This is a genomic window from Streptomyces sp. NPDC002809, from assembly GCF_040295435.1.
In the GTDB taxonomy this organism is placed as follows: Bacteria; Actinomycetota; Actinomycetes; order Streptomycetales; family Streptomycetaceae; genus Streptomyces.
Genome location: NZ_JBEOVJ010000003.1, coordinates 11917 through 69587, shown reverse-complemented (window position 1 = coordinate 69587; position 57671 = coordinate 11917). Strand labels below are relative to the sequence as shown.

Genomic DNA, 57671 nt, shown 5'->3' with positions numbered 1-57671 from the left:
CGATGTCCACCCCGTCGAAGAGGCCTGCCGCCGCACCCTTGCCGCCGCGCGTCCCGTCCACCGGCAGATCGCCCTTGATGTACAGGTCGATGCACGAGGAGACGAAGGCCTTGCGGGAGGCGGCGGTGCGGGCCGCGTCCGAGAAGTGGGTGGACCAGCTCCAGCCGCCGAGCGAGATCATCACCTTGAGGCCGGGGTGCTTGGCCTTGAGCTCGCGCAGCTGGTTGAAGTTGCCCGCGAGGGCCTGGTCGTCGGTGTCGGCGACGCCGTCCACCGAACCGGCTGCTTCCAGCGGGCGGACGTAGTCGGCCCAGGCGTCGGCCTCACCGGGCACGTTGCCGGTGAAGCACTTGCCGTCGGCGCTGACGTTGCCGAACGAGTAGTTGATATGGGTGAGCTTGGCCGCCGTGCCGCTGGTCTCCAGGTCCTTGACCTGGAAGTCGCGTCCGTAGACGCCCCATTGGGTGAAGTAGCCGACGCGCTTGTAGGCGGGCGCCGAGCTGGGGTGGCTGCCCTTTCCGCGGTCCGCGCCGGGCTCCTCGCCGTGGCCCGCGGTGGCGTTGGCGGCGGGGGCGAGGGTGGCGGCCAGCGAGAAGGCGGAGGCGGCAATGGCCAGTCCGGACAGGGTTCTTCGACGCATGAGGCCCGTTCCTGTGCGTGTGCGGAGGCACGTACCGAGAGACAAGTGCTGAGAGACGCGTGACCGTGCCGTGTGGAGAGGAAGGTATTGGTCTGGACCAAATGCGGTCAAGGGGTGGGGGGAACCGGAACGGCGGAGATGCCGTGGCGGTCGGCGGCGGGATATGCGCTCGTCGGCCGCGAATCATCACTTCGAGTGAAACTCTGGCCTGTGCTTGCGGTCTGGAACCGACGGTTGCCACGCTGTTGCAGTCTGTCAACCTCTTGGGGAGTGGCCTGTGACTTTCGGTGAGCAGCCCGCCTATCTGCGCGTTGCGAGCGATCTGAGAGAGAAGATCGCCAATGGTTCGCTGCCGCCGCATACGCGCCTGCCGTCGCAGGCGCGTATCCGCGAGGAGTACGGAGTCTCGGACACCGTCGCGCTGGAGGCGCGCAAGGTGCTGATGGCCGAGGGGCTGGTCGAGGGCCGCTCCGGCTCCGGCACCTATGTGCGTGAGCGCCCGGTGCCACGCCGGATCGCCCGTTCCGGCTTCCGGTCGGAGACCGGGGCCAGTCCGTTCCGGCAGGAGCAGACGGCGGAGGGCGCGCGGGGGACCTGGGAGTCCCGGAGCGAACAGGAGGGGGCGAGCCCGGAGATCGCCGAGCGGCTCGGGATCGAGCCGGGCGACCGCGTGATGCGTACGCGTTACGTGTTCCGGGACGGCGGGGAGCCGATGATGCTCTCCACCTCCTGGGAGACCCTCGCAGTCACGGGGCGCACGCCGGTGATGCTGCCGGAGGAGGGCCCGTTGGGCGGTTGCGGGGTGGTCGAGCGGATGGCCGCGATCGATGTCGTCGTGGACAACGTGGCCGAGCAGGTCGGCGCGCGCCCGGGGCTGGCGGAGGAGCTCCTGGCGCTCGGCGGGGTGCCGGGCCATGTGGTGATGGTGATCGAGCGGACGTACTACGCGTCGGGCCGCCCGGTCGAGACCGCCGACGTCGTGGTGCCGGCCGACCGGTACCGGGTCGCGTACCACCTCCCGGTCCGGTGACCGGGCGGAGCGGTTCCGGGCCGGCGGCCGGGGTCGGGCGGGCCGGTTCCGGTCGGGCGGTGGCCGGCGCAGGGCCAGTCGGCTCCTGTCGGGCGGTGGCCGGGGTCGGACGGGCTGGTTCCTGTCGGCCGGCAGGGGCGGGGCGAGTCGGTTCCTGTCGGGTGACCGATACCCGGACGCGTACGTCCGCGGCCCGTGACGACAAGTTAACGGCCACCCCCGTCCCGTAACAGCCGGGCAATCGCCGACCGTGACGGCTTGTCATGTCCTGCTCCTAACTTCCCGTTCGGACCCGCACACCGGACTGACGAACGGGAAGTCACCGATGACGGACACAGCCGTACCGAAGACGGAGCCCGCCTCCGGGGGAGACCTCGCAGGCGGGCCCGCCGCCCCGCCGCCCGGGCGCAGTTACGCCAGGCTCGCCGCCGACGAGAGCCGCGAGGACTACTCGCTGCGCTATGCGCCGCACTCCTTCCGGCGCTGGTCGCCCGGCACGGTCGCGGGCACCGCGCTCGGCGGGATCGCCTACCTCGCCGACTTCGCGATCGGCGCCTCGATCGTGTTCACCTACGGCTTCACCAGCGGATTCGCCTCGATCCTGGCGGCCGCGACGATCATCTTCCTCACCGGCATCCCCATCGCCCGGGCCTGCGCGAAGTACGGCCTCGACATGGACCTGGTCACCCGGGGCGCCGGCTTCGGATACTTCGGCTCGACGCTGACCTCGCTGATCTACGCGTCGTTCACCTTCATCTTCTTCGCCCTCGAAGGCTCGATCATGGCGCAGGCCATGCACCAGGCGGTCGGGTTGCCGGTCGAGGCGGGCTATCTGGTGACGACCCTGATCGTCATCCCGATCGTCTTCCGCGGGATGGGCGCGCTCGCCAAGGTGCAGGCCTGGACCCAGCCCGTCTGGATCGTCGGCATGGTGCTGCCCTTCGTCGTCCTCGCGTTCGAGGCACCGGACGCCTGGGGCGCGTTCGGCTCCTTCGGCGGTACGGAAGGGGCGGGATCCGGCTTCTCCTGGATCGGCTTCGGGCTCGGCACCGGCGTCGCCCTCTCCCTCATCGCGCAGATCGGCGAGCAGGCCGACTACCTGCGCTTCATGCCGGCGAGGACGGAGACCAACAAGCGGCGCTGGAACCTCGCCGTCCTCGCCGCCGGACCCGGCTGGGTCGTCATCGGCGCGGCCAAGCAACTCGGCGGCGCACTGCTCGCCTTCGTCGCCCTGGAGGCCGTCGGCAAGACGCACGCGCTGGAGCCGATCGCCCCGCAGATCGAGGCGCTGAAGCCCTGGCTCGGCTCGTTCGCGCTGCCCGCCGCCGCGCTCTTCGTGATCGTGTCGCAGATCAAGATCAACGTGACCAACGCGTACAGCGGCTCGCTGTCGTGGTCGAACTTCTTCTCCCGCATCACTCACCGTCACCCCGGCCGGGTCTGGTACATCTTCCTCAATCTCGTCATCGCGCTGACGCTGATGGAGATGAACATGTTCGCGGCCCTCAACAAGCTGCTGGGCTTCTACTCGAACGTGGGCATCGCCTGGATCGCGGCGGTCGCCGCCGACCTCGTCATCAACAAGCGGATCGGACTGAGCCCGCCGTACATCGAGTTCAAACGGGCCTATCTGTACGCGGTGAACCCGGCCGGATTCGGGGCGATGGTGATCGCGTCCACCGTCTCGATCCTCGCCTTCTTCGGTCTGTTCGGCGTGTACGCGGAGGCCTTCTCGACCTTCATCGCGGCCGGCCTCTCGCTGACGCTGTGTCCGCTCATCGCCTGGGCCACGAAGGGGAAGTACTACCTGGCCCGGCCCAATCCCGTGAACGGGCCCGGAGTCGAGGTCGCGGACATCACCGCCACCCACACCTGCGCGGTCTGTGCCACGGCCTACGAACTACCCGACATCGCCGACTGCCCCGTACGGTCCGGGCCGATCTGTTCGCTCTGCTGCTCACTCGACGCCGACTGCGGTGACGTCTGCCGCAAGGACCCCGCCGGCGGCCCGGTCCTCATGCCGATGCCTGTCCTGCGCGAGGGCGCGGGCCGGGGGTAGGCGGCCGGACCGGAATGCCATGAACAGCCCTGGGGGCGCATCCAGTTGGATGCGCCCCCAGGGCGTTGGTCCACTCCTGGCCGGATCGGTATCCCTTTGTGCAATTACGCATGCGTTGAGTAAAGGTCAGGCGTAGGCTCGGGCATATGCGTAATGCGGTTTCCTGGGGATCCTTAGAGACGTGCACGCCGTTCAGGGGAGGGGCGCAATGCTCAGGAGGGATGCGATGAGCGACAGCGGTGCCGTGCTCCCTTGGCTGGTGATACGGCAGGACGACAACGGCAACCGCTACCGCGTGGGCAGGTATGCCACGCAGGACGAGGCACAGCGGACCGCCGACAAGCTCCAGAACAGCGGCCACAAGCAGCTCTACTGGGTGGAGCGCACCGGGCAGGCCGCTCGCCCGTAGGGGCATGCCTGCGGTTGTGCGCCCGTAGTGCGCCGTGCCGGGTCCCCGGTGCGTCGCGCACGCCGGGCGCTACCGCCCGGGGCGGTCATGACGGGGCATTACGCTCCGCATCATGACTGATCGCGTGGTGGTGGCCGGAGCCGTCTACGACCGAGGGCGGCTTCTGGCCGCGCGCCGCAGCGCCCCGCCGGAGCTGGCGGGACGATGGGAATTGCCCGGCGGCAAGGTGGAGCCGGGGGAGAGCGGCGAGCAGGCGCTCGTCCGTGAGCTCCGGGAGGAGCTGGGTATCGAGACGGAGCCGCTGGAGCGCATCCCCGGCGAGTGGCCGCTCAAGCCCGGCTACGTGCTCCATGTGTGGACGGCCCGGCTGGTCTCCGGTGTGCCCGAACCGCTCCAGGACCACGACGAGCTGCGCTGGCTCGGACCGGGTGAGAGCGGCACGGTGGACTGGCTGGAACAGGATCTGCCCGCAGTGGCCGAAGCCGTACGCCGGCAGCCGGGCGGCGCACACCGCTGAGCGGAGCGCCCGGCCCTGGCCTGCGCGCCCCCTCGCTACGCGTACAGCCGTTCGTGTGCGCGCCTCTGCGCCCGTACGCCCCACGTGTCGACACCGGCGGTATTTCGTCCTGAATTACGGGTATGTGGTGTTTAGTCCCCGTAAGCAAGGCATTCCCGTTGCTGGTCTTGGGAAGTGATCGGCGTGATCGATACCGAAGGCGACAGCGCCGAGTGGAGCTTCCCCGCTGTTCCCGGCGCCGTGCGCACGGCACGGCACGCCGTCCACGAGGCGCTGAGCTGCTGGGGGCTCGACACTGCCGTCGGTGATGTGGCGGTTCTGCTGGTCAGCGAGCTGGTGACCAACTCGATGCGGTACACGGCAGGTCCCATCGGGGTACGGCTGGTACGCCCCCATCCCAATGGGGAAAGCCCCTCGGCGCGCCCCGGCCTGCTCGTGGAGGTCTCCGATCCGCTTCCGGATCCGCCCACCGAACGTACGGCTGGACCCGACGACGAAGGCGGCAGGGGGCTGCAGCTCGTGGCCTGTTCGGCCCGTCGTTGGGGGACCCGGCGCGGAAAGAGCGGCAAGACGGTGTGGTTCGAGCTGGCCCTGCCTGGTTAGGAGTGAGGTGGGATGAACAGCGATCACGGAGGACCGGTCAGAATCTGGCCGAAACGGACTGAGACCGTGCTGTGATCGTGAACGCCGTGTCGGTCGGGGCCGTAGTGCTGAATACTGCGGGCAGGACCGGTCCGGTGTGTGAGCTGGAGGGGACGGTCGCGTGAGCGAAATACCTGGGACAGCGGGCGATGTCATGTGGCAGAGCAGTCCGCCTGGCTCGATCTACGACTACATCAGGGTCGCCTCCTTCTCGATCGGCCCCGATGGCCTGATCGAGCAGTGGAGCCGCCGGGCCGCCGGTCTCTTCGGCGTTGCCGCTCACGAGGCCGTGGGCAGGGATCCGGTCGAGGCCTTCATACCCGCCGAACTGCGCAGGGACGGCCGCCGCCGGATCGGCGAGGTGCTCGACGGCAAGGAGTGGACGGGCCTCGTCCCCTTCCGGATGCCGGGCGAGGACGCCGTGCACGGGCTCGCCGAGATCTATGTGATGCCGAGCGAGACGACGTCGGGCGAACGGGCCGCGGTCTGCATCGTCGTGGACGTCCGCGCACTGCGCCTCATCGAGACGGACCTCGCGGCCTCGCAGGCGATTTTCGGTCAATCTCCGTTCGGTTTCGTGCTGTTCGGCACCGATCTCACCGTGGTGCGGGCCAACGAGCGGTTCGCCACCGTCTTCGGCGGCCGGGCGGACGACCACCAGGGCCGCACGGTCGGGGACTACCTCACAGGCCTGGAGGCCGACCGGCTGACGGCCACGCTCGAACACGTCCTGGCAACCGGCGACTCCGTCACCGACCTCCAGCTCGTCGGCACCGCCCCCGGTGACACCGAGCGCCGCCACTGGTCGATGAACCTCTACCGGGTGCACAGCGGCTCGGGCCGCCCCATCGGCATCGCCGGACTTGCCACCGATGTGACCCGGCGCCACATCGCAGCCCGTGAGGCGGCCAGCGCCCGGCGCAACCTCGCCCTGCTCAACGAGGCGAGCGCCCGGATCGGCAACTCCCTCGACCTGGAGACGACCGCCCGCGAACTCCTCGACGTGGCCGTACCCGGATTCTGCGACCTCGCCGCCGTCGACCTCTACCAGGCCCTGCTCACCGGCGAGGAGACGGCGCCGGGCAGCGGGGGGTCCCTGCGCCGGGAAGCCGTCGGCGGCTCCGCCGGACTGCGCCGGGTCGCCTTCGCCAGCGCCGTGTCCGACGCCCTGCCCGACACCGTCCCCGACGGCACCGCGCCCGGCACCGCCGAGTCCCGGTCCGGCACCGGTCCGCCCGCACTCGGCGCCGTGCACCACTACCCCTTCGGCTCGCCCTGCGCCATCGCCCTGCGCACCGGCCATGTGGAGGACGTGCCGGGCGACGACCGCGGCTTCGTCCAGTCCACGCTCGCCGTGCCGATGGTCGCCCATGACACCGTGGTCGGCCTCGTGCAGTTCTCCCGTACGAAGGGCAGCGAACCCTTCGGCGAGCGCGACCGCGCCCTGGCCACCGAACTCGCCGCACGCGCCGCCGTCTGCATCGACAACGCCCGCCTCTACCGCCGCGAGCACGAACGCGCGCTGATCCTCCAGCGCAGCCTCCTGCCCCCGGGCGACCCCGAGGCCGCGGGACTCGACATCGCGTGCCGGTACCTGCCAGGCAACACGGCGACCGAGGTCGGCGGCGACTGGTTCGACGTGATCGAGCTCCCCGGTCACCGCACCGCCCTCGTCGTCGGCGACGTGATGGGCCGCGGGCTGCGCGCCGCCGTGGCCATGGGCGAACTGCGCACCGCCGTAAGAACCCTGGCCCTCCTCGACCTGGAACCCGCAGAGGTGCTCTCCGCGCTCGACGAGGTCGCCCGGGGCCTCGGCACCCCCGGCGGCAGCACCTCGTCCGATGCGGGCGGCGGCGCCCAGTGGCCCTCGCGGGCCGCCCACAAGTCGCGCGAGGCGGACCTCTCCGAGGTCTACCTGGCGACCTGCGTCTACGCCGTCTACGACCCGGTCACCCGGCGCTGCACCTTCGCCAACGCGGGCCACCTGCCCCCCGTCGTCGTCGAGCCGGGCGAAGCGGCGCTGCTCCTCGACGTCCCGCCCGGCATGCCGCTCGGCGTCGGCGGCGAACCCTTCGAGGAGGTCGAGGTGGAACTCAAGGAGGGCGCCCTGCTCGCCCTCTACACCGACGGTCTCGTCGAGTCCCGCGACCACCCGCTGGACGAGGGGCTCGAAGCGCTGCGCGAAGCCCTCGCCGAACCCGCCCGGCCGCTCGAGGACGTCTGCGACCACGTGCTGAGCTCGCTCGACACCCGGCACGGCGAGGACGACATCGCCCTGCTGATGGCCCGCATCCAGGGGCTGCCGGCCGATGCCGTCGGCGACTGGCGGCTGCCCCGCGAGCCGCGCTCGGTCGGCCGCGCCCGAGAGCTGGCCCGTGGCCAGCTGCTCGCCTGGAACCTCGACGACCTGGTGGACACCACCGAACTGCTGGTCAGCGAACTCGTCACCAACGCCCTGCGGTACGGCGAGGGCGAGATCCGGCTCAGACTGCTGCGCGACCGCACCCTCGTGTGCGAGGTGTGGGACGCCGGCCTCGTCCAGCCACGGCGCCGGCGCGCACGCGACACGGACGAGGGCGGCCGCGGACTCCAGCTGGTCGGGCTGCTGAGCGCGGCCTGGGGGTCACGACGGACACCGCGCGGCAAGACCGTCTGGTTCGAACTCCCGCTGCCCGCCGGCGGACCGGCCGTCGAGCGCACGGTGGAGGAACTGCTCAGCATGTTCTGAGGACGGCGCCCGAAGAGGTCAGCCCGTCTTCAGCGCGGCGAGGCGGGCCTCCACCTCGGCGCTGTCGCCCAGCGTGTCCAGCTGCTCGAACTGGGCGTCCAGCGACGACGCGGCGAGCTCCTGCTTGCCCAGTGCCTTCGCCTCCTCGCGCCGGACCTTGTCCTCGAAGCGGCTGATCTCGCTGGTCGGGTCGAGGACGTTGATGTTCTTCACGGAGTCCATCATCCGGTTCTGCGCCTGGGCGGACTTGGCGCGGGCGACCAGCTCGTCACGCTTGGACTTCAGCTCCGTCAGCTTCGTCTTCATCTGGTCCAGGCCGGACTTCAGCTTGTCCACCACCTCTGTCTGCGCGGCGATGGTGGGCTCCGCGGTCTTCGCCTCCTTCTCCGACTGGAGCTGGCGGCCGAGTGCGACCTTGGCCAGGTTGTCGAACTTGTCGGCGTCGGGGCCCGATCCGCCCGCGCGCAGCTCGTCGGCCTTGCGGCTGGCGGCGAGCGCCTTCTCACCCCATTCCTTGGCCGCCGCGACGTCCTCACGGTGGTCCTGCTCCATAAGGCGCAGATTGCCGATGGTGGCGGCCACGGCCTGTTCGGCCTCCGAGATGTTGGACGTGTAGTCGCGGATGAGCTGGTCCAGCATCTTCTGCGGGTCCTCGGCCTGGTCGAGCAGGGCGTTGATGTTGGCCTTCGCCAGCTGGGTGACGCGTCCGAGAACGGTCTGCTTGGTCATGGCACTCTCCTGTGTGTCCGGTCCTGCTGTGCAACGTGACGTGTACGTCTTCGGCTGTGCGCTCGGCCGCGTGTACGGCTGTCGGGCATCGGGCATCGCCCGCGTCCACGGCTGTGGGCCTCGTTCAGAAGCGGCCGCCGCCGCCCCGCCGGCCGCGGGTGCCCCCGCCGCCGAAGCTCCCCGGCCCGCCGCCCCCGCCGAAGCCGCCTCCGAAGCCGCCCCCGCCTCCGAACCCGCCCCCTCGGCCGCCGCCCATGAGTCCGCCGAGGATGATCCCGCCGAGGACCGCGCCGCCCATGCCCCCGCCCGCACCGCCACCCGGGCCGCCCCGTCCCCCGTACGCGCGCACATCCTGCTCCGCGAGGCTCCGCGCCTCCCCGGCCAGCGCGTCCGCCCGCTGTGCCTCGGCCAGCGCCGCCTGCGCATCGTCCGTCCCGGCCAGCTCACGGGCCCGCTCCAGTCGCCGCTGGGCCTCCGCCAGCCGGGTCCGGGCCTGACTGCCGACCGCACCCCTGTTGGTGGAGACGTAGTCGGCGGCGGAGCCGATCGCCGACCGTGCGGTGAGCATCGTCTGGTCGAGCAGGGAGCGGGCCCTGCGGTTGCCCTGCTCCTGCTCGCGCGCACCGGCCAGCGCCTCGTCCAGTGCCGCGTCCGCCTCCTCCACCCGGCGCAGCGCGTCGATGGGGTCGTACGCACCCGCGGCCAGCTCCTCCCGTACATCACCGGCCACGGACCGGGCGCGGGCGATCCGGCCGCGGAGGTCCGCGGTGGACACCCCCTCGGAGGTGCCCTCCAGCAGCCCTCCCGCGTCCGCCAGGTCCGTCTCCGTCTCCGTGAGCGCGGCCGGCAGTCCGGCCGCCGCCTCTTCCAGTTCCCGCGCGCGCCGGTCGACGGCGTCGACGAGCGTGGTCGCCTGGCCGATCGCACCCTCGGTGGCCCGTACGTACACCGCAGCCGCGGAGTGGTCGCCGCCGTCCACCGCCTGCCGGGCCCGGTTGAGCGACGACGTCGCGAAGACGAGCCGGTCCTTGGCCTGCTCGATACCGGCCACGACGGGGGCCGACGCGGACTCCGCGTAACGGTCGCGCAGCGCGGCCAGCGTGGTCTCCGCGGCGGAGACCCGGCCGGCGAGCGAACGGAACGCGCTCTCGGCCGCGGCCAGCGCCTGCGGGGCGTTGCGTTCCAGTTCCCGTAGCCGGTCGAAGTCCTCGGAGACCGCGTCCAGCCGTGCGTTCGCCTCCGCGCAGCGGCTGATGATCTCGTCCAGCATCCGGCGGCGGGTGGCGTCGTCCTCGGGGAAGGCGTCGTCGAGCTGCTGACGCAGCCGGAAGGCCGCCGTCAGCTCGCCCTTGGCGTAGCCGACGGCCTCGGCGAACGGCGCGGCGGCCGCCTCGCCGAACTGGGCGGTGGCGAATCCGAGTTCCTCGTCGCTCGTGCGGACCGCGTCGTCCGTGTCGACGAGCGTCTCCTTGGCCTGTGCGTCGAGTTCGGGGAGGGGGACGGGCGGCTGCTCCGGTTCGCCCTGCCCGGCTCCGGCCGGACCCCAGCCCGTCGCGCCGGGTGTCGTACGGGTGGTGGCGCGGCGCTTGCGCCGGGTGAACGCGTACGCGGCAACCGCTCCGACGCCGCCGACGAGGACGATCGGCAGCACCAGGTCCCCGGCGCTCGTCCCGCCGGAGCTCCCCGCGCCGGGGTCGGCGGCACCCGGGGTGATCGTCGGGGTGGGGACGGGTGAACCGGTCAGGACGGCGGAGTACCCGTCGGCCGCCCCGATCGCGGCACCCGCCCAGTCGTTCTCCTTGAGCGCCGGCTCGATGGCGGTGCTCGCCACGTCCTGGAGCTGCGCGTCGGTGAGGCGGGAGTCCTGGTCGACGGAGTAGGCGTACTGCCGGTCGTGGGTGGCGACAGCCAGCAGCACGTCGTCGAGGCCGAGCCCGTTGCGGTCGGCCGTCTCGTCGGCCCAGTCCTGCGCGGAGCGCCCGGAGAAGTCACGGACGTAGACCACGAAGAGCTGGATGCGGCGTTGGTCGTAGAGCCGGTCGAGCGCGGTGACGACCTGGGCCCTGCGGTCCCCGAGCGCGCCCACCCTGTCGGTGATCTGCCCGTCGCGGGACAGCGTGATGGGCCCGTCGGCGCGCGCGGCCGGCGCGGGGGCGAGGACCAGCCAGCACACCGTCAACAGCAGGGCGAGCAGGGCCCGGCCCGGTATGAGGATCCGGGTTCGGCTCACAGGCGGCATCACGTTTGTGAGGCTATGTCCGCCCCCGGCGGCCCGCGACCCGGCAGACGCTCCGGACGGTCCGCCCGGGAACGGTCCCCGGACCAGGCGCGTCCTGCTGTTCGTACGGGTGGGGCACACCGAGGAACACGGCCCGCTGTTCGTGCAGCCGGAGTACACCGAGTCACCGGGGGCTTCGGCGGACCGAGTCACCGAGTCACCCGGTCATCGGGACGCCGGGACATCGAGACACCGAGACAAGCAGGGGGCGCGCACGTGCGTGGGCGAATGGGGCGGGCGGCTGCCGCGGTACGGAGCGGGGCGGCCCGGTTCCTCGGGACCTGGCCGCGGCGGATCGCGCTGGGGCTGGTCCTGGTGATCGTGGTGCCGGTCCTCACCGCGGGTGTCGCACTGCGGCTCAACTTCACCGGCGATCCCGGGGACGGCACCCTGACCCGTGGCCGCGACGCCGTCTGGCTGGGGCACGCCTGGGTCGACGGACGGAAGAAGGACGCCGACCTCGCCGCGTTCGCCGCCCGGATCAAGGGCACGGGCATCAAGGACCTGTACGTCCATGCCGGGCCGCTGGAGCACGACGGCACCCTCCCCGCCTCCCGCTACCCCCGGGCGCACTGGCTGATCGACGCCGTGCACCGGACCATGCCGGGCATCCGCGTCCAGGCCTGGCTCGGGGACAGGCTGGCGAGCGAGGGGCCCGACGGGCTGCGTCTGGAGCGTGCCGCGTCGCGCGCCGCGGTCGTGGGCTCCGCGCGGCAGATCCTGGACGCCGGGTTCGACGGCGTGCACTTCGACCTGGAACCCCTGCACTCCGGCGACGCGCACTACCTCTCGCTCCTGGACGGTCTGCGGGCGCTCACCCGGGCGCGCGAGGTGCCGCTCTCCGTGGCGGCCCACCAGATCGACCCGCTGCCAGCGGCGCAGACCGTCCTCGGGGCGGTCACCGGCCGGGGCAAGTGGTGGTCGCAGAAGTACTTCGGGCAGGTGGCCCGCAAGGTGGACCAGATCGCCGTCATGTCGTACGACACCTGGATGCCGCTGGAAGGGCTGTACGGCGGATACGTGGCCGAACAGACGTCGCTGGCGCTCGAAGTGACGCCCCGCGACACCGATCTGCTGATGGGACTGCCGTTCTTCCACGAGAACGACCTCGGACACCACGCGTCGGCGGAGACGGTCGCGGCCGCGGTCCGCGGCACCAGACTGGGGCTGGGGCGCACGGACCGCGGCCGGGAACGGTTCGGGGTCGCGCTCTATGTCGACTTCGCCGCCCAGGACGGCGACTGGGCCGCGTACCGGGAGGGCTGGCACCGAACCGGCAGCCGGTGACCGGGCGCGCGCCTCAGATGCTGAACCGCTCCTTGGTGAGCAGCGGCCGCACCCGGGAGCGGAACCCACCGGTCCGGAACGGCTGCTGCAACAGGCCGGGGCGGAGGGCCTGGGCCAGGGCCGCGGCGATCATCCCCTGGTCCAGGGCGAGCAGATAGTCGCTGACCCGTCCGGTGGAGACGTTGACGGAGTCCCGGAACCCGTAACCCTCGTGATAGGCACCGAAGTCGCGGTCGAGCGCCCGCAGATTCGCCACCGCCTCGGCCGGCGCGTACGGCAGTGCGAGGAACGAGGCGTGCGGGGTGACCACACCGTTGGTGAACGCCGACGCGGGCGGCAGCGGAGCGCCGTCCGTCGTGTACGTACGGTCGGTGTTGGAGGCGTAGCCGTCGAGCTGCATGCCGAGCGCGTCGACGCCGTACTCCTGATAGCCGCCCTCGGGGATGTTGGCGGGCGAGAAGCCCCAGTACCCGTACTCCGCCTCCTGCGTACCGTGCTCGATCTGGCTGCGCACATAGCGCTGATGGGTACGGCCCCACGACTGCGGCGACCACTCCGGCTCCGGCACGAACAGCGGAACCATCAGCGCCTCGAACATCGATCCGCCCCAGGTGGGGACGATCTTGCGGCCGCGGTGCGTGTAGTGGCCCTGCCAGACGCGGACGCCGTCCATCGCCACGTAACCGCCCTGCGGCTGCTGCTCCTGCTCGTTGCCCGGGACCATGGTGCGCAGCAGGTGCCAGTAGTGGTCGGCGGGCAGCGAACCGTCCGCGATGCCCAGATAACTCGCCATACGGGGCTCGGTGTTGAGGGCGCCGTAGTGGTGACCGGTGGGCTCCTCGGTGTCCGTCCAGAAGCCGCCGCGCAGCTGGCCGGGGCCGGTGACCGGGTCCGCCGGGTCGTAGGGCGTGTAGTAGTACGACCAGTCCGCGTCCGCCAGGATGCGGGCGATGCGCGGACGCAGCGCGGGAGCCGCGTCCGCGGCGATGCGCAGGCCGGTGATCAGCCACGCGTTGTCGACGGACGACAGGAACGGGCGGACCTGGTCGCCGGTGCCGGGCCACTCGGTCAGCACCGAACCGTCGTGGGCGTCGTACCAGTTGAGCCAGAAGCCGTGGTGGCGCTCCAGCCGCTCGACGGACCGGACGGTGAGATCGAGCCTGCGCCGCATCGTGGCGTCGCTGATCACGCCGAGCCCGGCGGCGGCGACGGTGGACCACAGACCGCAGCCGATATTGGTCGGCGAGGTCTGGCGGGACTGGACGGGGCCGCCCGGCCCGCTCACGTCGATCTTGTCGACGGCGAGGCCGAGACCGGTCGTCATGGCCTCGATCGAGCGGTACGTGTCGCGGAACCAGTGCAGCAGCTGCGGTGAACCGGCGGCGGAGGCGGCGCCTGCGGTGGGGGCGGACACGGCTCCGAGCGACAGGGCGGCGGCCCCGGTCCCGGCGGCGGTGAGAAACGTGCGACGGTCCATGAAGGTCCAGCTCCCGGTGGCAGAAGGGGATGGGGGAGTTCGTGGCGTGCTCGATGCTGCGGAGGCACCTCCGCCGCCGTTTTCGGGTACGGCTGCCGGCACGGCCGGGGCCGTGGGGCCCGGACCGCGCCGGGGCTGCGGTGGTGCGGTGGTGCGGTGAATCAGTGGTGCGGTGAATCCGGTGGTGCGGTACGGGAACCGGCGGATGTCAGGTTCCGCCGGTTCCCGTACGCGCGGGAGCCGTCAGGAGCTCCCGGTCGTGGGGCCGGTGCAGAGGCTGTCGGGCGGCCTCTCAGCCGGCGTCGCGCGGCAGGGTCCGGGTGCGGCCCATCTCGCCCAGCCAGACGGCGGACGGCTTCGGCAGCCGCTCGAACGTCTCCGGGTTCCAGCCGATGAGGCCGAAGGTGGGCTTGTAGGAGCCCCACTCGTAGTTGTCGAGCGCGCTCCAGGCCAGGTAGCCCTGGATGTTGAGGCCGTCCTCGATGGCGGCGGCGACCTCGTTCAGCGCGCCGGTGTAGTAGTCGATCCGGCGGCTGTCCACGTCGGTGGCGATGCCGTTCTCGGTGACGATCAGCGGCACGTCGTGGCCCACGACGTCGGCGGTGTGGCGCAGCGCGTAGCCGACGGCGGAGGGGTAGTACTCCCACTGCGTGAGGGTGCGCTCGACGTCGTCCGAGGTGGGGATCGGGCCGTCGGTGCCGATCTTCGTCCGGGTGTAGGACTGCACACCGATCCAGTCGTCGCCGCGGGCGGCCTCGATGAAGACGTCCTCGCGGGGGTGACGGTAGGCCGCGGTGACCTCCTCGGCGCCGGGGAGGGCCTGGTAGACCTGGTTGGCGATGGTCCAGCCGACCTGGATGTCGGCGTTGATCGCCTTGACCTCCTTGACGGCGGCGTGGTGGGCGGCGATCACGGCCACGGTCGTCTCGTCGTCCGGGGTCGGCAGACCGGCGGGCGGGAAGCCGATGTCGCCGCGCTTGGCCTGACCCGCCATGACGGCGATCATGTTCGGCTCGTTGATGGTGCAGACGTGGCTGACGCCCTCGCCGATGACCGGTGCGCAGGCCGCGACGTAACGGGCGAACAGCTCGGTCGCGCCCTCGGCGGTGAAGCCGCCGCGGGCCTCGAACCACTGGGGGACGGTGAAGTGGTGCAGGGTGACCATGGGGCGCAGGCCGCGCTCGATGGCGCCCTCGACCATCCGGCGGTAGTGGGCGAGCTCGGCCCGGGAGAACTGGCCCTCGGCGGGCTCGATGCGGGCCCACTCGATGGAGAACCGGTAGTCGGTGAAGCCCAGTCCGGCCAGCACGTCCATGTCCTCGTGCCAGCGGTGGTAGCTGTCGCAGGCGTCCAGGCTGGGCTCCTGGATGTGGGTGCCCGCGGTGTGCTCCTTGACCCACCAGTCGCTGTTGGTGTTGTTGCCCTCGATCTGGTGGGCGGCCGTGGAGGCGCCCCACAGGAAGCCTTCGGGGAACGGAACCTGGGTGTGAGTCATCGCAAACTGTCTTTCTGGTGCGTGAAGGGGGGCGGCCGCCGGAAGTGAGGGGTGCGGCCTCGTACGTTTCGGTGGGGCGGCGGGTTACTTCATGCCCGCCGTGGCGATGCCCTGGGTGAAGTGCCGCTGGAGCGCGATGAACACGACCAGGACCGGCAGCACGATCAGGAAGGACCCGGCCATCAGCATGCCGTTGGAGCCGCCCGCCTTGTTCGGGTCGGTGGCGAACGTCGCCAGGGCGACCGGCAGCGTGTACTTGTCCGGGTCGTTGGTCGCGATGAGCGGCCAGACGAAGTTGTTCCAGGACCCCAGGAACGTGAAGATCGACAGCGTCGCCAGGGCGGGCTTCACCAGCGGCATCACGATCCGCCAGAAGATGTACCACTCGCCGGCGCCGTCCATCCGGGCCGCTTCCAGCAGCTCGTCCGGGATCGACTGCATGAACTGGCGCATCAGGAAGACCCCGAAGGCGCCCGCCGCGAACGGCAGCACCAGACCGGCGTACGAGTCGATCAGGCCCATCTTGCTCATCAGCACGAACAGCGGCAGGAGCATCAGGTTGCCGGGCACCATGAGGGCGCCGAGCACCAGACCGAAGATCTTGTTGCGGCCGGCGAACCTCAGCTTGGCCAGGGCGTACCCGAGCATCGAGCAGAACACCAGGTTCGAGACGGTGACCAGCACCGCGACGATCACCGAGTTCATGAAGTACAGCGGCAGGTCCAGCTTGTCGAGCAGGTCCCGGAAGTTGTCCAGGGTCCACTCGGTCGGGATCCAGACCGGCGGGCTCGCGGTCAGCTCGCTCGACGTCTTGAACGCGGAGAGGGCCATCCACAGGAACGGCGCCGACATGATCAGCAGCCCGAGCGAGAGCAGGACGTAGACGAGGACCCGCTTCAGCGAACGCGGCCGCTTGCCGCCGTCCGGCTGCCCGGTGTCCCCGGGCTTCTTCGACGGCGCCGTCGAGACGGCGCCCGGTGCACTGGTGGCGCTCATTTCGTGTTGTCCTTCAGCAGTCGGAGCTGCAGCACCGTGATGCCCATGATCACTACGAAGAGGACATACGCCATGGCGCTCGCATAGCCCATGTGGAAGAAGTTGAAGCCCTCGCGGTACATGTTCAGCGAGACGGTGAGCGTCGAGTCCGAGGGTCCGCCCTGCGTCATCACGAAGGGCTCCTCGAAGACGTTGAGGTAGCCGATTGTGGTGATCACCGTGGCGTAGAGCAGCGTGGGCCGCAGCAGCGGGACGGTGATGCCCTTGAACTCCTGCCAGATGTTCGCGCCGTCCAGCCGCGCCGCCTCCCGCACCTCGGTGGGGATGGCCTGGAGACCGGCGATGAAGAGCACCATGACCGTGCCCACGTTGCGCCAGACCGCCATCGCGATCATGGACGGCATGGCGAGCGTCTCGGAGCCGAGGAAGTCCGGCGCGGTGAGGCCCACTTCGGAGAAGAGGCCCGCGACGAGACCGTCGCTCGGATCGAGCACGAACCGCCAGACGACGGCGACCGCGACGATGGTGGTGACGACCGGGGCGTAGAAGCCGACGCGGAAGAAGGTCCGGGCCCGGTCGATGCCGTTGTTCAGCAGTACGGCGACGACCAGTCCGAGGAGGATCGTCAGCGGGACCCCGACGACCACGAAGTACGCCGTGTTGAAAAGCGACTTGAGGAACTTCTCGTCGCTGAACAGCTTGGTGTAGTTCTCGAAGCCGATGAAGTTCGCGTCCAGCGGGTGCGTCACGTTGCGCAGCCCGAAGTCCGTGAAGCTCATCACCAGCGTGGCGATGATCGGGACGGCCATGAAGACGAGGAAGAGCACGAGGAAGGGGGTGGAGAACAGCCAGCCGGCCATGTTCTGCACGCCCATCGAGGGCTTCCTGCGGCTTCGCGAACCCTTCGGCCCGGCGGCCGGGGACGTGGTCCCCGGCCCGGCCTGCACCTTGGCCGGCTGTGCGGCCTTTCCGGTCGTGGTGCTCATGGCTCCTACTTCACGAGGCCTTCGATCTGGGACTGCGCGGTCTTCAGCGCGTCCTCGGCGGACGCCTTGCCCTGGGTCACCTTCGCGATGGCCTGGTCGACCTTGTCGGTGACCTCGGTCCAGTTGGGCAGCGAGGGGGAGGACTTGGCGGTGTCCATCTGCTTCTTGAATATCTGCAGATCGGCGTCGTCGGCGAGGGCACCGGAGGTCCAGGCGGCGGTGTTGGCCGGCAGGTCCTTGGTGCGCTTGTACCAGTCGGCCTGGCCCTCTGTGTCCGTCAGGTACTTGATGAACTGGGTGGCCGCGGCCTTGTGCTCGCTGTCCTTGGAGATCACCAGGGAGGAGCCGCCGGCCATCGAGACGGAGGACTTGTCGGCGGGCACGTTGGCCACCGCCCACTTGCCCTTGAGCTGCGGCTGGCCCTCGTTCAGCAGGGTCACGTGCCAGGGGCCGCCGAAGAACATCGGGACGCGGCCGTTGCCGAAGTCCTTCACGACGTCGTAGCCGGGCTGCACGGACTTGTTGGAGAGCCCCTTGTCGAAGTACGAGCCGTACTCCTTCAGCGCCTTGACGGCCTCGGGGCTGTCGACGACGGCCTCGCCCTTGTCATTGACGATCTCGCCGCCGGCCGAGTACAGGAAGGAGTAGAAGTTCTGCACCGTGTCCAGGCCACTGGGCTGGATGGACAGGCCCCACTTGGTACCGGCCTTCTTCTGGTACGCGGTGGCGAGGTCCTGCATCTCCTTCCAGTTGGTCGGAGCCTTGGTGATGCCGGCCTTCTCGGCCAGGTCGGTGCGGTAGTAGAGGACGCGGGTGTCGACGTACCACGGCACGCCGTACGCCTGTCCGTCCACCTCGCCCTGCTGCCAGCCGGCCGGGAAGAAGTCCTTCTCCTGGAAGGTCTTGGTGTCGACCGGTTCCAGCACGCCGAGCTCGGAGAACTCGCCCATGTAGCTGCCGCCCATCTGCGCCACGTCCGGCATGGTGCCGGCGGCGGCCGCGGAGACGAGCTTCTGGTGGGCGACGTCCCAGCCGACCGGGGTCACCTTGACGGTGATGTTCGGGTTGGCCTTCTCGTACACCTTGGCCACATCCGCGAGCTTCTCGCCCTCGGCCCCCATGGCCCAGACGGTGAGCGTCTGCTTCTTGTCCGCGGCGACGTCCTCGCCACCGGAGCTGCCGCAGGCGGTGAGGCCGAGGGCGAGCACGACTGCGATTCCGATGCCGGTGGAGGCGTTTCTGGCGGTGCGGGACATGGAGGGCTCCTCCTTGAGCAATCCGGATGTATGCGCTGCCTGTAAGCGCATACATCACTCTGCGGCAGAGATTCGGGAATCCGCAAGAGGGTGCTAGGTCACACTCGTGCAACGTGCTGGACATCTGAATGTTCAATTTGAAACGGTAAGGGGGCCGTTTGTGGAAAAGGTGATGATGTGACCGATTTCGCAGGGTTGGCTGATGAGTCGATCGGAGCCCTGGAAGCCTGCGTGAGGAGGGGGATAGTGTCGTGATCATGACTTCGTTCGTGCATGAGTTCCCCTTCGATCCGGCCCACGGCCGCACCCTCGACGACCTGGTGGCCGTCGGCGCGCCGCCCGCCCCCGACGACTTCGCCGACTTCTGGCGGGCCCGGTACGAAGTGGCCCGCAGTGTCGCCACGGACCCGGAACTCGGGCCGCTGGAGGACGAGCGCGACGGCGTGCGCATCCACGGTGTGACGTACACCTCGGTGGGCGGGGTGCGCCTCGGCGGCTGGGTGGCGCTTCCGGCGGAGGGCCCGGCGGCGGAGCCGGTGCGCCACGGGTTCGTCGTCGGGCACGGGTACGGCGGGCGCCAGGAGCCCGGGCCCGACGTGCCGCTGCCCCTGCCGTCGTCGGCCGCGATCCTGCCGTGCGTACGGGGGATGGGGGCGCGCGGACTCGTGGCGGGCATCCCCGACGTCTCCTCCGGGCATGTGCTGCACGGCATCGAGTCGCGCGACACCTACGTCATCGGCGACTGCGTGGCGGACCTGTGGTGCGCGGCGTCCGCACTCGTGGAACTGGTGCCGGAACTGGCCGGGGCGGGCCGGCTGGGCTGCCTCGGGGAGAGCTTCGGCGGGGGACTCGGTGCGCTGGCCCTGCCGTGGGACGAGCGGTTCGGGGCCGGGCAGCTGACGGTGCCCACGTTCGGGAACCACCCACTGCGGCTCACGCTGCCGTGCACGGGGAGCGGAGAGGCGGTGCGCGGGTACCACCACGAGCACCCCGAGGTCGTGGACGTGCTGCGGTACTTCGACGCCGCCACGGCCGCGGGGTTCGCGGAGCAGCCGGCGCTCGTGGCCGCCGCGCTGTTCGACCCGTCCGTGCCGCCGCCGGGCCAGTTCGCCGTGTACAACGCGCTGGCGGGGGAGCGGGAGCTGCTGGTGCTGCCTGCGGGGCACTTCGAGTACGAGGGGCTGGCGCAGGAGGAGGCCGGGCTGGTGGAGGCGCGGCGCGAGTTCTTCGGGAAGCGGCTGGGGCGGTGAGCCGCGCGCCGGGCGGAACGGAGGTCCCGCCCGGCGCGGCACGGTCAGCCGCAGCCGCAGCTGGCCCGGCGGATCACGGAGACCGGGAGGGTGAGCGACACCGGTTCGCGGCCACTGTTGTTCAGCCGCTCGACCAGTAGCTCGACCGCCTGTTCGCCCAGCCTGCGGATCGGCTGGCGCACCGTCGTCAGCGGTGGCTGGACGATCCGGCCGAGCGGGATCCCGTCGAAGCCGGTCACCGCCATGTCCTGGGGCACCCGCAAGCCGCGCCGCGCCAGGGCACGCAGGGCGCCCACCGCCATCTGGTCGTTGGCGAAGAGCATCGCCTCGGGCAGCTCCCCGCCCCGGTCCAGCAGGGTCTCGGCCGCCTGGGCGCCCTCGGCCTGCTTCATCATCGTCGTCCTGAGGGCCGGCTCGTCCGGTACCGGCAGGCCGGCGTCCCGGCACGCCTCCTGGAAGCCGCGGAACCGCGCCTCCGAGTCCGGTGAGTCGGTGTCGCCCGCGACGAAGGCGAGCCGGCGCCGGCCGTGGTCCTCGATCAGGTGGCGGGTCAGCTCGCGTTCGCCGTCGGCGTTGGCGACGATGATGTGGTCGAGGTGGTCGATCTCGCGCGGACCGGCGAGCATCACCACCGGCAGCCGGCGCGATATCACTTCGAGGTCCTCGGTCGGCACGGTCTGGGCCAGGACGGCGAAACCGTCGACCCGCCCCGCGACCTTCGCGACCAGGCTCTCCGGGCCGCCCTCCAGGGACGCCGCGATCAGCAGCGCGTACCCGTGCCGCCGGGCCGCGCGCTCCATGCCGCGGATGATCTGGTCGGAGTACAGCATCACCGCGTCGTCGGCGTCGCTGTCCGCCTCGGCGTCGGCCTCGGCGTCCGGGTCCGCGTAGTCCGGGAAGCACAGACCGAGCACTCCGGTGGTGCGGCTCGCGAGCCCCCTTGCGCTGCCGCTCGGTACGTAGCCGAGCTCGCGGGCCGCGTCGAGGACCCGCTCGCGGGTCTGGGCGCGCACTGATTCCGGGGTGCGGTAGACCCGCGAAACCGTGGCGATGGAGACGCCCGACCGCTCCGCCACGTCGTACACCGTTGGGGCGCTCACTCGACCGACCGTCCGCTTCTTCTTCCGTACCGACGCGTATCGGCACAACCCTCGCCGTACACGTTATGAAAGCGCATTCACCCTAGATCGCAGGCCGTGTGCGGGCAAGGCTGTCCATGAATCAACAGGCAACCTTGCAAGATGGCCTGTGCATCTTTTACGGTGAAGGCGTGACGCAGCCGCCCGGAACCACGCCCGCCGACCCGACCGCGGAGGAGGTGGCGAACCACCTCGCCTCGGTGGTCGGCAGGCTGCTGCGGCGGCTTCGCTCCTCGTCGTCGGAGAGTCTGCTGACCCCGACCCAGCGCTCGGTGCTGGCCCGGCTGGACGACGGGGGCCCTGCCACCACGGCCGATCTGGCCCGCTCCGAATTCGTGCGCCCCCAGTCCATGCGGCTGACGCTGGGCGCGCTGGAGGAGCAGGGGCTCGTCGACCGGGCACCCGATCCGGTCGACGGCCGCAAGTCGGTCATGTCGGTCACGGACGCCGGCCGCGCGACTCTCGCCGAGGTCCGTGCCGCCAAACGCAACTGGCTCGCCGACGCGATCGCCGCCGAGCTGGACGGGGCGGAGCGCCGCACCGTCGCCGAGGCCGCCGCCCTCGTCGAGCGCCTGGTCGGTTCATGACCGCGCCCACCACACGCGGCGACAGCCCGGGGGGACCGGCCCGCCGGACCCCGCGCCCGCCATCCATGACGGGAGTCCGGGGGACCGGCCCGCCGGACCCCGCGCCCGCCATCCATGACGGGAGTCCGGGGGACCGGCCCGCCGGACCCCGCGCCCGCCCGCCCCCGTACTCGAATCCCCGAGCACCACCCGGCAAGGAGCCCCGCCATGAGCGCCACCACCCTCGACCCGAAGAGCGCCCTGATCGTCGTCGACCTCCAGAAGGGCATCGTCGGTCTGCCGACCGCCCACTCCGCCGCCGAGGTCGTCGCGCGTGCCGCGACCCTGGCCGACGCCTTCCGGGCCAAGGGCCTCCCGGTCGTCCTGGTCCGTGTCACCGGCGGCGCCCCCGGCCGCACGGACGGCCCCGCCCGGTCCGGGCAGCCGGCAGCCGACTGGGCCGAGATCGTCCCCGAGCTCGGCCCGCAGGAGAGCGACATCGTCGTCACCAAGCAGCAGTGGGGCGCCTTCTACGGCACCGACCTCGACCTCCAGCTGCGCCGCCGCGGTGTCACGCAGGTCGTGGTGGCCGGGATCGCGACCAGCATCGGCGTCGAGTCCACCGCCCGCGCGGCGCACGAGCACGGCTACCACGTCACCGTCGCCACGGACGCGGTGACCGACATGAGCGCCGAGGCCCACGACAACAGCGTCGGGCGGATCTTCCCCCGCCTCGGCGAGACGGACACGACGGACGTGATCGTCAAGCTGCTCGGCTGACCACCGGCCTCATGTCGCGTCCCGCCGGCGGATCTTGTTCCCCAGCCACACCAGCGGGTCGTACTTGCGGTCCACCGCCCGCTCCTTCAACGGAATCAGCGCGTTGTCGGTGATCTTGATGTGCTCGGGGCACACCTCCGTACAGCACTTCGTGATGTTGCAGAGGCCGAGCCCGTGCTCCTCCTGGGCCGTCGCCTTCCGGTCGAGACCGGCTTCGGCGGCGGCGTCCAGGGGGTGCATGTCCAGTTCGGCGACCCGCATCAGGAAGCGCGGCCCGGCGAAGGCCGACTTGTTCTCCTCGTGGTCGCGCACCACGTGGCAGGTGTCCTGGCACAGGAAGCACTCGATGCACTTGCGGAACTCCTGCGAGCGGTCCACATCGACCTGCTGCATCCGGTACTCGCCCGCCTTCACCCCCTCCGGGGGCACGAACGCGGGGATCTCGCGCGCCTTGGTGTAGTTGAAGGACACATCCGTCACCAGGTCGCGCACCACGGGGAATGCCCGCAGCGGTGTGACGGTGATCGTCTCCTCACGGCCGAAGACCGACATCCGCGTCATGCACAGCAGCCGCGGCCTGCCGTTGATCTCCGCGCTGCACGAACCGCACTTGCCCGCCTTGCAGTTCCACCGCACCGCCAGATCACCCGCCTGGGTGGCCTGGATGCGGTGGATGATGTCGAGGACGACCTCACCGTCGTTGACCTCGACCTCGAAGTCCTCCAGACCGCCGCCTTCGGTGTCCCCGCGCCACACCCTGAACCGTGCGTCGTAGCTGCTCACTCTTCGAGCTCCTCATCGGCGAGGTACTTGACCAGCTCCTCCTTCTCGAAGAGGGAGAGCAGATCCGGACGGATGGGTTCGGTCACCTTGCGTACGAGGTCGATCCGGCCCTCCGGCGGTGCGGCGGAGTCATGGGCCGGCCGGCACAGTAGATTGACCGGGCGCCAGGAGCGCTCCATCCCCGGGCAGTCCTCGCGGGTGTGGCCGCCGCGGCTCTCGGTGCGCTCCAGCGCCGCCCGCGCGATGCACTCGCTGACCAGCAGCATGTTCCGCAGGTCCAGGGAGAGGTGCCAGCCGGGGTTGAACTGCCGGTGCCCCTCGACCCCGGCGCGCCGGGCCCGTTCGCGCAGCCCGGCCAGCTTCTCCAGGGCCTGTTCCATCTCGGGGGCCCGCCGGATGATGCCGACCAGGTCGTTCATCGTCTGCTGGAGTTCCTGGTGCAGGGTGTACGGATTCTCCGTCGGCACACCCTCGGCGAGGTCCTCCGCGCTGAACGGACGCAGGGCCTCCGCGGCCGCTGCGTCGATCTGCGCCTCGTCGACCACCGGCAGGGCGTCGGCGGACGCGGCGTACCCGGCGGCGTGCAGCCCCGCCCGCCGGCCGAAGACCAGCAGATCGGACAGGGAGTTGCCGCCGAGCCGGTTGGAGCCGTGCATGCCGCCCGCCACCTCGCCCGCCGCGAAGAGACCCGGCACGTCGAGGGCGGCGGCGGTGTCGGAGTCGACGGCTATGCCGCCCATCACGTAGTGGCAGGTCGGGCCCACCTCCATCGCCTCGGCGGTGATGTCGACGTCCGCCAGCTCCTTGAACTGGTGGTACATCGACGGCAGCCGGCGCCGGATCCGCTCCGCGTCCATCCGGGTCGACACATCGAGGAACACCCCGCCGTGCGGCGATCCGCGCCCCGCCTTCACCTCGGAGTTGATGGCCCGGGCGACCTCGTCGCGCGGCAGCAGTTCGGGCGGGCGGCGGTTGTGGTCCGGGTCCTCGTACCAGCGGTCGCCCTCCTCCTCCGACTGCGCGTACTTCTCCTTGAACACGTCGGGGACGTAGTCGAACATGAACCGCTTGCCCTCGGAGTTCCGCAGCACCCCGCCGTCGCCGCGCACCGACTCGGTGACGAGGATGCCCTTGACCGAGGGCGGCCAGACCATGCCGGTGGGGTGGAACTGCACGAACTCCATGTTCAGCAGGGGCGCGCCGGCGAGCAGGGCCAGCGCGTGGCCGTCGCCGGTGTACTCCCAGGAGTTCGACGTCACCTTGAAGGACTTGCCGATGCCGCCGGTGGCGAGGACCACCGCAGGGGCCTCCAGCACGAAGAAGCGGCCGGTCTCGCGCTCGTAGCAGAAGGTCCCGGAGACGCGCTCCCCGTCCTTCAGGACGCGGGTGACGGTGCACTCCTGGAAGACCTTCAACCGCGCCTCGTGGTCACCGAATTCGCGTTCGTCCTCCTGCTGGAGCGAGACGATCTTCTGCTGGAGGGTGCGGATCAGTTCGAGGCCGGTACGGTCCCCGACGTGTGCCAGGCGCGGGTACTCGTGGCCGCCGAAGTTGCGCTGGGAGATCTTCCCCTCGGGGGTGCGGTCGAAGAGCGCGCCCCAGGTCTCCAGCTCCCAGACCCGGTCGGGCGCCTCCTTGGCGTGCAGTTCCGCCATCCGCCACTGGTTGAGGAACTTGCCGCCGCGCATGGTGTCGCGGAAGTGCACCTGCCAGTTGTCCCCGGAGTTCACATTGCCCATGGAGGCGGCGATTCCGCCTTCCGCCATGACCGTGTGCGCCTTGCCGAAGAGCGATTTGCAGATGACGGCCGTACGGGCCCCGCGCTCCCGGGCCTCGATGGCGGCGCGCAGTCCGGCGCCTCCGGCACCGACCACGACGACGTCCCACTGCTGTCGTTCGAGCTCAGTCATTCAGAAAAACCTCGGATCGTCGAAGGCGCCGGAGGCGACGAGATACACGTAGAAGTCGCACGCCGCCACGCTGATCAGCGAGGCCCAGGCCAGCAGCATGTGGCGGGCGTTGAGCCGCCCCACCCAGCCCCACAGCCGGTAGCGCACGGGATGCTTCGAGAAGTGCCGCAGCCGGCCGCCGATGATGTGCCGGCAGGAGTGGCAGGACAGGGTGTACGCCCAGATCAGGACGATGTTGACCAGGAAGATCAGCGAGCCGAGACCCATGTGGCCCCACGCGTAGTGCTCGTCGCGGAAGGTGAGCACGGTGTCGTACGTGAGGATCCCGGCGACCGGCACGGCGGCGTAGAAGGCGTACCGGTGGATGTTCTGCATGATCAGCGGGAAGCGGGTCTCACCGCTGTACTTCTGGTGCGGCTCGGCGACCGCGCAGGCCGGGGGCGAGGCCCAGAAGCCCCGGTAGTAGGCCTTGCGGTAGTAGTAGCAGGTCAGCCGGAAGCCGAGCGGGAAGATCAGGATCAGCAGGGCGGGGGACAGGCCCCACCAGCTGCCGAAGAGGTCCAGGTTCGGGCCGCCCCGCATGGGGGCGCAGTTGTCCGCCAGACAGGGTGAGTAGAACGGTGAGACATACGGGGCCGCGTAGTAGTCCGCGTTCGAGAAGGCCCGCCACGTCGAGTAGACGATGAAGGCGAGCAGCCCGCCCGCCGTCACGGCGGGCGCCAGCCACCAGCGGTCGGTCCGCAGGTGGCGGGCGGCGATGGCGGCCCGCGCGGGGTGGTGCACGCCCGTAGTCCGGGCGCTGCGCCCGTCCGGCGGGCGGGGCTCCGTGTCCGGAGCCGTGCCCGGGGCGCTGCCCGGGTCCTTGCCTGAATCCGTTCCTGTTTCCGTACCGGTGGCCAAGGAACTCTCCTAGGAGGTGTCAGGCATCCCCTCTAGGGGGCGTGCCTGCCGGGGACGCCCAGACCCTCGTCGTCCGAGTCCGTCCACAGGGTGGTGTCGTACGGCGCCTCGGTGATCGTGATGACGTCGTCGACGGGTGCGGCGTGGCCGGCCGGGCCGGGCGGGCCCGGTGCGGTGTCCTGCGCGCGCAGTTGCGCGAGGCTCCGCTCCAGTCGTCCGACGGTGCGGACCAGGTCGTCGAGACAGTGCTGAACTGCCGTCAATTCGTCCTGCAGTGACATGACTTGATCTCACTTCCGCAGTCGCGGGTGGCCATGCTCATGCGCATGCGAGTGTCGCGCGTCACATCCCCGTTGGGAAGAGAGCGGACCCTCCTGTCTTGCGGACGAGGGGCGCGCGGCCGCCGGGAGTGTCTGATTCCGGCCGGTTCCGGCGCTCCGCCGCACGGGTGAGTTTCGGGACTGCCGCGCCGTGTCTGCGCGGTCTCCCGCGCGTGGACGCTTTCAGTGGACGGGCGGAACCAGTGTGATCAACTGCAAATGCCACCAAATACGCAACATCCGGTCTATTCGGGTAAGAGTGGGCCGGGCCGTCCCCGGAGGTATCAGTCATGTCCCACGTCGGCGTCCCGCGCGGGACATCCCGAAAGCGCCGCTCGCTCGCACTTCTCACCACGGGCGTGCTCGCCCTCCCCGCACTGGCCGGATGCAGCTCGGGCAAGGACGAGGCCACCAGCGCCGCCGTCGTCCCGCAGGACGTCGCACCGGCCGCCCGCGCCCAGGTGGCGGAGGGCGGCACGGTCAACTGGGCGATCGACGCGATGCCCGCCACCCTCAACGCCTTCCAGGCCGACGCGGACAGCGCCACCACCCGGATCACCGGTGCCCTGCTGCCGACCCTCTTCCCGCTCGACGCCAAGGGCCGGCCGCAACTGAACCCGGACTACCTGGAATCCGCGAAGGTGGTCGACACCGAGCCCAAGCAGGTCGTGCTCTACCGGCTGAACCAGCAGGCTGTCTGGAGTGACGGGCGGGAAATCGGGGCACCCGATTTCGTCGCCCAGTGGCGTGCGCTGAGCGGCAAGGACTCCGCCTTCTGGACAGCCCGCAACGCCGGGTACGAACGCATCGAGAAGATCGAGCGCGGCGCCGACGACCTGGAGGTCAAGGTCACCTTCGCCAAGCCGTACGCGGACTGGCGCTCCCTCTTCTCCCCGCTGTACCCGAAGCAGGTGACGGGCTCCCCGGACTCCTTCAACGACGGTGCGCGGTCCACGATCGAGGCGACCGCGGGACCGTTCCGGCTGCGCGAGGTGGACAAGGAGTCGGGATCCGTCACGCTGGCCCGCAACCCGCGCTGGTGGGGGAGGCCCGCCAAGCTCGACTCCCTGGTCTTCAAGGCCGTCAAGCCGCAGGACCGCACCGAGGCGCTGGCCGAGGGGAAGATCGACGTCGCCGACATCGACGCGGCGTCCGCACACCGCATCGTCCAGGCCGCCCGGGACACCGGCGCCAACGGCGCACCGCCCGCCCACGGCCCCGGCTCCGAGATCACCCCCGCCCAGGCGCTGCGGTCCTGGGCGCTGGCGCACGGCTCCGACGAAGAGGTGGCCGAGGAGGCGCAGGAGGCCCGGGACGAGAAGGCCGGTGCCGCGAAGGCGTACGCCGCCGAGCAGAGCGACCTCCGCGCATACGTGGTGCGCAAGTCCCTGGAGCCCGCGTACACCCAGCTCGCGCTGAACGGGGAGACCGGGCCGCTCGCCGACGACCGGGTGCGCCGGGCCGTGGCCCGTGCCCTGGACCGCCAGGAACTCGTCGACGCCGTACTCAAGCCGCTCGGCCTGCCCGCCGAGCCGCTCGGCAGCCACGTGGCCCTGGCCGGGCAGCCCGCCTACAAGGACGGCAGCGAGGCGCTCGGCAGCCAGGACACCAAGGAGGCCCAGGCCCTGCTTGCCGACGCGGGCTGGACGCGCGAGGGCGCCACGAAGAAGACGGACGGGACCAAGGCCGGCAGCGAGGGCGAGAAGCAGAAGGACGCAGGTAAGACGCAGGAGAAGGCCACGGAGGAGAAGGAGGCCGCACAGAAGAAGGAGGCCGCGGAGGAGAAGAAGGCCACGGAGGAGAAGGAGGCCGAGGAGGAGGCCACGGAGGAGAAGGCCGACAGCGCGACGGACGACGGCAAGACCGACGACGCCGCCCGGCGCGAGCCCTCCGAGGACGACGGCCTCTACATCGTCGGCGACGACGACAAGCCCGGAGAGGCGGAGGACGCGGCAATCCACGTCATCGCGCCCGCCCCGGCCGCAGCCGCACAGAGCGCCGCGCTGCTGCGCCAGGCGGGACGACTGGGCGAGACGGGCACGTCGGAGGACGCCCCCGTCCGGATCTCCGCCCAGGACCGGCAGCCCGGCGGCGCGGCCGGTGCCTACGCCCCGGCCGGTACCGCGGCCCCCGCCCAGGCCCCCGACTCCGCGCGCGGCCCCCTCGGCAAGGACGGCAAGCCGCTGTCGCTGCGGTTCGTCCTGCCGTCCGGCCCGGGCTCCGAGTCCCTGCGCAGCGTCGGCGACAAGATCGCGGCGATGCTGGACACGATCGGGATCCGTACCGAGATCACCAAGGTCTCCGACGACAGCTACTTCCGGGACCACGTCGCGTCAGGCGACTACGACCTGGCGCTGTACTCCTGGCCCGCCACCGCCTACCCGGCCACGGACGACCGCCCGATCTTCGCCAAGCCTGTGCCCGCCACCGACGGCTCGCTGCTCGTCGAGCAGAACTACACCCGCGTCGGTACGGACCACATCGACCAGCTCTTCGACGAGGCGGTCTCGGAGCTCGACGAGGGGGCGGCCGGCGACCTGATGAAGCAGGCGGACGCCCGCCTCTGGGCCGCCGCAGGATCGATTCCCCTGTACCAGCGGCCGCAGCTGGTCGCGACGGACAAGAAGCTCGTGAACGTCGGCGCCTTCGGCTTCGGGGCGCCGCACTACCAGGACATCGGTTTCAAGAAGCCGCAGTCCGCCGGTGCTCCGGCCAACACGAAGAAGTAGCAGGTCAGCGACTGGCCGAAAGCTCAGAACTGGCTCAATTCCCTTGCCCGCCGGACTGCCGGCGGGCAAGGCTGTGTCCACCCGCTGACCCGGGTAGCCGCTCCACCACCCGATCCCCGGGGCCCCAACCCCGGAGATCCCGCCGCGCAGGCTCCGCTCCGAGTCCCACCTCGGAGCCGTGGCCCGGATCCCCACCTCCGAGGCCGTCCGGCCCCGCGTGTGTGTCGTCCGCCCCGGGGGCGTGCTCACGGCCACCGGTGAATTCCTCCGGAAGAAGTGATCACGGGGGCGGAGACACGAAGCGGACGCGTGCTCGGCGGTCCGGCGGGACGGACCGAGGTCCGCACGCGTTCGAACAGGGGCCATCGCCCCGTATCGGGGGATCCCGCCGGCCGGCGGACAGGCCCCGTGGCCTGCCCTGTGGCCCGTCCCACGGCCGGTAGGACTTGCCCGGGAAGCCGGAGGCGCGCCCGCCCCGTACCATGGGACTAGCCGTGGCGTGTCCGCCCGGCGGGCGTACGAGGACTCAAGACCGACTAAGACGCCTGATCCCGACCCGAGAGAAGCGCTAGCCACCCATGCCCACGCGCCACGACATCCGTAACGTAGCCATCGTCGCCCACGTCGACCACGGCAAGACCACGCTGGTCGACGCCATGCTCAGGCAGGCCGGCGCCTTTGCCGCGCACGCCGCCGAGAACCTCGACGAACGCATGATGGACTCGAACGACCTGGAGCGTGAGAAGGGCATCACGATCCTGGCCAAGAACACGGCCGTGAAGTACCACCCCAAGGATGGCGGCGACGTCATCACGATCAACATCATCGACACCCCCGGCCACGCCGACTTCGGCGGTGAGGTCGAGCGAGGCCTGTCGATGGTGGACGCGGTCGTGCTGCTGGTCGACGCCTCCGAGGGCCCGCTGCCGCAGACCCGCTTCGTGCTCCGCAAGGCGCTGACGGCCAAGCTGCCGGTCATCCTCTGCATCAACAAGACGGACCGGCCGGACTCCCGCATCGCCGAGGTCATCGACGAGACGTACGACCTCTTCCTGGACCTGGACGCCGACGAGGACCAGATCGAGTTCCCGATCGTCTACGCCTGTGCCCGTGACGGCGTCGCCTCGCTGACCAAGCCGGAGGACGGCACCGTCCCGCCGGACAGCGACAGCCTGGAGCCGTTCTTCAGCACCATCCTGTCCGCGGTCCCGGCCCCGGAGTACGACGACGAGGCGCCCCTGCAGGCCCACGTCACCAACCTGGACGCCGACAACTTCCTCGGCCGTATCGCGCTGTGCCGCGTCGAGCAGGGCGAGCTGCGCAAGGGCCAGACGGTCACCTGGATCAAGCGTGACGGTACGCAGTCCAACGTCCGCATCACCGAGCTGCTGATGACCGAGGCGCTCACCCGTAAGCCCGCCGAGAAGGCCGGTCCGGGCGACATCTGCGCGATCGCCGGTATCCCGGACATCATGATCGGCGAGACCCTGGCCGACACCGAGAACCCGATCGCGCTGCCGCTGATCACGGTCGACGAGCCCGCCATCTCGATGACCATCGGTGCGAACACCTCGCCGCTCGTCGGCAAGGGCGGCAAGGGCCACAAGGTCACCGCCCGGCAGATCAAGGACCGTCTGGACCGCGAGCTCGTCGGTAACGTCTCGCTCCGCGTCCTGGAGACCGAGCGCCCCGACGCCTGGGAGGTCCAGGGTCGTGGTGAGCTCGCCCTGGCCATCCTCATCGAGACCATGCGCCGGGAGGGCTTCGAGCTCACCGTCGGCAAGCCGCAGGTGGTCACCAAGCAGGTCGACGGCAAGACCCACGAGCCGATCGAGCGCATGACGATCGACTCGCCGGAGGAGCACCTCGGCGCCATCACGCAGCTCATGGCGACCCGTAAGGGCCGCATGGAGACCATGACGAACCACGGTTCGGGCTGGGTCCGCATGGAGTGGATCGTCCCGTCCCGCGGCCTCATCGGCTTCCGTACGGAGTTCCTGACCCAGACCCGCGGCACGGGCATCGCGCACTCCCTGTTCGAGGGCCACGAGCCGTGGTTCGGCGAGCTGCGCACCCGTCACAACGGCTCGCTGGTGGCGGACCGCGCGGGCGTCGTGACGCCGTTCGCGATGGTCAACCTCCAGGAGCGGGGTGTCATCTTCACGGAGGCCACCACCGAGGTCTACGAGGGCATGATCATCGGCGAGAACTCGCGCGCCGACGACATGGACGTGAACATCACCAAGGAGAAGAAGCTCACCAACATGCGTGCGGCTTCCGCGGACACCACGGAGAACGTGGTGCCCGCCCGCAAGCTGTCGCTGGAGCAGTCGCTGGAGTTCTGCCGCGACGACGAGTGCATCGAGGTGACCCCGGAGACCGTGCGTATCCGCAAGGTCGTCCTGGACCAGAAGGAGCGCGGCCGCTCCGCGTCGCGCGCCAAGCGCTGACCTGGCACCACCCCGAGCGCGCCTGTCGAGAGGCCCGGTTCACCCGCAGATCATGTGGGCGAGCCGGGCCTCTCGGCGTTTCCTCCTCGACCCCCGGCCCGGGCTGGGGGAGGAAGTGTCGGGAGGCCCGGCTATGTGCTATTGGAAAGTTTCGGCGGATGCCGGAGGTGCGGTGATCAAGTGTGTCAGTTCTGTCACCGTGGCCTCGGGCTGCCCTGAAATCACTGGTGCTTTCGTCACCCGCACGCCATGCTGAGTCCTGCCGCACCGGGGAGTGCGGTGGTGATTGCCTTGTGACTGACCAGTACTTTGCGCAGGCAATCAATGGGGGCGCAGGGGGTGATGGCGTGTGTGCCGAGCCGTCTGCGCAAGATGAAATGGGACATCTTGAACATGCGTATCGCTTCGGCGGCGGTCGGGACCGCACTCGTCGCTTCGGCCCTGGTGGCCGGTCCGGTGACCACGGCAAGTGCCGCACCGCTGATCTGTGATCCGGGCAGCCGGTCGGTGAGCTGGGTGACCACGAGCCACAGCCGGGTGCTCACACACGCCCCGAAGGGCTTGGAGAAGGAGTACTCGGGGGGCAAGAAGACGTACTCGAAGACCGTCACCCACGAAAAGACACTGTCCTCCTCCTGGTCCGTCACCGGCGGCGCGTCCGCGGGCTTCTCGGTGGCCAAGGTGCTGGCGAGCCTCGATGCGCACGTCGAAGGCAGCTACACGCACTCCAAGGGGCACACCACGACCAAGAGCATCACGGTCACGGACGAGCTGACGAAGAAGGGCCGGTACTGGTTCTACGCGGGCCGGCTCAAGGCGTCCGGTTACTGGCAGGGCTTCCGCTGCGATCGCGGCACCAAGTGGATCGAGCAGGCGCACGGTACGGCGAAGACGTACGGGGCACTGGTCGAGGGGACCACCCGCTGCGGTGAGAAAGTCAGTAAGAAAAGCATCGCCAACCTGGTGCAGAAGAAGTACTGCTGACCCGGCTGCCCGACGGCAGAACCGGGAGTGCCCCGCCGATCCAGCCGGATCGGCGGGGCACTCCCGCGTGTGCGTGCCGCTTGCGGCGGGCACCACGACTGTCAGGGCCGTCGCCGCCCGGTCCTCTCCGGGTCCTCGGTCGGGAACGGTCCGATGCGCGGCCGGGGGAGACCCCGCCTTCGCGGGCGGCGGTGGCGGAAGGGGGAGGAGTGGTACCTGCCGACGGTCGCTGTCTCACGTGTCGGACGGTTGTGACGCGTAGCCAGGTGGCGCAGGGCGCAACCCGTTTTCTTTCGTCAGACGTCCGGATATCGACCGCCGTTCACCGGAGCACGTGTTAACAGTCCGTTTCGGGTGTGTCTGTCTAGGATCACTTTGTCCGAATTTCGGCCATCCGCGGCTTCCTATGTTGTCAAACCGAGACCCTTTAAGTGTGGTTTACAGCCCGGTTGTGCTCAATAGTTGGCTCAGTTGAGCTCGGGTCAATGAGGCGCGCACTGGCAGGGTGCCGACTCGCGAGCACGCTGGGTGTACCGGTCGAGCATGTCAGGGATGACTGCGGATGTCGGTACCTCTCTTGCGGTGAACAAAGTGGACTCTTGAGGAGGAACCCATGCGTGGTGTCATAAGCACCAACTGGGTCGTGTGCGCGACGTTGATCCCTACGGGGGTCGGCCGACCGTGACAAGTCCTGTGCAGATCGACGACGCCGAGGCGTCAGCCCTCCCGGCGTCCGGGAGTGAGTCGGTCTCCGGTGAGCCGGAGACCAAGAAGGCCGCAGGTCTTTCCCCCGGGCAGCTGATGTGGCGTCGGTTCAAGAGGGACCGCACCGGAGTCATATCCGCGTGCATCGTCATCTTCTTCTTCGCGGTGGCGATACTCGCGCCCGTGATCTCGATGCTCTACGGCAAGGACGCCTACACCCTTTACGGGCAGGACAACCTCGACCTCCTCGACGAGTTCAACATGCCGACGGGTGGGGCGGGTGGCATGTCCGCCGACCACTGGTTCGGCATCGAGCCCAACCTGGGCCGAGACGTCTTCATGCAGCTCGTCTACGGCATGCGCACCTCGATCTACACCGCTCTGGCAGCCACCGTCCTGATGGTTGTGGTCGGTGTGTTCTTCGGCCTGGTGGGCGGTTACTTCGGCGGCAAGATCGACTACTGGGTCGGCCGGCTGACGGACTTCCTGCTCGGCTTCCCCAGCCAGCTGTTCTTCATCGCCTCCATGCCGGTGGTCGTCGCGGCGTTCGTCCGCCCCGACGAGGAGACCCCCACCGCCCTGCGAGCCGTGGCGATCATCATCGTGCTGTCGTTCCTGGGCTGGATGGGCCTCTCCCGTCTGATCCGCGCGGAAACTCTGACCCTGCGTGAGCGGGAGTTCATCGAGGCCGCGAGGATCTCGGGCGCCTCGCCCTCGCGGATCATCCGCAAGGAACTGATGCCCAACATCATCACGCCGGTGCTCGTGCAGGCCACGCTGATGCTGCCGTCCACGATTCTCTCCGTGGCGTTCCTCTCCTACGTAGGCGTCGGCTTCGTCGAACCCACCCCGGACTGGGGTCGGATGTTCGCCATCGGTGCCGACATCTACGAGCAGGACCCGGTCTACATGCTGTTCCCGGGTATCGCCATGGTCGTCTTCGTGGTGGCGTTCAACCTTCTCGGCGACTCGGTCCGAGACGCGTTCGACCCCAAGTCCGGACGCTAGAACTTCCGTCCCCCCCGCGGATGGGGTAGCTGTCACCCGGACGCCGGCCAGGGCCGGACGCGCCAGGCAGCCCAGTTGGATCACTACTGACAGATAGGTACTCATCGTCATGAGCATCTTTGGTACGCGCCAGATGCGCGCCGCGGTCATCGCGGTGGCAGCCGGTTCGTTGGTGCTGACCGCATGCGGCGGCAGCGACAACGACAGCACCAGCAAGAGCAAGTCGAAGACCCAGGAAGACGCTGCCAAGCAGTCGTCGGCCGTCATCATGGGGGACGCGAAGGTCTCCACCGGGCCCGCGGCCGAGGTTCCCGGCGCCAAGTCCGGCGGCACCATGACGGTCTACCAGGAGGGTGACTTCTCGCACCTGGACCCGGGCCAGAGCTACGTCAGCGACGCCAAGCAGCTCGACCGGCTGCTCCAGCGTGGTCTGACGCAGTACCAGGAGGACGACAAGGGCCAGCTCACCGTCGTCGGTGACCTCGCCACCGACTCCGGCAAGGTGTCCGACGGCGGTAAGACCTGGACCTACACGCTCAAGGACAACCTCAAGGACGAGAACGGCAACGTTATCGACTCGTCCGACATCCGTCACACGATCGAGCGCCTGTACGCGCCGTTCATCACCGACGGTCCGATCTACATCCAGAACTGGCTGTCCGGCGCGGGCACCACGTACCGCAAGGCACTGCCTGAGGGTCCGTACAAGGGCAAGCACCTGCCGGACTCGGTCCTGGCGACCCCGGACGCGAAGACCGTCGTCTTCAAGTTCAAGGACGCGCAGCCCGACCTCGGCCAGGCGCTGGCGATGCCCGGCTACTCCGTGGTTCCGAAGGAGACGGACACCAAGGAGAAGTACGACACGGACCCGGTCTCGACCGGCCCGTACAAGATCGCCGACTTCAAGCCCGGCAAGTCGATGAAGCTCGTCAAGAACACGAACTGGGACCCGAAGTCCGACTCGGTCCGTCACCAGTACGTCGACGGCTTCAACATCGAGTTCAACCACGACGACGACGACCAGACCAAGACCCTCCTGGCCGACCGTGGCGAGGCCAAGAACGCCGTGATGTTCACGGGTCAGGTCGCCACCAACCAGGTGAGCAAGGTCGTCGGCGACGCGGCCGCGATGAAGCGCACCATCCAGGGCTACGCGCCGTACGTGTGGCAGCTCAACTTCAACCTGGACCGCATGACGGACAAGAAGGTCCGTGACGCGATCACCTACGCGATGCCGAACGCCCAGCTCTACAAGCTCGACGGTGGCGCGTACGGCGGCGAGACCGCGACCGGTCTGATGGCTCCGACCGTTCCCGGTTACGAGAAGGGCTACGACCCGTTCGGCAAGCTGAAGAAGCCGAACGGTGACGTCGAGAAGGCCAAGCAGCTGATCAAGGAAGCCGGCGCCGAGGGCAAGAAGGTCATCTACGCCTACGGCAACACCCCGGTCCGCCAGCAGCAGGCCGTCCTGATCACCAAGCGCCTGGAAGAGATCGGCCTCGAGGTCGTCAAGAAGGAGATCGACTCCTCCACCTGGTACGAGCAGGTCGGCAAGGTCAAGAACGGTCTCGACCTCTACATGACCGGTTGGGGCCAGGACTGGCCGTCGGCCTCCACGGTCATCCCGCCGGTCTACGACGGCAACCAGCTGCAGGACGGTTCCTCCGTCTACTCGCACATCAACGACCCCAAGGTCAACGCCGAGATCGCGCGCATCGTGAAGATCACGGACCCGGCCGAGGCCCAGAAGGCCTGGACCGTGCTGCACCACGACATCGTGGAGCGCATCAACCCGGCAGCGCCGATCTACTTCACCAAGGTGTTCCAGGTCTTCGGCTCCAACGTCGGTGGCCTCCGGTACTCGAGTGACGCCAGCTACGTCGACGTCACGCGTCTGTACCTGAAGAAGTAGCAACCCGCACAGGCCGATCCCGGGGGTGCGCACACGGCGGAGCGCGCACCCCCGGGACGTCAGGCCCTCTCCTGATGTCCCCCTCATTGCCGCCGTCCTGAGAGCAGCGACCAGCCATGCTTCGATTCCTCACTCGCCGGACGCTCGGCGCAGTCCTGACACTTTTCCTGATCAGTGCCGTCACGTACTTCATGTTCTTCGCCATCCCGCAGGACCCCGCACTGCTCGCATGTGGAAAGAACTGCACCCCGGACGCGCTGGAGGTCATTCACAAGAACCTCGGCCTGGACGAGCCGGTGGCGGTGCAGTTCTGGCACTACATGGTCGGCATCTTCGCCGGCCGTGACCTGGCCATGGGTGACTGCGCGGCTCCCTGCTTCGGTATCTCCTTCGCCAGCGGCCAGCCGGTGTGGGACACCATCGTCGACCGTCTCCCGCTGACGCTCTCCCTCTCCGCCGGCGGACTCGTCGTCTTCCTCGTGGTGGGCCTGGGCCTGGGCATGCTTGCAGCCTGGAAGAAGGGCACGAAGGTCGACAAGACGGTCAGCTCGGCTTCGCTCGTGCTGAGCTCCCTGCAGATCTACTTCCTCGGCCCCGTGGTTCTCGGGATCTTCGTCTACAGCACCGGATGGCTGAACAAGCCCAAGTACGTGCCGCTGACGGAGAGTTTCAGCGGCTGGTTCATGGGCCTGCTGATCCCGTGGCTCGTCATGTCGGTCATCTTCACGGCCCAGTACACTCGTATGTCGCGCTCGTCGATGATCGAACAGTTGCAGGAAGAGCACGTCAAGGCAGCCCGCGCGAAGGGCATGACGAGTCGTTTCGTCTTCTTCCGCTACGCCTGGCGAGGTTCGCTCATCCCGATCGTCACCATCATCGGTATGGACATGGGCGCGCTCTTCGGTGGCGCCATGGTCACCGAGCTCACCTTCGGTCTCGCCGGAGTCGGCCGCCTCGCCCGCGACTCCGTCATCCTGAAGGACCTCCCGCTGACCATGGGCGTGTTGATCTTCAGCGCCGCCTTCATCCTGTTGTTCAACGTCATAGTGGACGCCGCGTACGCGTTCATCGACCCGCGCGTGCGTCTGTCCTAGGAGTACGACCGTGACCACACTCACCAAGACCGAGGACTCGCCCGCACCCGCCTCGTCCGGAGCCTTCCTGTCGGTGCGGGACCTGAAGGTCCAGTTCTCCACCGAGGACGGCATCGTCAAAGCCGTGGACGGGCTCTCGTTCGACCTGGAGCGCGGGCAGACGCTCGGTATCGTCGGCGAGTCGGGTTCCGGCAAGTCGGTGACCAACCTGAGCATCCTGGGGCTGCACAACCGGCGCAGCACCGAGGTCTCGGGCGAGATCGTGCTGGACGGCCAGGAGATCACCGGCGCTTCGGACAAGCAGCTCCAGACGCTCCGCGGCAACAAGATGGCGATGATCTTCCAGGACGCGCTGACCGCGCTCTCGCCGTACTACACGGTGGGCCGGCAGATCGCCGAGCCGTACATGAAGCACACGGGTGCCTCCAAGAAGGAGGCGCGTGCGCGGGCGATCGAGATGCTCGGCAAGGTCGGTATCCCCGACCCGAAGAACCGCGTCGACGACTTCCCGCACCAGTTCTCCGGCGGTATGCGCCAGCGCGCCATGATCGCCATGTCGCTGGTCTGCAACCCCGAACTGCTGATCGCCGACGAGCCGACGACGGCCCTGGACGTCACCGTCCAGGCGCAGATCCTCGATCTGCTCAAGGACCTTCAGCAGGAGTTCGGTTCGGCGATCATCCTGATCACCCACGACCTCGGCGTCGTCGCGAACACCGTCGACGACCTGCTGGTGATGTACGCGGGCCGGGCCGTCGAGCGCGGCACCGTGCGTGAGGTGCTCAAGACTCCGGAGCACCCGTACACCTGGGGCCTGCTCGGTTCGATGCCGCGGCTCTCCCAGGACGTGGGCTCGGAACTGACGCCGATCCCGGGGTCACCGCCCAGCCTGCTGAACCCGCCGTCGGGCTGCGCGTTCAATCCGAGGTGCTCGTTCGTCGACATCGTCGACGGGAGTGGGCGCTGCGTGAACGAGCGACCCCTGCTTCCGGAAGGGCGTGGCTCTGCCTGCCACCTCACCGGCGAGCAGAAGCAGCAGGTTTTCATCGAGACGATTCAGCCCCGGCTGGGCTGATGTACCGGCAACTGGGGCTATGACCATGAGCGAGAACAAGAGCAACACCGCCGGTCCGGACACGGCTCAGGCACAGCGGGAGCCGGATGTCACGGAACCGCTCCTGAGCGTGAAGGGCCTGACCAAGCACTTCCCGATCTACGGCGGATTTCCCTTCAAGCGGCAGGTCGGCGCGGTCCAGGCCGTCGAAGGCGTGACGCTCGACGTGTACCCGGGCGAGTCCCTCGGTCTGGTGGGTGAATCGGGCTGTGGCAAGTCGACCACGGGCCGGCTCCTCACCCGGCTGATGGAGCCGACCAGCGGCACGATCACCTACAACGGCCAGGACATCTCCCACGCCAACCGTAGGAAGCTGGCGCCGATCCGGTCCGAGATCCAGATGATCTTCCAGGACCCGTACGCCTCGCTCAACCCGAGGCAGACGGTCGGAACGATCATCGCGGGGCCGATGGAGGTCAACGGGATCAACCCGCCCGGAGGCCGTGAGGCGCGGGTGCGGGAGCTGCTGGAGACGGTCGGGCTCAACCCGGAGCACTACAACCGCTTCCCGCACGAGTTCTCCGGGGGCCAGCGTCAGCGCATCGGTGTTGCCCGCGCGCTCGCGCTCAACCCCAAGATCATCATCGCGGACGAGCCGGTCTCGGCGCTCGACGTGTCGATCCAGGCGCAGGTCATCAACCTGCTCCAGGAGCTCCAGCGAGAGCTGAACATCGCGTTCGTCTTCATCGCGCACGACCTGGCGATCGTCCGGCACTTCTCGCAGCGCATCGCGGTGATGTACCTCGGCAAGGTGGTGGAGGTCGCCGACCGCGACTCCCTCTACAACGCGCCGCGCCACCCGTACACGCACGCCCTGCTGTCGGCCGTGCCGAACGCGGACCTGGATGCCGACAAGACGGAGCGGATCCGGCTCTTCGGTGACGTGCCGTCGCCGATCATGCCGCCGTCCGGCTGCCGCTTCCGGACCCGCTGCTGGAAGGCGCAGGACAAGTGCGCGACGGAGGAGCCCCCGCTGGTGCAGCTTTCGGGTGCCCGTGAGGGCCACCTGACGGCCTGCCACTTCCCGGAGGAGCCGACCACGCAGAAGACCGGCCCGGACGTCGTTCTCGACCCCGCGCTGATCGCTCTGGAGAAGGACGCGGACACGAAGTAGCAGGACCCTCCGGCGAAGCCGGGAGCTCGGGTGCCGGACGCGGAAGCGTCCCGGCACCCGTTCGCGTTTCCGGGGCCCCGCGGAGCAAAGGGCTGTCCCGTGATCCGTGGTGGATCAGCGCGCGGCGTCGGATGCGGTGCATCGCAAGGCGGAGGAGCGTCCGCATACTGGATGTGTTCGGATGTTCCGGCAACGCGGCGAGGTGCCGTAGCTGTCGTCGTGCGCCCGCCAGGGATTACGGGACAGCCCTAAGGCGGGCGACCGGCTCATCCGGCCGGCACGGTGACTTCAGGTGCCGCCGGCTTCGCGGAGGCGGAGGCGGACGGCGTGCGGTAGGCGCGAAGGGGGCCGTTGGCCGCGGCCACCGCGGCGACCGCCAGAGCGGCGGAGAGGCCTCCGAGGACCAGGGCGAACGGGGCGGAGGTGGCCGAGGCCAGCAGTCCCCCACGGAAGTTGCCGAGTTCGGGTCCCGCGACACCGATGACGTGTTCCACCGAGGAGACCCGCCCCCGGTACGCGTCCGGGGTCTCCAGCTGGACCAGGGCGCTGCGGGTGACGACGGACACGGTGTCGGCCGCGCCCGCCACGGCCAGGCAGCCGAGCGCGAGCCACAGCGGCGCCGCCAGACCGAAACAGGCCAGCGCCAGACCCCAGACGCCGGCCGCGGACAGCTGAACCAGGCCGCTGCGGCGCCATCGCGTCACGGTCCCGGAGAGCAGACCGGCCGTGATCCCGCCGACCGCGACGGCCGAGAGGAACAGGCCCAGGGTCTGCGGATCGCCCCCGAAGCGGATCTCGTTGACCAGCGGGAAGAGCGCGACGGGCATGGCGAGCAGCGTCGCGGACAGGTCGGTGGCCAGCGAGCCCCGCAGCGTCGGGCGGCCGAGGACGATCCGCCAGCCGCCCCGCTCCGGCCGGCGCCGGCCGCCCGCGACGCCGGTGCCACCGGGCGGCATGGCGGGCAGACGGATCACCGCGAGCATCGAGACCGCCATGGCCACGGCCTGGGTCGCGTACGCGGCGGGGAAGTCCCAGCGGGCGATGATCAGCCCGGCCGCCGCGGGGCCCGCCAGCATCGCCGCCTGGAAGGACACGTTGGTCAGCGCGAGACCGGCCGCGACCTGATCGCCCGGCAACAGGCGGACCGGAAAGGTGCGCCGGGCAGGAGCCCCCAGAGCGCTGCAGCTCGTCCCCAGGGCGACCAGGGCGAGCAGCAGCAGCACGCTCCGGTTGCCCGCCAGGGCCTGGGCGCACAGCCCCGCGGCCGCCAGCAGCTGGCCCGCGGTGGTGGCCCGCACCACCGCACGGCGGTCGACGGTGTCGGCCAACGTGCCGCCGAGCAGCCCGAACAGCACGATCGGCAGGCCGGTGGCGAGCCCGATGGCGCCGGTGCCCACGGGGCTGCCGGTCAGGTCCCAGACCTGGGCCAGCACTGCCACATTGGCTATCTGGCCGCCCAGTTGGGAGATCGAGGTGCCGATCCACAGGTCGCGGAACGACCGGCTGCCACGCAGTGGGCGGGTGTCGAGGAACCGGACGCGGAAGCGCCCCTTCATCGAGGTGGCTCGACAAGGTGGTCGAGGACTCGCTCCCGCATCGACCGGCGTTCCAGAGCCCGCCGCACCTCCGCGACGACGGCGGTCATCGCGTGCGGGATCTCGCTGTCTAGTTCGGCGACCGTGGCGTGGGTGGCACGCCACTCCGCCTCCAGGAACGGCACCAGCGACCGGCCCCGCTCGGTCAGGTCGATCTGGCGGGTGCGGGCGTCGGGCCCCGGCTCGGAGGTGACCAGACCCTCCTTGAGCATGGCGGCGACGGTCTGGCTGATCGCGGAGTGCGAGCGGTCCAGGGACTTCGCCAGCTCGAGAATGGTCAGTGGCCCGGTGTGGGCGAGGCGGATCAGCGGATAGGCGAACCGAGGCCGCACCCCCTTGATGTCACGCTCGACGTAGACCTGCTCGATCTCGGTGTCCATGGCCGCCAGCAGCTCGTGCAGGGAGTGCCAGGGATCGGGCAGCGCTGTGGGATCAGGATTTATCACAGCGCTAATATAACAGCGCTTGGGTAATTGGATCGTGAGCGCGCTCGGGCCGATCCTGCGAGGAGGCCCTAAGGGTTGTCCCAGCGCGCGGCGTCGGATGCGGTGCATCGCAAGGCGGAGGAGCGTCTGCATACTGGATGTGTTCGGACGTTCCGACAACGTGGCGAGGTGCCGTAGCTGTCGTCGCGCGCCCGCCAGGGATTACGGGACAGCCCTTAGCATCCGGGCGTGGACACGACGTACCGGCCCGCCGCCCGGGTCATCTGCCTTGACGCCGCCGACCGCCTGCTTCTTCTGCGCTGGCGGGACCCGTTCGACGGGACGATGCTCTGGGAGCCACCCGGTGGCGGCGTCGAGCCCGGCGAGACGCCACTGGCGGCGGCACGACGTGAACTGGTCGAGGAGACCGGGCTCGACGCGACTGCCGTCCTTGACCGGTCGGTGCTCGTCGATCGTGATGTGCGGTGGAACGGCAAGCGGTACGTCGGGACGGAGCACTTCTTTGCCGCTCGGTTCGCCGGCGAGCGGCCATCCCTGGTGCGGACCGGACTGCTCCCCGACGAGCGGGCCAACCTGGACACGCATGCCTGGATCGGATGGTCGGACCTGATCTCTCTGCCGGACCCGATCGAGCCGCCGCAGATACTGACCGTGCTCGGCGCCCTCATGCCGGACGGCCCGTGGGGCGACCGGGATCGCTCATGAGGTGCGGTCGCGACGACCGGGATCGCAAATGAGGTGCGGTCACGGTACTCGGCATCCTGGCGGGCCCGGGCCCCCTCGCGGCGGGAGCCTCGGAAGCGGCGGTGACGTCGGCAACCTCGGAAGCGGCGCAACGTCGGAAGCTGCGGAATGCAGGAAGCGGCCGAAACCCGGATGCGGGTGTCGCGCGGTCACCTCTAGGCTGCGCCCACTGGGTGGGCGAGGCGCGCCGATGGGGCGTCAGCGGATCGGAGATGCACGGGGTATGACCAGTCAACTGTTCGCGATCTGCTTCAACGCGACTCAGCCGTCGGACCTGGCGCGGTTCTGGTCCGGGGTTCTGGGCTGGGAGTCTGCTGACGGCCCGGACGGCGCCGCGATCCTGCCCCCTGACAGCGCCGGGTTCCGCATCCGCTTCCTGCCGGGCCGGGAGCCGAAGACCGGCCGGAACCGCGCGCACTTCGACCTGACGAGCACCTCCCCGGAGGACCAGCGGGAGACGGTGTCCAGGGCGCTGGAACTGGGCGGGAAACACATCGACGTGGGCCAGCTTCCGGAAGACGGGCATGTGGTGCTCGCCGACCCGGACGGCAACGAGTTCTGCGTCATCGAGCCGGGCAACAAGTTCCTCGCCGACACCGGCTTCATCGGGGCACTGGCCTGCGACGGTACGCAGGAGGTCGGCTACTTCTGGAGCGAGGCGCTGCGGTGGCCGCTGGTCTGGGACCAGGACCAGGAGACCGCGATCCAGTCGCCGGACGGCGGCACGAAGATCACGTGGGGCGGTCCTCCGGTGGCGCCGAAGGCGGGTACGAACAGGCTGTACCTCGAGCTGGTGCTGCCGGCCGGCGCCGACCGGGAGGCGGAGGCCGACCGCCTGGTCTCGCTCGGCGCGACGCGCGCCGACGCCGGCGAGGGCGACGACGCCCGGGTGCTGATGCTCGACCCCGACGGCAACGAGTTCTCCGTACGGAGGCACCCGTAGCGGCGCCCTGTCGAACGGTTCGGGCGGAGGGCGGCCGCTCCGGCGGCGCAGCCGGGCTGTGCGACCGCAGCCCCGAGCGTTACGCGGGGCCGGGCAACGCCTGGCCGTGATCCGCGCCCCCGGCCTGTTCCAGGATGCGGAGGGCGTCGGCGGCCGCCGGTGACAACACGGTGTCGTCCCGCAGGTCGGCAAGGGGGACCCACGCCACCGCGTCGGTGGAGCCGTCGGTCTCGGCCACTTCCGGTGCCCCGCCCCTCAGGGCGACGACGTAGAACAATGCCGTGAGGTTCCAGCTCACTCCGTTCCGCCGGACCGCGTAGGTTCGCGCATCGGCCAGCCGGGCGTCGGCTAGTTCGAGCCCCGTCTCCTCCCGGAGTTCACGGGCCAGGGCCTCGACGGGCTGTTCGCCCGGGTCGATTCCGCCGCCCGGCAGGTGCCACAGCCCCGGCGTGAAGACAGGGGACGTGTCCGACAGCCGGGCCAGCAGGAGCCGGTCGCCCTCCGCCGCTATTGCGTACGCCGAAACACGGGTCTGTACGTGAGCGCCCACGGTGCCCGCCCCTCCCTGTTCGAATTGCTGACAGGTTGGCACCCTAACGCCGCCGGCCGGCCTTGCCGGGACCGATGCCCGCTGCGGGCTCCGACGCACCGTCACTCTCGGCCGCCACCGATCCGCCAGCCTTCTGTATCCGAATGCTCCATCTGTGCCCGGATGGCGGGAGTAAATGTGCGAAAGGTTATTTATCAGGTGATATTTGACCTCACGTACGACGGAGCACTACGAGGAGGCACTCCATGCGCGGAGCCACACAGGTCAAGTGGGCCGCATGTGCGGTGGCCGTCGCCCTGGCGGCGACGGCCTGCGGCGGAGGGGACAGTGGCGGTGGTGGCGGTGGCGCCGATGGGATCGTGAGCTCCTCCTGGGGTGACCCGCAGAACCCGCTGGAGCCCGCCAACACCAACGAGGTGCAGGGCGGCAAGGTCCTCGACATGATCTTCCGCGGGCTCAAGAAGTACGACCCGAAGACCGGCGAGGCGACGAACATGCTCGCCGAGAAGATCGAGTCCACGGACAACCAGAACTTCACGATCACGGTGAAGGACGGCTGGACCTTCAGCAACGGCGAGAAGATCACCGCCAAGTCGTTCGTGGACGCCTGGAACTACGGCGCCCTGTTGAAGAACAATCAGAAGAACGCCTACTTCTTCGGTTACATCGACGGATACGACAAGGTCCACCCCGAGACCGGCACGGCGAGCGCCACCAAGCTCGCCGGCCTCAAGCAGGTGGACGACAAGACCTTCACGGTCAAGCTGACCCAGAAGTTCTCCCTGTGGCCCGACACCCTCGGCTACCCCGCCTTCTCGCCGCTGCCGTCGGCCTTCTTCACCGACCACGCGGCCTGGGTGTCCAAGCCGGTCGGCAACGGCCCGTACACGATCGACACGTACACCAAGGGCTCGTCGATGAACCTGCGCAAGTGGGACGACTACCCCGGTGACGACAAGGCGCAGAACGGTGGGATCGACCTCAAGGTCTACACCGACAACAACACCGCCTACACCGACCTGACCGCCGGCAACCTCGACCTCGTCGACGACGTGCCCGCATCCCAGCTCAAGAACGTCAAGGCGGACCTCGGCGACCGCTACATCAACACCCCGGCCGGCATCATCCAGACCCTCGCGTTCCCCTTCTACGACGCGCAGTGGAACACTCCCGGCGCGATCAAGGTCCGTCAGGGCCTCTCCATGGCGATCAACCGCGAGCAGATCACCAACCAGATCTTCCAGAAGACCCGCACCCCCGCCTCCGACTGGACCTCCCCGGTCCTCGGCGAGGACGGCGGCTTCAAGAAGGGTCTGTGCGGCAAGGAGTGCACGTACAACGCGGCCGACGCCAAGAAGATGATCGAGGACGGCGGCGGCATCCCCAACGGCCAGCTCAAGATCTCGTACAACGCGGACACCGGCTCCCACAAGGAGTGGGTCGACGCCGTCTGCAACAGCATCAACAAGGTCATGGGCAACAACAAGGCGTGCGTGGGCGCCCCGGTCGGCACCTTCGCCGACTTCCGCAGCCAGGTCTCCCAGCAGAAGCTGCACGGCGCCTGGCGCGCGGGCTGGCAGATGGACTACCCGCTGATCCAGAACTTCCTGCAGCCCGTCTACTACACCAACGCCTCGTCCAACGACGGCAAGTGGAACAACAAGCAGTTCGACGACCTCGTCAACAAGGCGAACGCCGAGTCGGACAAGGCCAAGGCAGTCTCCACCTTCCAGGACGCCGAGAAGGTCATGGTCCAGCAGATGCCCGTCATCCCGCTCTGGTACCAGAACGGCAGCGCCGGCTACTCGGAGAACGTCACCAACGTCTCGCTGAACCAGTTCAGCGTCCCGGTGTACGAGCAGATCAAGGTCAAGTAGGCGGCTCAGGCCGGGTGACCGGTGCGCTCCCGCACCGGTCACCCGGCTTCCCCGTCCCCAGCCCCCGACTCTCAGCCCAGAGCCTCTGACCCCGCGACCCCCGGAGCCCTTCATGGGACGTTATGTGATCCGGCGGCTGCTGCAGATGATCCCGGTCTTCTTCGGCACCACGCTGTTGATCTTCCTCATGGTGAACGTGATGGGTGACCCCATCGCGGGTCTCTGCGGCGACCGCCAGTGCGATCCGGCGACTGCCGCCCAACTCCGTTCGGAATTCGGCCTCGACAAGCCGGTCTGGCAGCAATACCTCACCTACATGGGCAACGTCTTCACCGGCGACTTCGGCACCGCGTTCAACGGGCAGAAGGTCACCGAGCTGATGGCCACGGCCTTCCCCATCACCATCCGCCTCACCCTCGTGGCGATCTTCTTCGAGATCGTCATCGGCATCAGCCTCGGCGTCGTCACGGGTCTGCGCCGCGGCCGTCCCATCGACACGACCGTGCTGATCCTGACCCTGGTCGTCATCTCCATCCCGACCTTCGTCACCGGTCTGCTGCTCCAGCTCCTGCTCGGCGTGGAATGGGGCGTGATCAAACCGTCCGTCTCCAGCGAGGCCCCGCTCAACGAGCTGATCATCCCCGGGCTCGTGGTCGCCTCCGTCTCCCTGGCCTACGTCACCCGGCTCACCCGGACCTCGATCGCCGAGAACGCCCGCGCCGACTACGTCCGTACCGCGACCGCCAAGGGCCTCCCCAGGCGCCGTGTGGTCGTCCGGCACCTGCTGCGCAACTCGCTGATCCCTGTCGTCACCTTCATCGGTACGGACGTGGGCGCCCTGATGGGCGGAGCGATCGTCACGGAGCGGATCTTCAACATCCACGGCGTCGGCTACCAGCTCTACCAGGGCATCCTGCGCCAGAACTCACAGACCGTCGTCGGCTTCGTCACCGTTCTGGTCCTTGTCTTCCTGGCGGCGAACCTGATCGTCGACCTGCTCTACGCCGTACTCGACCCGAGGATCCGCTATGCCTGAGCAGACACCGGACGAGGCGATCTCGTCGGCCGGAGCCGGCGGAACGATGGACCTCGCCCTCGACGAGGGCGACAGCCTCGAAAAGACGCCCGGCGGTCCCGAGGGGACGGGACCGGGCACCAAGCCGCAGAGCCTGTGGTCCGACGCCTGGCGCGACCTGCGCCGCAACCCCGTCTTCATCATCTCCGCACTGATCATCCTGTTCCTGGTGATCATCTCGATCTGGCCGCAGCTCATCGCCTCCGGTGACCCGCTCGACTGCGACCTCGACAAGGCGCAGGAGGGATCGCAGCCCGGCCACCCCTTCGGGTACGACGGCCAGGGCTGCGACGTCTACACTCGTGTCGTGTACGGCGCCCGGAACTCCGTGACCGTCGGTATCTGCTCCACCATCGGCGTCTCGCTGATCGGCAGCATCCTCGGCGGCCTGGCGGGTTTCTTCGGCGGCTGGTGGGACTCGATCCTCTCCCGGCTCACCGACGTCTTCTTCGGCATCCCGGTCGTCCTCGGCGGCCTGGTCTTCCTCTCCGTGGTGACCAGTTCCACCGTCTGGCCCGTGATCGGCTTCATCGTGCTCCTGGGATGGCCGCAGATCGCCCGCATCGCCCGCGGCTCCGTCATCACCGCCAAGCACAACGACTACGTCCAGGCGGCCCGGGCCCTCGGCGCCTCCAACGGGCGGATGATGCTGCGCCACATCGCTCCCAACGCCATCGCCCCGGTGATCGTCGTCGCGACCATCGCGCTCGGTACGTACATCTCCCTGGAGGCGACCCTGTCGTTCCTCGGCGTCGGCCTGAAGCCGCCGGCCGTCTCCTGGGGCATCGACATCTCCGCCGCGTCCCAGTACATCCGCAACGCCCCGCACATGCTCCTCTGGCCCGCCGGTGCGCTGGCGGTCACCGTGCTCGCGTTCATCATGCTCGGCGACGCGGTGCGCGACGCCCTCGACCCCAAGCTGCGCTGAGGAGTCCGCTGCCATGTTGCTCGAAGTGCGCGATCTGCACGTGGAGTTCCACACCCGGGACGGGGTCGCCAAGGCCGTCAACGGGGTCAACTACTCGGTGGCCGAGGGCGAGACGCTCGCCGTGCTCGGCGAGTCCGGCTCCGGCAAGTCGGTCACCGCACAGGCGATCATGGGCATCCTCGACATGCCGCCCGGGAAGATCAGCGGCGGCGAGATCCTCTTCAAGGACCGCGACCTGCTGAAGCTCAAGAAGGAGGAGCGCCGGAAGATCCGCGGCCGGGAGATGGCCATGATCTTCCAGGACGCCCTCTCCTCCCTCAACCCCGTGCTCACCGTGGGGGAGCAGCTCGGCGAGATGTTCGTCGTGCACCGCGGAATGTCCCGCAAGGACGCGAAGGCCAAGGCCGTCGAACTGATGGACCGGGTCCGCATCCCGGCCGCGAAGGAGCGGGTCGGCAACTACCCGCACCAGTTCTCCGGCGGGATGCGCCAGCGCATCATGATCGCGATGGCGCTGGCCCTCGAACCCTCGCTGATCATCGCGGACGAACCCACCACCGCCCTCGACGTCACCGTCCAGGCCCAGGTGATGGACCTGCTCGCGGAGCTCCAGCGCGAGCTGAACATGGGCCTGATCCTCATCACCCACGACCTGGGCGTTGTCGCCGACGTCGCCGACAAGATCGCCGTGATGTACGCGGGCCGGATCGTGGAGACCTCACCGGTCCACGACATCTACAAGGCGCCCGCGCACCCGTACACCAAGGGCCTGCTCCGCTCGATCCCGCGCCTGGACCAGAAGGGCCAGGAGCTGTACGCGATCAAGGGCCTGCCGCCCAACCTGCTCCACATCCCGCCCGGCTGCGCCTTCAACCCGCGCTGCCCGATGGCCCAGGACGTCTGCCGCAAGGACGTGCCGCCGCTGTTCGACGTGGCCGAGCACCGTCAGAGCGCCTGCTACTTCTGGAAGGAGACGCTCGATGCACGCTGACCACTCGCGCAAGGGAGCGCGCGAAGAGGGCGAGGTGGCACGCGACCTCCTGGCCAAGTCGCGGGAGGGCAGCAGGTACGCGGGCGGCGAGCCGATCCTTGAGGTCCGCGACCTCGTCAAGCACTACCCGCTGACCCAGGGCATCCTGATCAAGAAGCAGATCGGTGCCGTCAAGGCGGTCGACGGGGTCTCCTTCGACCTCGCGGCCGGCGAGACCCTCGGCATCGTCGGCGAGTCCGGCTGCGGCAAGTCGACCGTCGCGCGGATGCTGGTGCACCTGGAAGCGCCGACGGCCGGCGCGATCCGGTACAAGGGCGAGGACGTCACCAAACTGTCCGGCCGCGCGCTGAAGGCCGTGCGCCGCAACATCCAGATGGTGTTCCAGGACCCGTACACCTCCCTCAACCCGCGGATGACGGTCGGCGACATCATCGGGGAGCCGTACGAGATCCACCCCGAGGTGGCCCCGAAGGGCGACCGGCGGCGCAAGGTCCAGGACCTGCTGGACGTCGTCGGCCTCAACCCGGAGTACATCAACCGCTACCCGCACCAGTTCTCCGGCGGCCAGCGCCAGCGCATCGGCATCGCCCGCGGCCTCGCGCTCAACCCCGAGATCATCGTCGCCGACGAACCCGTCTCGGCCCTCGACGTCTCCGTCCAGGCCCAGGTCGTCAACCTGCTGGACCGGCTTCAGGCGGAGTTCAACCTCAGCTACGTCTTCATCGCCCACGACCTCTCCATCGTCCGTCACATCTCCGACCGGGTCGGCGTGATGTATCTCGGCCGGTTCGCCGAGATCGGCACGGACGAGGAGATCTACGACCATCCCACGCACCCGTACACCCAGGCACTGCTCTCCGCCGTGCCGGTGCCGGACCCGATGGCGCGCGAGTACCGCGAGCGGATCATCCTGCACGGCGACGTGCCCTCGCCCGCCAACCCGCCCTCCGGCTGCCGCTTCCGCACCCGCTGCTGGAAGGCGCAGGAGCGGTGCGAGCTGGAGGTGCCGCTGCTGGCGGTCCCGGCGGCCTTCCGGCTCACCGACACCCCGGCCAAGCACGATTCGGCCTGTCACTTCGCGGAGGAGAAGCGCGTGGTGCCCCCGGAGGGAACGCTGGAGCAGGTGGGCGAGGGCGAGGCGGGAGCCGGTCCCGAGGTGGAGCAGGTGGACCGCGAGGCCCGGAAGCCACCCGTGACGGACGCGCAGCCGGGGGACCGGCCGCAGCCGTCGGATGCGGGGACCGACGACAGCCCGTCGCCGGATGCGGGGGCCGACGACGACAGCCCGCCGCCGCCCTCCGGCAGCAGCCGGGTCAGCTGACCCACCGGTCCGTTAACGCGTGGGCAACTCGGGCGTCTCACGTCCGATATACGGACCCGCCAGCATGGACTGCGTACGGCCGTGCGGGTGCCGTGGACCGGCCGGAGGGACTCACGTCTCCCCGGCCGGTCGCCCGTCGGGACCGTGCCGACGGCCCTCTTGTCGGGAGGCCGGGCGCGGTGGAGTATCGCTGGGGTGATACTCACCCGTGGAGCAAGAGTGACCGGCGCCGCTCTCTGCGCGGTGCTCGCCCTGATCGTCGCGAGCTGGCTCGTACGGGACATCAGGGCCGTGGACGCCGAGCAGTTGTGGCGTTACTGGGCCGGCTTCCGGGACGCGCGACCGCGGGCGATGCCCGCCACCTCGCCCCTGGATGTCGCCCTCCTCGTGGTGTACGCCTTCGCCACCGTCGCCGCGCTGCGCTCCTCGGTCGCGGCCACCGTGCTCGTCGCCACCGGAGTGATCACGCTCGCCGTACGGCTGCCGGGGGTCTGGGGCATCGGGAGCCGCCGGATGGAGACGGTGTTCTCCGACGACCTCCGCTCACGGGCGCTGATCTGCGCCTTCGTCGGCCTCGCCGCGGGCATCGCGCTGCTCATCACCGCCGGGGCCGGCCGCCGTCCGCCGGCCGACTCCTACGAGCAGCTGCCCTCCCGGCCCGGGCCCGGCGCCTCCGTCACCGCGTTCCTGATGCTGGGCGCTGCCGGAGCGGTGCTGATCGCCTGGGAGATCCGCCAGATGGTGAAGTACCCCGAGATCTTTCCCGAGTGGTACGTGGGCGACGACCGCATCCCGCACGGTGTGATCGACCCGCCGCCCGGCTGGGGCACCGCGGCACTGGCGCTGCTCTGTCTGGTCGCGGCGGCGAGCGCACTCTTCCGCGCCGTGCACGCACGGCCGTTCGGCCTGGTGGCTGCCGCGCTGCTGCTGTCCGGCGGGGCACTGGGCGTGGCCCGGGCCCTCCACTACGACCTGCTCGACGACTTCGGTTCCCTGCCGACGGAGACCCAGCTGATGCTTCTGAGCTGGATCCTCGAGCTGGTCGCCGGGCTTGTGGTGCTGCTGGCGCTGGCGCCCAGGGGCTTCGCCGACGTCCCCGGCCCGTACGGACCGGGTCCGGGCCCGGGCTACGGCCCTCCGGAATTCGGTCCCCCCGGCTACGCCCCCACCTCGTACCCGGGGCAGCAGCCGCCGCCCGCACCGGGTTACGGCTACCCGCAGGGCGGCGGCGGTTTCGGGCCGCCCCCGCCGCCCTCGCAGCCGCCACCGGGCTGGTAGACCGACCTACATCCCCAACGACCGCTTCAGGAAGTCCACCTGGAGCAGCAGCAGATTCTCGGCCACCTTCTCCTGCGGGGTCATATGGGTCACCCCGCTCAGCGGCAGCACCTCGTGCGGGCGCCCCGCCGCGAGCAGCGCCGAGGACAGCCGCAGGGTGTGCGCGACCACCACGTTGTCGTCCGCCAGACCATGGATGATCATCATCGGCCGCACCTGGTCGGCGGCGTGCGAGAGCCCCTCGTCGGTGAGCAGCGAGTTGTACGCGTACACCTCCGGCTGGGTCGCCGGATCGCCGAGATAGCGCTCCGTGTAATGGGTGTCGTACAGCCGCTGGTCGGTGACCGGAGCACCCACGACCGCCGCGTGGAAGACGTCGGGCCTCCTCAGCACCGCCATGCCGGCCAGGAAGCCGCCGTACGACCAGCCCCTGATGCCCACCCGGCCCAGATCCAGGGGGAACCGCTCCGCGAGCGCGTGGAGCGCCTCGACCTGGTCGTCGAGGGTGAGGGTGAGGTTGTGCTTGACGGCCTTCTCCCAGCCGGGCGAGCGGCCGGGTGTGCCGCGGCCGTCCGCGACGATCACGGCGAAGCCCTGGTCCGCGAACCACTGTGAGGTGAGATGCGGGTTCTGGGCTGCGAGGACCCGGCGGCCGTGCGGCCCGCCGTACGGATCCATCAGAACCGGAAGAGGACCGTCCGATTCCTTGTAGCCGGTGGGGAGCATCACGGCGCACGGAATCCGCCGTGCGCCCCCTTCGGTGAGCTGCGGCCTCGCGGACAGCACCGGCTGCTCCGCGTGACTGGCGACGGTGGCGATCTGCTTGCCGTCCCGGAACACCCGTACCGTCGATCCGGGCACGTCCAGCGCGGTGGAGACCATGACGGTCACCCCGCCCGACCGGACCGCCGCGTGCACGCCCGCGCCCTCCGACACCCGCTCGACGCCCAGCTCGTTGACCCGGTACACATGGGTCTCGCCGATCTCCGCCTCGGCCGCCCGTTCGCCCGCCGACGCCGTCACGAGGATGTCGGAATCCCCGATGTCGAGCACCGTCAGGATCTGCAACTGGGCCCCGGTCAGCGGCCGGTCGCCCACCGTGAGGACCCGCGCCCCGCCCTCGTCCGCGATCCGCACCAGCCGCCCGTCCGGCGCCCACGCGGGCACACCGGGAAACAGCTCCAGCCACACCGGGTCCTCGTCCGCGTGCACCGTCCGGGTCGCCCCGGTCTCCGGGTCCACCGCCAGGTAGAGCTGACTCTGCTGGTCACGGGACTGCACCAGCAGCAGCGGCGCCCCGTCCGACGACCAGTGCACCCGCGCCAGATAAGGGAACCGGGCCCGGTCCCACACCACTTCGGTACGCTCCCCGGCCAGCCCCACCACGAAGAGCCGCACCTCGGCGTTGGGCGTCCCGGCCGCCGGGTACGCGACCTCGGCGGGCTTGCGGTCCGGGTGCGCGGGATCGGCGATCCACCACCGTCGTACCGGGCTGTCGTCGACCCGGGCCACCAGCAGCCGGTCCGAGTCCGGCGACCACCAGAAGCCGCGCGAGCGCGCCATCTCCTCGGCCGCGATGAACTCCGCGAGGCCGTAGGAGACCTGCGCTTCCTCCGGTTCTGCGAGGGCCCTGTCCTCCTCGCCGCCGGCGCCCACGACGCGCAGCGCACCCTTGGACACGTATGCGATGTGTCGTCCGTCGGGGGAGGGGCGCGGATCGATCACCGGGCCGGGCACGGGCAGCGCACGCGCCGTTCCGGCACGCAGTTCGGCGACGTACACCTTCCCCGAGAGCGCGAACGCCGCCAACTCGGCCGCCGCGTCGACCGCGTAGCCGACGATCCCCGACGACCCCTCGCGGCTCCGCTCACGCCTGGCCCGCTCCTGGACCGACAGCCGCTCCTCCGAACCGCCCAGCAGCACCGCAGGATCGGCCACGACCCGCTCCCGCGGGGCCTTGCCGTCGCCGAGGTCCAGCACCCGGAGCTGCCCCGAGCGGTCTGTTCCCGACCCCGAGCGGAGGAAGGCCACCCGTTCACCATCGGGTGAAACCGTGAACGCGCGCGGTGCACCGAGGGTGAAACGCATGGTCCGGGCCAACTGCAGCGGGAAGGTGATCTCTGGCGAAGTCATATGCCGAACCTATCGGCCGGCCCCGCCGTCCGTGCGCCCCTCGTGCTGCTGTGCCCCGATCAATGCCATGCCACGGATAGTTATGATCCGTAGCGCTCGGTGGGTATGAACCTGCTGGCTCCATGCGTGCTGCCTGTCCCGACCGTACAGATGGAGGTGAACCGCTGTGGTGCTCTCGATTTCGGCGGTGGTGCTGCTGGCGATCGTCGTCTTCCTGCTGATCCGGAAATCCGGACTGAAGGGCGGACACGCGGTCGTCTGCATGCTGCTCGGCTTCTACCTCGCCAGCTCGTCCGTCGCACCGACCATCTCCGAGCTGACCACGAACGTGGCCGGCATGATCGGGGGCATGAAGTTCTGACCCCGGGAGCCGCCCGTGGTCCTGCCGCGTCCGGAAACCGGCCGCAGTCGGCCCAGGCGGTCATCGGCTCGTAGGGTGGTCCCATGACGGATCTCCCCGCCCGGCGTCTGCTCCTGGTGCACGCGCACCCCGACGACGAGTCGATCAACAATGGCGCCACCATGGCCAGGTACGCCGCCGACGGCGCCCTGGTCACGCTGGTGACCTGCACGCTCGGCGAGGAGGGCGAGGTCATCCCGCCCGAGCTCGCGCATCTTGCCGCGGACCGGGACGACTCCCTGGGCCCCTTTCGCCGGGGCGAACTCGCGGCGGCGATGAAGGAACTGGGGGTCACCGACCACCGGCTCCTCGGCGGCGCGGGCCGTTACCGCGACTCCGGGATGATGGGCACCGAGCAGAACCGGCGCCCCGGCGCCTTCTGGTCCGCCGACCTCGACGAGGCCGCCGGGTACCTCGTGGAGGTGATCCGTGAGGTGCGCCCCCAGGTCCTGGTGACGTACGACCCCGACGGGGGCTACGGGCACCCCGACCACATCCAGGCGCACCGGGTCGCCACGCGCGCCGCCGAACTGGCCGCCGACCCCGCGTACCGCCCCGGCTCCGGCCCTCCGCACGCCATCGCGAAGACCTACTGGAACCGGGTGCCGCGCTCGGTGGCAGAGGACGGCTTCGCCCGGCTGCGGGCCACCGCCCCGGACGCGTTCCCGGGCGTCGCCGCGATCGACGACGTGCCGGGTGTGGTGGACGACGCCCTGATCACCACCGAGATCGACGGCACCGGACACGGCGAGGCGAAGGTCGCGGCGATGCGGGCGCACGCCACCCAGATCGCGCTCGACGGCCCCTTCTTCGCCCTGTCGAACAACCTGGGCCAGCCCGTCCTCACCGACGAGTACTACGAGTTGGTGAAGGGCGCCCCGGGCGACGGAGGGAACACCCGGGAACGCGACCTCTTCGCGGGCATTTCGGAGGCGGGCCGGTGAGCAGCAGCAGTTCGCGGGCCGCCCGGACCAACGCACCTTCACGGGACATTCCGGCCACCGGCCTGGCCGCGCCCCTCAACCCCCGCCGGATCGCCGCCCTGCTGGGCCTGGCGGTTCTCGGTGCGCTTGTCGGCATCGCGGGAACCCTGGTCCAATCCGCCTGGTTCCCGGGCGGATTGCTGCTGGCCCTGCTCGCGTCCGCAAGCCTCTTCTACGGCGGCCGCTGCCTCATGGGCACGCAGCCAGGAGCTCTGGCGCCCGCCGCGGGATGGCTGATTTCGGTCATTGTTCTGCTGGGTGGCAGACCGGAAGGGGACTACGTCTTCGGAGACGAACTCGGCCTCGCCCTCTTCATGCTGGGCGGCATGGCCATCGCTGTGATCTGCGCCACCATGTCGCGGCCGTCCCAACTGGGCGCCGACAGCGGCCGACCTGGCAAGTAATGTGCCACCTCCGATCCCGTAATGCCCCCTGTCCGACCGGGGGGTGCGCAGTCGTTTCCCCCGGTCGCGGGGTGTCTGTCGGCCGCGGCCAGTATGGTGGTTCGCGCGCCTAGTCGGGTGCTGAAGATCTTGACCGGGCTCGCGAGGCCTGGCACGCATATCTGTGGCGTTACCCAACGCCCTCATAGCTTCGCCACGAGTACGCTCCGGCTTCTCGTGGCCGCACGCACCAGGCGCCGCTCCCTGATCCGGCCAAGATCTTCAGCACCCTCCTAGTCGCCCCCCGGCCTGCGGGACGGGGGAAGTACGGGCGGCGGAGCCAATCAGGAGAACCTGCTTTGAGTCGTGAAACTGACAGTTCGTCCTCCGGGCCCCAGGGCCGCGGGGGAGCCGCGTACCCCTCGGGTACGCCGCCGTACGGATCCCGCCAGTATCCGTCGCTGCACCCTTCGCAGGACGCCCCGGAGGAATCCCCGGACGCCGCGGATCCGCCTCAGCCCGACGAGCCGAGGACCGAGACCACGCTGACGACGCGCATCCGGATCAACATTCCGGGTTCGCGCCCCATCCCTCCGGTCGTCATGCGTACGCCCATGAGCGACGTCGACAGCGCCGGTGGCGAGCGCACCGGCTCCACGCCGCGCCCGGGCGCTTCCGCGTCCAACGGCGGGCAGGCGGCTCCGGCCGCACCGGGCCCCGAGCCCCGGGAGCCGGCGGCCGGGGCGGAGCCCGGTGCCGAGAAGCCGGCCAGGGAGAAGAGCGGCAGCGACTGGTTCGCGCCGCGCAAGTCCCCGGGCGCCTCCCCGGCGAGCGACGGCACGGACGGGGCCGGCTTCCCGGCCGGTGGTCCCGGTGGTCCCGGTGGTACGGGCGGTGCCGGTTTCGCGGCCGGTGGCCCCGGCAGCCGTCCGGACGGTGCGGGCTCCGGCCCGGCCACCCCGCCCGCAGGCAGCCCCCGCGCCGAGCTGCCCTACTTCTCCGACGGACCGCAGCGCGCCGGCGACCCGGGTGCGACCGGTCCCGACGGCTTCGACTCCGACGGCTTCGGTCCCGACGGATTCGGCGGCGACGGGTCCGGCGGGCCCCGCTCCACGCCGAACCTCGGTATCCGTACGCCGGGACCGGCCGGCCCCACCACCGGACCGGCCAGCGGTACCTCGGCCCTCACCCCGGACCTCGACGGCCGGATGCCCTTCGGCCCGGGTCCGGCGGGTCCGGGCGGGCCGGCGGGCCCCGGCGGCGCACAGGGCCCCGGCACCCCCGGCGGCGCACCGCCGCGCATGTCGGACGACACCGCCGTGCTCACCCCGCAGTTCGGACCGGGCCCCTCCGGCCCCGGGGGCAACGTCTCGGGGGACACGCTGAACAGCGGCATCCCCGTCGTGCCCTCGGACCACCGCGCGTCAGGGGCTCCGTCCCCGTTCCCGGGTTCCGACACCACCCCGCGGACGCCGGCGGGCCCGATGGGCACCGGACCGGCCGGACCGGGCGGATTCGACGACCGGGAGGCCGAGCCCGCCGCCCGTACCGCACCTGCGGCCGCGGCGCCGAGCGCCCCGGCGAAGAAGGGCCGCTCCAAGCTGGTCATGCTCTGTGTGGCCGCCGTCTGCCTGCTCGGGGTCGCCTACGGCGCCGGGCTGCTGATGAACCACTCCGACGTACCCAAGGGCACCACTGTCCTCGGTGTCGACATCGGCGGCGGGACCAGGGACGACGCCGTCGAGAAGCTGGACGCCGCGCTCGGCGAGCGGTCAAAGGCCCTGCTCCAGCTGACCGTGGACGGCAAGAAGACACAGCTCGCACCCGACAAGGCCGGACTGGCCCTGGACAGCCAGGCGACCGTGCGTGCCGCGGCGGGCAGTGACTACAACCCCGTCTCCGTCATCGGCTCCCTCTTCGGCGGGGAGCGCGACGTCGACCCGGTGATCCCGGTCGACGAGGAGAAGCTCGTCGTCGCGCTGAAGGACCTGGCCGGCGCCTCGGGTTCGGCCAGCGACGGCACGATCAAGTTCGTGCCGGGCAAGGCCGTCGCCGTCCCGGGCAAGGCAGGCAAGGCGCTCGACGTCAACCAGTCGATGGTGTCGGTACGTGACGCCTACCGCGCCCAGGTCGAGACGGGCAGCGCGAAGACCGTCCCGCTGCCCGTCACCACCAGCGCACCCACCATCACCCAGGCCGAACTGGACCGGGCGATGAAGGAGTTCGCGGAGCCCGCGATGTCAGGCCTGATCCACATCAAGGCGGGCTCGAAGGAGATCCCGTTCGGCCCGGCCAAGTCGCTGCCGAAGATCCTCTCGATGGTGCCGGTCGACGGCAGGCTCGTCGACCACTACGACAAGAAGGCCATCGAAGAGCTCTGCGGAAGCACCTTCGACGGGATCATGGTCACCAAGGGTGACGGTACGAAGCACCAGGTCGGCCCGGACGACGTGGCCTTCGCCATGAAGGGCGCGCTGCTCGGCAAGACCGAGGCCGAGCGGACCGTCACGATCGACCTCGGCGGCAACGGCTGAGCCGTCACCCGCCGCATCCCACCACCCCCGCCCGGACCTCCGGCCGGGGGTGGTGTCGTATCCGCCCGGACCTGCGGCCGGGGGTGGTGTCGTATCCGCCCGGACCTGCGGCCGGGGGTGGTGTCGTATCCGCCCGGACCTGCGGCCGGGGGTGGTGTCGTATCCGCCCGGACCTGCGGCCGGGGGGGGTGTCGTATACGCCC

47 protein-coding genes (1 of these 47 running past the window's edge) are annotated in these 57671 nt (G+C 69.9%); 30 read left to right on the top strand and 17 right to left on the bottom strand.

Annotation, left to right across the window (positions count from 1 at the left end):
• Nucleotides 1–640 carry the beginning of a glycoside hydrolase family 18 protein gene (locus ABT025_RS02770; RefSeq protein ID WP_350989066.1) on the bottom strand. 758 nt of this gene lie to the left of the window's left edge, so the window shows 640 of its 1398 coding nt (coding positions 1–640); the start codon lies at nt 638–640; its stop codon lies beyond the left edge, outside the window.
• A 277-nt stretch (nt 641–917) separates the two neighbouring features.
• Between ABT025_RS02770 and ABT025_RS02765 the strand changes: the two genes are divergently transcribed.
• From ABT025_RS02765 to ABT025_RS02740, 6 genes are all read left to right on the top strand, one after another.
• Nucleotides 918–1670, top strand: a complete 753-nt coding sequence (locus tag ABT025_RS02765; protein WP_350989064.1) for a GntR family transcriptional regulator — start codon at nt 918–920, stop codon at nt 1668–1670.
• Between the two features lie 325 nt (nt 1671–1995).
• The gene (locus tag ABT025_RS02760; RefSeq protein WP_350989062.1) at nt 1996–3729 is read left to right on the top strand and encodes a purine-cytosine permease family protein; all 1734 of its coding nucleotides are present in this window, start codon (nt 1996–1998) and stop codon (nt 3727–3729) included.
• Nucleotides 3730–3910: 181 nt separating this feature from the next.
• A complete protein-coding gene (locus ABT025_RS02755; RefSeq protein ID WP_350989060.1) occupies nt 3911–4138 on the top strand; it encodes an SPOR domain-containing protein in 228 nt (75 codons plus the stop codon).
• A 112-nt stretch (nt 4139–4250) separates the two neighbouring features.
• On the top strand, nt 4251–4655 hold the full coding sequence (locus ABT025_RS02750) for a (deoxy)nucleoside triphosphate pyrophosphohydrolase (RefSeq protein ID WP_350989058.1): 405 nt from the start codon (nt 4251–4253) through the stop codon (nt 4653–4655).
• A 174-nt stretch (nt 4656–4829) separates the two neighbouring features.
• On the top strand, nt 4830–5258 hold the full coding sequence (locus ABT025_RS02745) for an ATP-binding protein (RefSeq protein ID WP_350989056.1): 429 nt from the start codon (nt 4830–4832) through the stop codon (nt 5256–5258).
• A gap of 193 nt (nt 5259–5451) precedes the next feature.
• Entirely contained in the window at nt 5452–8025 is a 2574-nt protein-coding gene (locus ABT025_RS02740) for a SpoIIE family protein phosphatase (protein WP_350989422.1), read from the top strand.
• An 18-nt stretch (nt 8026–8043) separates the two neighbouring features.
• On the opposite strand, the gene ABT025_RS02735 is transcribed toward ABT025_RS02740, so the two are convergent.
• Together ABT025_RS02735 and ABT025_RS02730 are read right to left on the bottom strand one after the other, a co-directional pair.
• Nucleotides 8044–8754, bottom strand: a complete 711-nt coding sequence (locus tag ABT025_RS02735) for a PspA/IM30 family protein (RefSeq protein WP_350989054.1) — start codon at nt 8752–8754, stop codon at nt 8044–8046.
• A gap of 124 nt (nt 8755–8878) precedes the next feature.
• Nucleotides 8879–10993: a TPM domain-containing protein gene (locus tag ABT025_RS02730; protein WP_350989420.1), complete on the bottom strand. Its 2115-nt coding sequence runs from the start codon at nt 10991–10993 to the stop codon at nt 8879–8881.
• A 267-nt stretch (nt 10994–11260) separates the two neighbouring features.
• On the opposite strand from ABT025_RS02730, the gene ABT025_RS02725 reads away from it, so the two are divergent.
• Nucleotides 11261–12319 carry a glycoside hydrolase family 18 protein gene (locus tag ABT025_RS02725; RefSeq protein ID WP_350989418.1) on the top strand — a complete coding sequence of 353 codons (1059 nt, stop codon included), beginning with the start codon at nt 11261–11263 and terminating at the stop codon, nt 12317–12319.
• 13 nt (nt 12320–12332) lie between these two features.
• On the opposite strand, the gene ABT025_RS02720 is transcribed toward ABT025_RS02725, so the two are convergent.
• The 5 genes from ABT025_RS02720 to ABT025_RS02700 form a co-directional block, all read right to left on the bottom strand.
• Nucleotides 12333–13796: a glucoamylase family protein gene (locus tag ABT025_RS02720; protein WP_350989052.1), complete on the bottom strand. Its 1464-nt coding sequence runs from the start codon at nt 13794–13796 to the stop codon at nt 12333–12335.
• A 292-nt stretch (nt 13797–14088) separates the two neighbouring features.
• Nucleotides 14089–15291 carry a glycoside hydrolase family 1 protein gene (locus ABT025_RS02715; RefSeq protein ID WP_350989050.1) on the bottom strand — a complete coding sequence of 401 codons (1203 nt, stop codon included), beginning with the start codon at nt 15289–15291 and terminating at the stop codon, nt 14089–14091.
• 84 nt (nt 15292–15375) lie between these two features.
• Entirely contained in the window at nt 15376–16287 is a 912-nt protein-coding gene (locus ABT025_RS02710; RefSeq protein ID WP_350989048.1) for a carbohydrate ABC transporter permease, read from the bottom strand.
• Nucleotides 16284–17273 carry a carbohydrate ABC transporter permease gene (locus tag ABT025_RS02705; protein WP_350989046.1) on the bottom strand — a complete coding sequence of 330 codons (990 nt, stop codon included), beginning with the start codon at nt 17271–17273 and terminating at the stop codon, nt 16284–16286. The genes ABT025_RS02710 and ABT025_RS02705 overlap by 4 nt, the downstream gene beginning before the upstream one ends.
• A gap of 5 nt (nt 17274–17278) precedes the next feature.
• The gene (locus tag ABT025_RS02700) at nt 17279–18529 is read right to left on the bottom strand and encodes a sugar ABC transporter substrate-binding protein (RefSeq protein ID WP_350989044.1); all 1251 of its coding nucleotides are present in this window, start codon (nt 18527–18529) and stop codon (nt 17279–17281) included.
• Nucleotides 18530–18786: 257 nt separating this feature from the next.
• Between ABT025_RS02700 and ABT025_RS02695 the strand changes: the two genes are divergently transcribed.
• Nucleotides 18787–19779, top strand: a complete 993-nt coding sequence (locus ABT025_RS02695) for an acetylxylan esterase (protein WP_350989042.1) — start codon at nt 18787–18789, stop codon at nt 19777–19779.
• A gap of 44 nt (nt 19780–19823) precedes the next feature.
• Here the strand turns inward: ABT025_RS02695 and ABT025_RS02690 are convergent, their stop codons facing one another.
• Nucleotides 19824–20879: a LacI family DNA-binding transcriptional regulator gene (locus ABT025_RS02690; protein ID WP_350989040.1), complete on the bottom strand. Its 1056-nt coding sequence runs from the start codon at nt 20877–20879 to the stop codon at nt 19824–19826.
• A gap of 170 nt (nt 20880–21049) precedes the next feature.
• On the opposite strand from ABT025_RS02690, the gene ABT025_RS02685 reads away from it, so the two are divergent.
• Both ABT025_RS02685 and ABT025_RS02680 read left to right on the top strand, forming a co-directional pair.
• Nucleotides 21050–21505, top strand: a complete 456-nt coding sequence (locus tag ABT025_RS02685) for a MarR family winged helix-turn-helix transcriptional regulator (protein ID WP_350989038.1) — start codon at nt 21050–21052, stop codon at nt 21503–21505.
• Nucleotides 21506–21712: 207 nt separating this feature from the next.
• Nucleotides 21713–22264, top strand: a complete 552-nt coding sequence (locus tag ABT025_RS02680; protein WP_350989036.1) for an isochorismatase family protein — start codon at nt 21713–21715, stop codon at nt 22262–22264.
• Nucleotides 22265–22273: 9 nt separating this feature from the next.
• Here ABT025_RS02680 and ABT025_RS02675 read toward each other — a convergent pair whose 3' ends face one another.
• Genes ABT025_RS02675 through ABT025_RS02660 form a run of 4 tightly spaced genes read right to left on the bottom strand, consistent with a single transcriptional unit; the run spans nt 22274 to nt 26138 of the window.
• Nucleotides 22274–23047, bottom strand: coding sequence for a succinate dehydrogenase/fumarate reductase iron-sulfur subunit (locus ABT025_RS02675; RefSeq protein WP_350989034.1), 774 nt, complete (start codon nt 23045–23047; stop codon nt 22274–22276).
• Nucleotides 23044–24957, bottom strand: coding sequence for a fumarate reductase/succinate dehydrogenase flavoprotein subunit (locus ABT025_RS02670; RefSeq protein WP_350989032.1), 1914 nt, complete (start codon nt 24955–24957; stop codon nt 23044–23046). The genes ABT025_RS02675 and ABT025_RS02670 overlap by 4 nt, the downstream gene beginning before the upstream one ends.
• A complete protein-coding gene (gene sdhC / locus ABT025_RS02665) occupies nt 24958–25857 on the bottom strand; it encodes a succinate dehydrogenase subunit SdhC (protein ID WP_502971878.1) in 900 nt (299 codons plus the stop codon).
• Between the two features lie 32 nt (nt 25858–25889).
• Complete coding sequence (locus ABT025_RS02660; RefSeq protein ID WP_350989030.1) at nt 25890–26138, bottom strand: Rv0250c family protein; 249 nt, start codon at nt 26136–26138, stop codon at nt 25890–25892.
• Between the two features lie 329 nt (nt 26139–26467).
• Here ABT025_RS02660 and ABT025_RS02655 point away from each other — a divergent pair, with 329 nt between their 5' ends.
• The 8 genes from ABT025_RS02655 (at nt 26468) to ABT025_RS02620 (ending at nt 39287) form a co-directional block, all read left to right on the top strand.
• On the top strand, nt 26468–28906 hold the full coding sequence (locus ABT025_RS02655; protein WP_350989028.1) for an ABC transporter family substrate-binding protein: 2439 nt from the start codon (nt 26468–26470) through the stop codon (nt 28904–28906).
• A 578-nt stretch (nt 28907–29484) separates the two neighbouring features.
• Complete coding sequence (typA, locus tag ABT025_RS02650) at nt 29485–31356, top strand: translational GTPase TypA (protein WP_350989026.1); 1872 nt, start codon at nt 29485–29487, stop codon at nt 31354–31356.
• Nucleotides 31357–31749: 393 nt separating this feature from the next.
• The gene (locus tag ABT025_RS02645; RefSeq protein ID WP_350989024.1) at nt 31750–32340 is read left to right on the top strand and encodes a hypothetical protein; all 591 of its coding nucleotides are present in this window, start codon (nt 31750–31752) and stop codon (nt 32338–32340) included.
• A 681-nt stretch (nt 32341–33021) separates the two neighbouring features.
• Nucleotides 33022–34053 carry an ABC transporter permease gene (locus ABT025_RS02640; protein ID WP_350989022.1) on the top strand — a complete coding sequence of 344 codons (1032 nt, stop codon included), beginning with the start codon at nt 33022–33024 and terminating at the stop codon, nt 34051–34053.
• 109 nt (nt 34054–34162) lie between these two features.
• Nucleotides 34163–35965: an ABC transporter substrate-binding protein gene (locus ABT025_RS02635; RefSeq protein ID WP_350989017.1), complete on the top strand. Its 1803-nt coding sequence runs from the start codon at nt 34163–34165 to the stop codon at nt 35963–35965.
• 116 nt (nt 35966–36081) lie between these two features.
• Nucleotides 36082–37059 (top strand): ABC transporter permease, encoded by a 978-nt coding sequence (locus tag ABT025_RS02630; protein WP_350989015.1) that lies wholly within the window; start codon nt 36082–36084, stop codon nt 37057–37059.
• A 10-nt stretch (nt 37060–37069) separates the two neighbouring features.
• Entirely contained in the window at nt 37070–38134 is a 1065-nt protein-coding gene (locus ABT025_RS02625) for an ABC transporter ATP-binding protein (protein WP_350989013.1), read from the top strand.
• 25 nt (nt 38135–38159) lie between these two features.
• Complete coding sequence (locus ABT025_RS02620; protein WP_350989011.1) at nt 38160–39287, top strand: ABC transporter ATP-binding protein; 1128 nt, start codon at nt 38160–38162, stop codon at nt 39285–39287.
• Nucleotides 39288–39553: 266 nt separating this feature from the next.
• Here ABT025_RS02620 and ABT025_RS02615 read toward each other — a convergent pair whose 3' ends face one another.
• Together ABT025_RS02615 and ABT025_RS02610 are read right to left on the bottom strand one after the other, a co-directional pair.
• Nucleotides 39554–40843 carry an MFS transporter gene (locus tag ABT025_RS02615; protein WP_350989010.1) on the bottom strand — a complete coding sequence of 430 codons (1290 nt, stop codon included), beginning with the start codon at nt 40841–40843 and terminating at the stop codon, nt 39554–39556.
• Nucleotides 40840–41328, bottom strand: coding sequence for a MarR family winged helix-turn-helix transcriptional regulator (locus ABT025_RS02610; RefSeq protein WP_350989008.1), 489 nt, complete (start codon nt 41326–41328; stop codon nt 40840–40842). Before ABT025_RS02610 ends, ABT025_RS02615 begins: the two co-directional genes overlap by 4 nt.
• Nucleotides 41329–41556: 228 nt before the next feature.
• On the opposite strand from ABT025_RS02610, the gene ABT025_RS02605 reads away from it, so the two are divergent.
• Complete coding sequence (locus tag ABT025_RS02605; RefSeq protein WP_350989006.1) at nt 41557–42033, top strand: NUDIX domain-containing protein; 477 nt, start codon at nt 41557–41559, stop codon at nt 42031–42033.
• Between the two features lie 262 nt (nt 42034–42295).
• Nucleotides 42296–43015, top strand: a complete 720-nt coding sequence (locus ABT025_RS02600; protein ID WP_350989004.1) for a VOC family protein — start codon at nt 42296–42298, stop codon at nt 43013–43015.
• Nucleotides 43016–43094: 79 nt separating this feature from the next.
• On the opposite strand, the gene ABT025_RS02595 is transcribed toward ABT025_RS02600, so the two are convergent.
• Complete coding sequence (locus ABT025_RS02595) at nt 43095–43565, bottom strand: NUDIX hydrolase (RefSeq protein ID WP_350989002.1); 471 nt, start codon at nt 43563–43565, stop codon at nt 43095–43097.
• A 245-nt stretch (nt 43566–43810) separates the two neighbouring features.
• Between ABT025_RS02595 and ABT025_RS02590 the strand changes: the two genes are divergently transcribed.
• The 6 genes from ABT025_RS02590 (at nt 43811) to ABT025_RS02565 (ending at nt 51035) form a co-directional block, all read left to right on the top strand.
• Nucleotides 43811–45442 (top strand): peptide ABC transporter substrate-binding protein, encoded by a 1632-nt coding sequence (locus tag ABT025_RS02590; protein ID WP_350989000.1) that lies wholly within the window; start codon nt 43811–43813, stop codon nt 45440–45442.
• Nucleotides 45443–45554: 112 nt separating this feature from the next.
• Entirely contained in the window at nt 45555–46478 is a 924-nt protein-coding gene (locus ABT025_RS02585; protein WP_219570770.1) for an ABC transporter permease, read from the top strand.
• Nucleotides 46471–47445, top strand: a complete 975-nt coding sequence (locus ABT025_RS02580) for an ABC transporter permease (RefSeq protein WP_350988997.1) — start codon at nt 46471–46473, stop codon at nt 47443–47445. The genes ABT025_RS02585 and ABT025_RS02580 overlap by 8 nt, the downstream gene beginning before the upstream one ends.
• A 13-nt stretch (nt 47446–47458) precedes the next feature.
• Entirely contained in the window at nt 47459–48436 is a 978-nt protein-coding gene (locus ABT025_RS02575; RefSeq protein ID WP_350988995.1) for an ABC transporter ATP-binding protein, read from the top strand.
• Nucleotides 48426–49757, top strand: coding sequence for an ABC transporter ATP-binding protein (locus ABT025_RS02570; RefSeq protein WP_350988993.1), 1332 nt, complete (start codon nt 48426–48428; stop codon nt 49755–49757). The genes ABT025_RS02575 and ABT025_RS02570 overlap by 11 nt, the downstream gene beginning before the upstream one ends.
• A gap of 219 nt (nt 49758–49976) precedes the next feature.
• A complete protein-coding gene (locus tag ABT025_RS02565) occupies nt 49977–51035 on the top strand; it encodes a hypothetical protein (RefSeq protein WP_350988988.1) in 1059 nt (352 codons plus the stop codon).
• Nucleotides 51036–51041: 6 nt separating this feature from the next.
• Here the strand turns inward: ABT025_RS02565 and ABT025_RS02560 are convergent, their stop codons facing one another.
• Nucleotides 51042–53123, bottom strand: a complete 2082-nt coding sequence (locus ABT025_RS02560) for a S9 family peptidase (RefSeq protein WP_502971881.1) — start codon at nt 53121–53123, stop codon at nt 51042–51044.
• Between the two features lie 211 nt (nt 53124–53334).
• On the opposite strand from ABT025_RS02560, the gene ABT025_RS02555 reads away from it, so the two are divergent.
• The 4 genes from ABT025_RS02555 (at nt 53335) to ABT025_RS02540 (ending at nt 57468) form a co-directional block, all read left to right on the top strand.
• Entirely contained in the window at nt 53335–53529 is a 195-nt protein-coding gene (locus ABT025_RS02555; RefSeq protein WP_326738529.1) for a hypothetical protein, read from the top strand.
• Nucleotides 53530–53612: 83 nt separating this feature from the next.
• Entirely contained in the window at nt 53613–54512 is a 900-nt protein-coding gene (gene mshB, locus ABT025_RS02550) for an N-acetyl-1-D-myo-inositol-2-amino-2-deoxy-alpha-D-glucopyranoside deacetylase (protein WP_350988984.1), read from the top strand.
• Entirely contained in the window at nt 54509–54955 is a 447-nt protein-coding gene (locus ABT025_RS02545) for a DUF6113 family protein (RefSeq protein WP_350988982.1), read from the top strand. Before mshB ends, ABT025_RS02545 begins: the two co-directional genes overlap by 4 nt.
• 338 nt (nt 54956–55293) lie before the next feature.
• Nucleotides 55294–57468, top strand: coding sequence for a hypothetical protein (locus ABT025_RS02540; protein WP_350988980.1), 2175 nt, complete (start codon nt 55294–55296; stop codon nt 57466–57468).
• The last annotated feature ends 203 nt before the right edge of the window (nt 57469–57671 follow it).

What these genes read in the sequence shown, in the direction of transcription:
- ABT025_RS02725 (WP_350989418.1), top strand. Translation starts at nt 11,261, where the DNA reads ATGGGGCGGGCGGCTGCCGCGGTACGGAGCGGGGCGGCCCGGTTCCTC.
- ABT025_RS02590 (WP_350989000.1), top strand. Translation starts at nt 43,811, where the DNA reads ATGCGCGGAGCCACACAGGTCAAGTGGGCCGCATGTGCGGTGGCCGTC.
- ABT025_RS02680 (WP_350989036.1), top strand. Translation starts at nt 21,713, where the DNA reads ATGAGCGCCACCACCCTCGACCCGAAGAGCGCCCTGATCGTCGTCGAC.
- ABT025_RS02705 (WP_350989046.1), bottom strand. Translation starts at nt 17,273, where the DNA reads ATGAGCACCACGACCGGAAAGGCCGCACAGCCGGCCAAGGTGCAGGCC.
- ABT025_RS02645 (WP_350989024.1), top strand. Translation starts at nt 31,750, where the DNA reads ATGCGTATCGCTTCGGCGGCGGTCGGGACCGCACTCGTCGCTTCGGCC.
- ABT025_RS02600 (WP_350989004.1), top strand. Translation starts at nt 42,296, where the DNA reads ATGACCAGTCAACTGTTCGCGATCTGCTTCAACGCGACTCAGCCGTCG.
- ABT025_RS02700 (WP_350989044.1), bottom strand. Translation starts at nt 18,529, where the DNA reads ATGTCCCGCACCGCCAGAAACGCCTCCACCGGCATCGGAATCGCAGTC.
- ABT025_RS02660 (WP_350989030.1), bottom strand. Translation starts at nt 26,138, where the DNA reads ATGTCACTGCAGGACGAATTGACGGCAGTTCAGCACTGTCTCGACGAC.
- typA (WP_350989026.1), top strand. Translation starts at nt 29,485, where the DNA reads ATGCCCACGCGCCACGACATCCGTAACGTAGCCATCGTCGCCCACGTC.
- ABT025_RS02620 (WP_350989011.1), top strand. Translation starts at nt 38,160, where the DNA reads ATGAGCGAGAACAAGAGCAACACCGCCGGTCCGGACACGGCTCAGGCA.
- ABT025_RS02635 (WP_350989017.1), top strand. Translation starts at nt 34,163, where the DNA reads ATGAGCATCTTTGGTACGCGCCAGATGCGCGCCGCGGTCATCGCGGTG.
- ABT025_RS02750 (WP_350989058.1), top strand. Translation starts at nt 4,251, where the DNA reads ATGACTGATCGCGTGGTGGTGGCCGGAGCCGTCTACGACCGAGGGCGG.
- ABT025_RS02760 (WP_350989062.1), top strand. Translation starts at nt 1,996, where the DNA reads ATGACGGACACAGCCGTACCGAAGACGGAGCCCGCCTCCGGGGGAGAC.
- ABT025_RS02720 (WP_350989052.1), bottom strand. Translation starts at nt 13,796, where the DNA reads ATGGACCGTCGCACGTTTCTCACCGCCGCCGGGACCGGGGCCGCCGCC.
- ABT025_RS02560 (WP_502971881.1), bottom strand. Translation starts at nt 53,123, where the DNA reads ATGCGTTTCACCCTCGGTGCACCGCGCGCGTTCACGGTTTCACCCGAT.
- ABT025_RS02715 (WP_350989050.1), bottom strand. Translation starts at nt 15,291, where the DNA reads ATGACTCACACCCAGGTTCCGTTCCCCGAAGGCTTCCTGTGGGGCGCC.
- ABT025_RS02735 (WP_350989054.1), bottom strand. Translation starts at nt 8,754, where the DNA reads ATGACCAAGCAGACCGTTCTCGGACGCGTCACCCAGCTGGCGAAGGCC.
- ABT025_RS02670 (WP_350989032.1), bottom strand. Translation starts at nt 24,957, where the DNA reads ATGACTGAGCTCGAACGACAGCAGTGGGACGTCGTCGTGGTCGGTGCC.
- ABT025_RS02615 (WP_350989010.1), bottom strand. Translation starts at nt 40,843, where the DNA reads ATGAAGGGGCGCTTCCGCGTCCGGTTCCTCGACACCCGCCCACTGCGT.
- ABT025_RS02730 (WP_350989420.1), bottom strand. Translation starts at nt 10,993, where the DNA reads ATGCCGCCTGTGAGCCGAACCCGGATCCTCATACCGGGCCGGGCCCTG.
- ABT025_RS02740 (WP_350989422.1), top strand. Translation starts at nt 5,452, where the DNA reads ATGTGGCAGAGCAGTCCGCCTGGCTCGATCTACGACTACATCAGGGTC.
- ABT025_RS02575 (WP_350988995.1), top strand. Translation starts at nt 47,459, where the DNA reads ATGTTGCTCGAAGTGCGCGATCTGCACGTGGAGTTCCACACCCGGGAC.
- ABT025_RS02710 (WP_350989048.1), bottom strand. Translation starts at nt 16,287, where the DNA reads ATGAGCGCCACCAGTGCACCGGGCGCCGTCTCGACGGCGCCGTCGAAG.
- mshB (WP_350988984.1), top strand. Translation starts at nt 53,613, where the DNA reads ATGACGGATCTCCCCGCCCGGCGTCTGCTCCTGGTGCACGCGCACCCC.
- ABT025_RS02580 (WP_350988997.1), top strand. Translation starts at nt 46,471, where the DNA reads ATGCCTGAGCAGACACCGGACGAGGCGATCTCGTCGGCCGGAGCCGGC.
- ABT025_RS02570 (WP_350988993.1), top strand. Translation starts at nt 48,426, where the DNA reads ATGCACGCTGACCACTCGCGCAAGGGAGCGCGCGAAGAGGGCGAGGTG.
- ABT025_RS02655 (WP_350989028.1), top strand. Translation starts at nt 26,468, where the DNA reads ATGTCCCACGTCGGCGTCCCGCGCGGGACATCCCGAAAGCGCCGCTCG.
- ABT025_RS02630 (WP_350989015.1), top strand. Translation starts at nt 36,082, where the DNA reads ATGCTTCGATTCCTCACTCGCCGGACGCTCGGCGCAGTCCTGACACTT.
- ABT025_RS02695 (WP_350989042.1), top strand. Translation starts at nt 18,787, where the DNA reads ATGACTTCGTTCGTGCATGAGTTCCCCTTCGATCCGGCCCACGGCCGC.
- ABT025_RS02585 (WP_219570770.1), top strand. Translation starts at nt 45,555, where the DNA reads ATGGGACGTTATGTGATCCGGCGGCTGCTGCAGATGATCCCGGTCTTC.